This is a genomic window from Vibrio sp. Vb0304 (assembly GCF_033338995.1).
In the GTDB taxonomy this organism is placed as follows: Bacteria; Pseudomonadota; Gammaproteobacteria; order Enterobacterales; family Vibrionaceae; genus Vibrio; species Vibrio alginolyticus.
This window is the reverse complement of record NZ_JAWOTT010000017.1, coordinates 29,926-85,392: the sequence shown is the minus strand read 5'-3', so window position 1 is coordinate 85,392 and position 55,467 is coordinate 29,926. Positions and strand designations below refer to the sequence as shown.

Below are 55,467 nucleotides of genomic sequence, written 5' to 3'. Positions count from 1 at the left end.
GAGCAAGTAGATATCTGTGACCGAGCTGAACTAGATCGCGTGTTTTCAGAGCATCAACCCGATATGGTTATGCATTTAGCGGCTGAGTCTCATGTCGATCGCTCTATTGATGGTCCTGCTGCTTTTATTGAGACCAACGTGATGGGCACTTACCATCTGCTCGAAGCGGCCCGTCAATATTGGTCGGGCTTAGATGAAGCGCGCCAATCGGCATTCCGTTTTCATCATATTTCTACGGATGAAGTGTATGGCGATCTAGAGGGAACGGATGATTTGTTCACCGAAACCACCTCATACGCGCCGAGCAGCCCATATTCTGCATCTAAAGCTTCGAGCGATCACCTAGTTCGCGCTTGGCAGCGTACTTATGGTTTACCGACACTTGTCACCAATTGCTCCAACAACTATGGCCCGTACCACTTCCCAGAGAAGTTGATCCCTCTGATGATTTTAAATGCCCTCGATGGCAAGCCGTTGCCTGTGTACGGTGATGGTATGCAAATCCGAGATTGGCTGTTTGTGGAAGACCATGCCCGCGCGCTTTACAAAGTAGTCAACGAAGGTGAAGTCGGTGAAACCTACAACATCGGTGGCCATAACGAAAAAGCAAACATCGAAGTAGTGAAAACCATTTGTGCTTTGCTTGAAGAGCTGCGACCAGACAAGCCGGCAGGTGTTGAGTCTTATGAATCTTTGATCACTTATGTCAAAGATCGCCCCGGTCATGATGTGCGCTACGCAATTGATGCGACCAAGATTGCTCAAGAGCTTAACTGGACGCCGGAAGAAACCTTTGAAAGCGGCATTCGTAAAACCGTGGAATGGTACCTAAACAACCCGCAATGGTGGCAACGCGTGCTTGATGGTTCATACAGTTTAGAGCGATTAGGAGCGGGCGAATAATGAAAGGCATTATTTTAGCAGGTGGCTCGGGCACTCGCCTTTACCCTATTACACGCGGTGTCTCTAAGCAGTTACTGCCGGTTTATGACAAACCAATGATTTACTACCCGTTGTCAGTACTGATGCTTGCGGGCATTCGTGAAATCTTGATCATCACCACGCCAGAAGACCAGGAAGGATTTCAGCGCCTATTGGGTGATGGCTCAGAGTTTGGCATTGAGTTGCAATACGCGATTCAACCAAGTCCAGACGGCTTAGCTCAAGCCTTCATCATTGGTGAAGAATTCATTGGCGATGACTCAGTATGTTTGGTGCTGGGTGACAACATCTTTTATGGGCAAGGGTTCACTCCGAAGTTGCAGCAAGCCGCTGCTTTAACGGAAGGTGCGACGGTCTTTGGCTATAAAGTGAAAGATCCTGAGCGCTTTGGTGTGGTGGAATTTGATGAAGAGATGCGAGCGCTATCGATTGAAGAGAAGCCATTCAAGCCAAAATCCAATTACGCCGTGACCGGACTGTATTTCTACGATAACCGCGTTGTGGACATTGCCAAAACTATTCAACCGTCCCATCGTGGCGAGCTAGAAATTACGAGTATTAACCAAGCTTACTTAGAGCAAGGGAAGTTGACGGTTGACGTGCTAGGGCGTGGCTTTGCGTGGTTAGACACGGGAACACATGGCAGCTTGCTTGAAGCTGCTCACTTTGTCGAAACGATCGAGAAACGCCAAGGTTACAAAGTGGCTTGCTTAGAAGAGATTGCGTATCGCCGAGGCTGGTTAACGCGAGAGCACATTCAAGCTGCAGGAAAAGCCTTATCTAAAAACGATTATGGCCGCTATCTTCTAGAGTTATTGGAAGAATAAATGTCGAATATACCGCTAATATCTTTTCAGAAAATGGGTGATGAGCGAGGCTCATTAATCTCGTTAGAGCAACACAAAAACATTCCGTTTGATATCAAACGTATTTACTACATCTTTGATACACAAAGCGGTTTAGCGAGGGGCTTTCATGCACACTACGACTTAGAGCAAGTCGCTATCTGCATGAAAGGTAGCGTGACTTTCGTCATTGATGATGGTACCACGAAAGAGACAGTGACGCTTTCCTCTCCCGATGTAGGACTGCATATCAAAGGCTTAAAATGGCGTGAGATGCACGACTTTTCTGAAGATTGTGTACTGATGGTCGTAGCCAGTGAGTTATACGATGAAGCCGACTATATCCGTGACTATGACACATTTCTTAAAGAGGTAGCCCATGCGAATTCATGCACTCAGTGATGTTGCTTCATCGGCGATTGGCGAGGGGACATCTATTTGGCAATTTGCCGTGGTCCTTGCTGGGGCTAAAATTGGTCGTGACTGTAATATCTGTGCGCATACCTTCATCGAGAATGATGTGGTCCTAGGAGATAGAGTCACCGTAAAGTGTGGCGTTTACCTCTGGGATGGCATTGAAATTGAAGATGATGTGTTCATTGGTCCAGCAGCGGCTTTCACGAACGACAAGTTCCCACGTTCAAAAGTATGGCCAGAGGCATTTCCAAAAACAAAAATCCTGTCAGGCGCCTCCATTGGCGCCAATGCCACAATTTTGCCCGGCATAACCATCGGAAAAAATGCGATGGTTGGTGCAGGCAGTGTGGTCACCCGTTCAGTGCCAGACTATGCGGTTGTGGTTGGAAGCCCAGCCAAGATAGTACGTTATGTAGAGAAAAATAATGGTTAATTTTTTAGAGCTAAAGCGCTTAAATTCCGAGTACGAAGACGAATTGAAACAAGCCTGTGCACGCGTGATTGAATCTGGCTGGTATATTCTTGGCAAGGAAACTGAAAAGTTTGAACAAGCATTTGCTGACTACTGTGGTGTTAAACACTGTATAGGCGTTGCGAACGGTCTAGATGCTTTAACACTGACGTTAAAGGCTTGGCGAGAGCTAGGAAAAATCAACAAAGGTGATGAAGTTATCGTACCGGGTAATACCTATATCGCATCGGTATTGGCGGTCACCGAAGCGGACTTGGTACCGGTGTTTGTGGAGCCGGATGAGCAGACTCACAATATCAGTCCTGAAGCGATTGAAGCGGCGATTACAGAAAAGACTAAAGTGATTTTGCCGGTGCATTTGTATGGTCAGTTAGCCGATATGCCAGCGATTATGGCGTTGGCGACAAAACACAATCTTCTCGTGCTGGAAGACAGCGCTCAGTCTCATGGTGCGACACTTGCTGGTAAGAAATCTGGCGCATGGGGGGATGCCTCAGGTTTTAGCTTCTATCCGGGTAAAAACCTAGGTGCGTTAGGTGATGGTGGTGCTATTACGACCAGCGATGATGAGCTGGCAGAAACTTTGCGTGCCCTTCGTAACTACGGCTCTCATGTTAAATACCAGAATCTTTATCAAGGATTGAACAGTCGTTTGGATGAAATTCAGTCGGCGATGTTGTCAGTGAAACTGAACTACCTTCCAGCGCAGACGAAAGCGCGTCAGGAGTTGGCGGAATTTTACTTACGCGAAATCAACAACCCGAATATTATCTTACCGGAAGTAGCTGAGCCTGAGGCACATGTATGGCATTTGTTTGTGGTGCGAACTTCACACCGAGATGCATTGGTTAAGCATTTATCAGAGCATGGTATTCAGACACAAGTACATTACCCGATAGCGCCGCATAAACAGCAGGCTTATAAAGAGTTCAGTCATCTGTCATTGCCGCTGACGGAGCAGTTGCAAAATGAAGTGCTGTCATTGCCGATGTCGCCCTACTTGAGTGAAGACGAGAGTCAAAAAGTAGTCGATGCAATCAACTCTTTTAAGGTTGAGCAATGACACAAGAGCATGTGCAAGTATTAGAAGATGTGGTTTATGTCTTCTTTTGCTACAAACAATCAAGTTATCTCGATAAAACGCTTCCGGCGGCATTACATCAAACAGCATGGCCGAGCCAGCTGTTAGTATTGGACGATTGCTCTCCAGATGATAGCCATGAAAAGATTCTATCGCTTTTAGAGTTTGCGCCTAAAGGATTAAATATTGAATATCGCCACAATACGCAAAATGTTGGTTTAGTTAGCCAAATCAACTCCTTGCGGGGGCAATACCAAAATAAGCTTATTATTGTACAAGCTGGCGATGATATAGCGATGCCGAACCGAGTTGAGGAAACTTATGAAGCCTGGTTGAAAAATGGTAAACCAAGCTTAATTATTGGTAGTTACGACAAAATTTCCGAGCAAGGCGATATCATTGAGCCATTTGAATCGATCAAGCAGAATAAAAAGCCTTATACACTCGAAAATATTATTAATAGAAAATGTGCAGTAGATGGCTGTTGCGCCGCTTTTACGTCTGATGTACTGAACGAGTTTGCTCCTTACAACAAAGATATCATCAATGAAGATCGCATCAATGTCCTTCGAGCCTTTTTGTTAAATGGTATTCATCATGAAAACAAAAAATGGATCCAATATCGATTAGGTGGCATATCAACGTTCGCAAAAGAAACACGTGAAGAAAGGTATAACAACACAGTAATTAATGCTCAGCGTGAACTGCAAGATCTTAAAATGAACTTGCGAGATGCAGAGAGTAAAAACGCCACTAAAGTTGCGAGTGCGATTAAAAAGCGTATGTGTACCGCTGAGTTTATGGCATCTATCCCCTCAAGTAAGTTAGCATTTTATAGTTATGTATTACGTTATTTTTTTAATAGTGGTGATTTTGAAAATGCCTTAAAAGTAATAAGAAGGCTGAAATGATTTAGATAGCTAGAGAATCTTTATAAAATATAGGGCTAACATGGTAGCCCTATATTGGTTAGCTATTTTTTAACTCTTCTTTTAAGTGATTCATTATACGCATTGTTGGCGTTAATTCTCTAAAGTGTATTGCTAATTCATTATCAAAGAATGTTCGATCTACTGGTGCTTTGTGATGGATTAAATCTATAAGAAAGTTCTCAATGTCCGAATAAGATTTTCCTTTAGTGCAACTATCGTATGCTTTATTACCAAATGGATTTTGGTAATTTCGTATATCATCACTTAATGCTAGATACATTACAGGTTTGTTTAAATACAAATATTCCGCAAGAAAGGAGCCACTATCATGAATCATAGCATCTGAAGTTTTAAATAGATCATAGTAATCTCCTTCTTCTAGTTGACTAAAGCTAGATTGCTCCCAAAACCTATAATATGTGTCCGTTTTTTCTTTTCCCCAATCTTTGTGTTTGTATAGCTTTTCTTTTAGCATCGGATGAGGTTTAAATGCCCACTGAATGTTTTTTTTGTACTTTTCTGAAAGTGATTGTATTTGTTGAGAAAAGCTTAAGAAGGTGCTGTAAGGAAGCTCTGGTGTGTCTATTGTATGATGAGGAGCAAAAATAACTCGTAGCTTATTAGAGTCCTGTTTCTTCCATGGTGAATTCGCAACAAGCTCATTATTGATTAGTGGCTCTGTTGCAGGATAGCCGGTCACTAAGATGTTTCTACCTTTTAAGTCGGAATTTTTTTTAAAAATATCCACCTCATCAAAATGTGGGGCGAATATTTTCCACATCATATTATGAAATTGTTGGTTATATTGTTCTTTATAATTGTTGTATTTTGATATTTGATGAGAATATGGGATATAAATAGATAAATACTTACTATAAGCTTTAGAGTAATAATCTTTCTTTGTTATTTTATGTGGGTTTGTGAAAAAAATGATATCAATGTCAAGAGTGTCAATGTCAATCCACGTAGATTTATTTTTATTATAAGAGCTGACAGTTGGGTAGCCTTTATTTTGGAAGAAATTAACATTTTTTTGTACATCTTGTATACAAGATACATCATCCTTTCCTGTGTAAGGACAGACAAAAATAAAGGGTTCGAAAAAGTCATCTTCCATCATTGCTCTGAAGACTGCGTCACATTTCCATACACTATGATGAAGAACAAAGAAGGCTACTCTTATTTTATTTTTCTTTTTTAGTTTTTTTAAACGTCGCTCATCGGCGAGTATGTTTAGTTGATACTTTACAGTTTGTCTCAATGTCTTGATCGACTTCTTTAATGGCATGGCCATAAACCTTTTACATACGACTTCAGTTTTGACTCCCCTATAACCAAACATTGTTCTAGTGTAAACTGCTAGGTTGATTATTGGGCTTAAACTAAGATGACAGCTCTTAGGCGATATGATGACATCTTGGTACAGTCAAAGCTACCTCAATTTGAAGTAAGGCAGAGTATGTGCGGTATTTTTATTTCTAATGATCCACGAGTGATCCAAGAGCACAGCAAAATCATTGAAGAATGCTTGCGATTTAGAGGGCCAGATTGTTCTTCTGGGTTAGTCGAGCATGGAGGGTGGAAAGCCTATCACTCTCGGCTTTCTATTATCGAACTAGGTTCGGGTAGTAATCAACCTGTTATTGATGCTCGAGGAGGTATACTAGTATTTAATGGCGAGATCCTTAACTACAAGGAGCTCGGTCAAAAGTACTTTGAAAAAGAGTACACGAGCGATACTACACTCTTAAGCGACCTTATTATCTCTGGGCATCTTATTGAGAACGAGTTGGACGGATTTTTCGCATTCGTTTACGTAAGTGCAGACGGAAAGCTGCAGCATGCGTGTCGGGATAAGTTTGGTGTTAAGCCTCTATTTTATCATCAATCTCCACACGGTATTTCATTTTCTTCTGAGCCTAATGTATTGAAGGCACTTTTTGACTTACCTGTGAACCCTCTAGCTATTGAAGAGTATCATGCAGCTCGTGCGCCCATTTTTAGTGGCTCATATTTCAAAGAAGTATCAACTGTTGAACCTGGTTCATGCTTTGTCAATGGGTGCTATTTTGAAAGCTTAAACTTCTTTCAACAATATGAAGATGTATCGCAAGAGCAATTAGAAAAAGCAGTTAGAGATGGCATCAATAGTCGATTAGTTTCAGATGCTAAGGTTGGCCTTCTAATGAGTAGAGGCATTGACAGTAATTTGATTCATCAACTAACTGATATTGAGAAACTATACACTATTGGTTTTAAAGGTGATGATGATATCACTTTTCTTCAAGAGCAAAATATTCCTAACCTAACCGTTCATGAATGTGGAGCAAATGAGTACAAACGCTGTTTTGACGAGTTAATTGCTCTAAGAGGTGAACCAATGTCTGTGCCTAATGAGGTTCTTCTGTATCGTATCTCCCAAATTGCTGCTCAGGATGGAGTTAAGGTGCTTCTTTCGGGCGAAGGTGCGGATGAATTCTTTGGTGGGTATGACCGTATATTTAATTGGGCTGCGGAATGTGAGAGTTTTTCACTCGATACATTTTTAGAGTTTTACTGCTATAAGGTCCCAAGACAAGACACTACGACTTATCGAGAGTTCTCTGAATTATTTGCCAGATTGGAGCATTTAACTCCTTTTGAAAAAGTACGATACTTTTTTATTAAGTATCATATGCCAGTTTTGTTTAGGCGGTTAGACTTTGCTTTAATGGCTGCTGGAATTGAAGGGCGAGATCCTATTGCCAATTATCATGTATTCGAAGCCGCAATCAAATTCAGTGCTGGTAGACTAATGAATGGTTCACTAGGGAAGCTACCTCTACGTGAGTTAATTGCTCCACTTAAAGGAAAAAGCTTTGCGTATGAGAGAAAAGTTGGCTTTCCTGTTGATCTTACAAAGGTTTTTGACAACCCGAACTTATTATCTTCTTATGAATTGTGGTTTGAAGAAAATTTAAAGGTATTGATGAAATGATTATCGGTTATACAAGTGGCGTATATGATCTATTTCATGTTGGCCACGTGAATTTATTACGTAACGCAAAAGCCATGTGCGACAAGTTAGTGGTAGGAGTTACGATTGATGAGTTGGTCGCATATAAAGGTAAGCAACCAGTAATACCATACCATGAGCGGATAGAGGTTGTACGTTCTTGCAAGTATGTTGATGTAGCTATACCTCAAAAAGATATGGATAAAGCCTCTGCAGCGAGAAAGAATCATGCGAGTTATCTATTCGTAGGAGATGATTGGTATGAAACTTCTAAATGGCAGGAACACGAGAAAGATTTAGCTGCTGTAGGTTGTAAGGTTATTTATTTCCCTTACACTGAAGGAACCTCTAGCACCCTAATCAATGAGACCCTAACTTCGCTTCGTAGTGAACGAAAGTAGTAGTTATTTCTAATTTTTAAAAGCCAAAAATTCAATTTTGGCTTTTAAAGTTCGGATTCATAGTTTATCGGTAGTTCTTTTTAAAGCACCTTGGTTTCGTTTTGCATAGTGACAGGCCTTTATCTCATAGAGTTCACTTAAGGATGGTTGTGAAAGAAGGGATGTTAGATGCTTAGCCAAGTCGGTTGTATCACTGGCTAGTAATATCCCATCTATATCCAATAAGTCAGATACAATCTCCTTAAAGTTGAAATAGCTAGGGCCAGTGATTATGACTTTTTCTAACATGGCAGGCTCTAGCACATTGTGCCCACCAACCTTATCTCCAATTAGGCTTCCACCCATAAAGCAGATGTCCGCTGCGCCCATCAACGTTAGCATCTCACCCATTGTATCGCCGAGATATATTTGAGTATTCGTCTCTACTGCATGCGTTGAAGTACGACGCACAGTTTTAAATCCTTGCTGTTGGCAAAGCGTGAATACATCATCAAATCGTTCTGGATGGCGAGGAACCAAAACGAGTAAAGCATTTGGAAGAGATTTTAAAACTTGTCTATGTGCATCTAATACCTGTTCGTCCTCGCCTTTGTGGGTGCTAGCTGCTATCCAAATCGGACGATCGTTTCCAAGTTGGGCTCGAAGCTGCTGTCCTTGCTGTTTCACTTGCTCTGATATTTGAATATCGAACTTAATCGAGCCAGTAACGGATAGTTTCTTTTTCTCAACGCCTAAGCGTTCGAAGCGCTCTGCATCTGAATCCGTTTGGCAGAGTACTTGAGTTAGGCATGGATGAAGCTGGTTAAAAAGCCGCTGTATTTTGGCGTAGTTCTGACACGATTTTTCAGATAGGCGCGCATTCACGACAGTTATAGGGATACCCGCTTTGTGAACATTGTGAAGCGTGTTTGGCCACAGCTCAGTCTCAATGATCAACATCTGTTTTGGCTGCACTGCTTTAAGAAAACCTTTGATAGCGAACCCAAAGTCAATTGGCATATAGCGGTGTTCAATTAAATTACCCAACTTAGCAATCTGTTCAGCTCCCGTACTTGTTGTTGTTGTAACTAGAATAGATTGTTCGGGGTTTTGTTCCTTAAGGGCTTTGATTAAAGGTGTTGCTGCTATGCTTTCACCAACAGATACGGCATGTATCCAAATAGGTTTGTCGTTGCTTTTTAACTTGGGGGTTATGCCAAAGTGCTCTTTCCAGCGAGAGCCGAACTTAGGCTTATTTGGTTTGCTCTTGTACAAACCAAATAAAAGCAGCGGTGACGCTAGGGCGAGTAGTAAGGTATAAATAATGCGAACTAACATGAGCTTATCGTAATGGCGTCAAGTTTTTGGATACTATCTAGCACTTGCTTAGGCGAAAGTTCTGTCAAGCACTTAAGGTGTTTGTACTGACATTCACGCTGGAAACAAGGGCGACAATCAATATCGGTATGAACAATCTCCACTTTTTCTGCGAGTGGGGGGGTGTACTTCGGTGAAGTTGAGCCATACACTGCAACAACATTACAACCAACCGCAGCTGCCACATGCATTAAGCCTGAGTCATTCGCGACAACAGTCTTACATGCAGCAAGTAGGTCGACCGCTTCAATTAAGCTGGTTTGGCCTGCCAGAACATGAATGTGCTCATGGAATTGCGTCGGAACAAGTGCGCGAATATTGTTACAAGTCTCTAAGTCTTTTTGAGAACCAAACAACCAGATTTGATGTCCAGAACGAGCCATTTGCGTCGCAACTTCAGCGTAGTGTGTTTCGGGCCATTTTTTGGCAGGACCAAACTCTGCTCCTGGGCACAGTCCGATAATTGGTTGGTCTTGGGCTAAGTTGAACTTTTTGATCGTGGCTTGTTGCTCTGCCGCGTTGATTGCAAGGCGAGGGCGAGGTAAGGTTTCAAGCCCGCCAAGAGAGTTAGAGTCCACCATTTCTGCTTTTGGATAAGCTAACGCTACATAGCGCTCTACCATGTACTGAAAAGACTTCATGTTAGGGCGTAAATCATTCAATAAACCATAGCGCATTTCTCCTTTCCAGCCAGTACGAAGAGGAATGTTGGCAAACCATGGGATCAGTGCCGATTTCGCTGATTTAGGCAAGATATAGGCGTGGTCATATTGCTTTTCACGTAATGATTTGCCAATTTCCCTGCGGCCTAATAAGTTAAACTCACCATGACCGATAGGCATTTCAATCGCTTGATGGATTTCTGGCATACGCTCAAGAATCGGTTTACACCATCCTGGAGCGATAACGTCAATTTGGCTATCTGGATGGCGTTGCTTTAATACGATATATAACGATTGCGACATTACCATATCGCCGACCCATGCAGGGCCAATGACTAAAATCTTCATGCTTTGTTTTTCCAGTATAGGAATTTCAAAATTGACTCATAAGTTCTAAAAAGTTCAGCGTATATTTTATTCGCAAGAGTCATTTTGGATTTATCTTTTCTTTTACCACCAATCGTCGAAGCAATCTCTGCTCTAGTAAAGAGATCTGGAGACACGCTGTAGACTTGAACACCATGTCTCCATGGTTTTTCCATGTAGTCATCGACTGGTTCAATAAACTCTTGAGCATGCATAACAAACTTTGAGGCTGCTTTAGGTGTGACGATATAAGCGGTGGTACCACAAGTGCCTGCTGAGTATCCCCCTAGCATATGATTATCATCAATAGGTACGATTGGGGTGAATACACGCTTCTGAGTAGCAGACAACTTGATGTAGTCATAATTAGAAGTCAATGGAAGGGTATGTTCGAGTACTTGCTTCAGCCCTTCGACGGGGTCGACGTTGTCTTCTAAGATGACGATCGGTTCATCAAGCTCAACACAGCGAACCCACAACTCGTAATGGCTTGCAAAACAGGCGACTTCACTGGTTTTTAATTGATACCCTTTGCGGCGTAGAGTAATGGTAGGACGACTTTTTTCTGAATGAAGAAAACGGTCAACAGAGCCATCTATTGCATCAAAAAATTCAAACGTAATGCCTTGTTGTTTTAACTTTTCTTCAATACGTTCTCGGCGATCTAGCGATCGAGCCAAGCTTACGACAAATACTTTCACTGCACTTTCCAGTCGCTGTTATATCTTGGTTTAAACAAATTGTAATAGTTATTGCCGTCTTCTTGAGAGTGCAGCAACTGTAGTACCCACATATATTGTTCGGGTTTATCACCGACAAAATATTCAATGGCTTCATTACAGGTACGAGCGTCTTGCTCTTCGCCTTTATCCAGCTCAAACGCTGGTAAAATCTCAATATCAAACGTACCATCTTCAGTGTTCATCGACGCAAATAGAGGTAGTACTTTTGAGCGTGATAGTTTCGCAATTTTGCCTAAACCAGGTAGCGTTGCTTTACGTGTTGCAAAAAAATCCACAAACACACTATGCTCTGGGCCGTGATCTTGATCGGGTAGGTAATACCCTACATAGCCATCTCGAACTGATTTCAAAAACGGCTTAACACCACCAGAGCGTTCATAAACACGACCACCGTATTGGACTCTTTGCTTGTGCATTAGCCAGTCAGCAACATCATTCTTTTGTTTCTTCGCCATTGCAGAAACTGGCATTCCCATTGACGCGAGCAAGATAGCAGGCACATCAATTGCCCAAGAGTGGGGAACCATTAAAATCACATTTTCGTTGTTATCAATGTGCTGTCGTAAAATGTCTAGGCCGCGAGTTTGGCAACGGTTCTGAAGCCATTTTGGTGAGCGTAAACTTAGTAACCCGAAGCGAAAAAAGAACATGGCTGCTGTGTAGAGTGTTTTTTCTATCAAAGCTTCACGTTCTTGGAACGACTTTTCCGGAAAACACAGCTCAAAGTTAACCCTCGCTCGGTGAGCTGGCCCCTTGTGGGATTTCGACAGTTTTTTGGCTATGGTTTTCGCCAACCACTTTTGTAAACCCAGTGGCATTAATGATAAAGGTAAAAATAAGATAACACCTAACCACGTGCCCCAGTACTTAGACGACAGAAAGTGGCGCTTAAACTCAGGGTTATATGCTTTAGGGTCGAAGTCATCACGTTTTATGGTCATGGCGTGTCTAGTTACCTATTCGTGTACGGGCGAAGTGGTTTAAATGAGAAAAAAGATAGTTAGGAATGATACAGGCTATTGCATTTGAGTAAAGGTGGCAGGTTATGGTTCTACCACCTTGTGGTGCTTAACTGTTTTGGATAGTCAAGTATTCGGCAACGCCTTCTGCAACTGTCTTGAATTCAACATCACAGCCTGCGGTGCGCAGTTTGGTCAGATCCGCTTGTGTGAACTCTTGGTAAGCGCCTTTTAGGTGCTCAGGGAATGGGATGGTTTCAATTTGGCCTTTGCCATGATGCTTGATAACTGCTTTTGCTACCTCTTCAAAAGATTCAGCACGGCCAGTACCACAGTTAAAAATGCCTGATACGCCGTTTTCTAAGAACCACAGGTTTACTTTACAGACATCACCAACGTAAACGAAGTCGCGTTTGAATGATTCGCTGCCCGCGAACAATTTAGGATTTTCACCTGCGTTAAGTTGGTTGTTTAGGTGGAACGCAACTGATGCCATGCTACCTTTGTGGTCTTCACGTGGGCCATATACGTTGAAGTAGCGGAAGCCGGTGATTTGAGAAAGGGTCTCACCATGTTCTTCAGCGTCTTGCCATAGGCGACGAACGTAGTTATCAAACTGCTGTTTCGAGTAACCGTATACATTCAGTGCGCCTTCGTATTCGCGTTCTTCAACGAAAGTATCTGTATCGCCGTAAGTGGCTGCTGAAGAAGCGTATAGGAATGGAATCTCGCGATCTAAACAGTAATGAAGCAGCTCTTTAGAGTACTCGTAGTTGTTTAGCATCATGTACTTACCATCCCACTCAGTCGTTGCAGAGCAAGCACCTTCGTGGAAAATTGCCTCAATCGGACCAAAATCATCGCCCGCCATAATTTGGGTCAGAAAGTCGTCACGATCCATGTAATCTGTGATGTCCAGATCAACTAAGTTCTTAAATTTTTTTCCATTTTTTAGGTTGTCGACAACCAAGATATCGTTAATACCAGCTTCGTTTAGTGCTTTAACAATGTTGCTGCCGATCATGCCAGCGCCACCAGTTACGATGATCATAGAACTTCCACCATAGATTAAAATTTTCTCTGGAATTCTAGCAAGAAACGAAAAGTAGCGCTATTGGAAGCAGGAAGATAGGTTTTAGTCTTCTATGACTAAGTATCTAGATATGAAAAAGGGAGCCGCAGCTCCCTTGATTACTTTATTATTCCACATCCGAACGGTTAGGTCTTTGGTACCAAGGATTTCGTTCGTCGGTTAACTCAATTAAGCTGTATTTGCGGCCGAGCTTCTGCCCTCCGTCACGAGTAAGAGGCTGCCAACTAAAGTTCGCACGATTGTTACTTGGCTTAACGGTCATGATGTCAAACGGAATCGACAAGTAGAAACCTTTGGTAAAGCTACCTTCACCAAATTCATCCGCAGACAAGTCTGTAAATGACGCAAAGGCACCAGCAATTACGCCACTCTTGAACTGCTTAGAAACATTGATTTGTGTACCAACATCACCAGCCAGGAACTGACCAACATCGACTTGGATCATCAAATCTTGTAGGAAATCCCATTGAGGGTAGTAGTACCCAGATACAAAACCAGTGAAGCCTTTATCAATAACTTGGAACGGACGTCCATATTCTGGCACGTTTTGCCATTTCTCATCGTAAACACCGAAGTAACTTTGTGGATCACGTTGAGAAATTACGTTGACGTCAGCGCCAATCGCCCAGTTAGCTCCTTGTGGACGGTAAAGAAACTCAGTACCGACTCCAGCAAACATGCTCTCCAGATAGCCCGCGTAGAATTGCTGATCCATGGTATTGGAATACTCTTGGAACCAAGTCAATTGTAGGTTTGACATGGTTATAGCATGTTCATTTTGGTAAGCGCGGAACATGGTGCGAACACGAGGAACGGTAGTGCCATCAGGTGGAGTGACATAGATAAACTTATCGTAGTTGTTATACCAATCCCAGTATAACGAACCGCCAATTTCAAGGTTGTCCGTTAGCCAGTATGAGGCATTACCGCTTAGCCCTACACTAAAGAGATAGAAATCTTCAGCGTTTCCGAGAGTTTGAACAAGCTTAGGTGCAAAGCCCCAATCAAAACGTTTAAAACCATCATAGACAGATTCTCCACTTGGCTTATTGCTAGCTTTTGCGGTTGCATCTTCTATTTTGGGGTTGATGTAATTAACTTGGGCAAAGTCGCGATATTTCTCCTTGGAAATAATCGTTTGTTCGCCGACTAAGCCTCGGCTGCGTTCATTGATCGCATAGGTATCAATATCGTCAGGCATTTCATTGTGAAGTACAGCCGCCGCTTTTTCGTGTGCCTCTGTACGGTCACGATATTTCTTCTGCTCACCAACGACAGTTACTGTATTGTTATCAACATAAACACGCGTGTTTCGATAACCAGCAATTTTGTCTAAATCTTCTGTTACACGTGCCCAATCAACATCAGACAGTTCTTTGGGTTGGTTATCTTCCACTTCCGGGGTTGGTGTGTCTCGCCAGAATGATGGCATGTCATTGAAATTAGTGTTTAGCGTTAAGCCTGCTACTAAAGTATCGCCGCGTTCATAACTTAAACGAAAATCGGCCATGCCTAGACGGTAGAGGACACCAAAGTTCCATGGTGTGTGGGGCTTCATATCAACATCTGCGCCCACAACTGCATAGTCTGTAGAGTAGTCATTGCTGTCGTACTCAACTTTAAATCGTAAAGGAGCGTGCAACGTCTGGAACTCTATACCACCAAATAAAGCCGCAGGCCCTTTGAAAGCTCTGTCAAAATTAGTTGTTCCTCCAGAATCAAGAAACTCTTCAGAACGTTCACAGAATTTGTCTGATGCTTTGCAAAATGGATTGGTTATATTGTCTCTGGTTCCCAAGTAGCCCCAGCCCATACCAAGAGTAAAATCGAATGTTCCAAAATGAGGAGCTGAGTATCGTTTGGTCGCGGCAATATATTCTGCATCAAATAAGCCAGTACCAGCAAAGTCTCGTACCCCTAGGGCGATTTCTGGTATGTATTCAGATTCTTCCCATAATCTAAATTTAAAATCTATCCCCTTGTCTGTGTACTCATTGTCTACATCAGGAAGTGATGTTGAGTATGGCAAGTCTTGAACTCGAGTATATCGAATAGTTGTCTCTAGCCAAGGCAGTACCTGCAAGGTGACGTTGTAAAAAAGGTACTCATCACTACCTGTTACAGAAAAGTTAAATTCCCCTTCAGGAGCCATACGTCCGGTTGGCATCTGCATTAAACCAACACCACCAAAATCAGATTGAGAAGGCTGTAACGAGGGAGCCTCAAAGGGTATATCTTGAGCCCAAACCAATGCAGGACCCATTAAAGAAAGGGTTAAGCTTTTTCTAATTGGCATCATTGTGGTCTCTTTGTGGAGTTTGGTATCAATTGAGTGAGTAGGCGGACAATATCTTGGTCCATTTCGGAGTATTCAAGATCACCAAACGGAATATATACCAATGTCAGAGGTGGTAAGTAATATTGTGTCGTTAACCAAGCTCCGTGATGCGGCTTAACTACGTGACCATCTGGGTAGATCAACACTGGCGGTGTTGATAATGCACCAATGTTATTTTTCAAATTCTCTATTTGTCTTTGCAAAGGGATGCCTGCTTGCGCCTTAACGGAATACACGCTACTTAGGTTTCCTAAGTAATACACTTTTTCTTCGCGTAGAGGGCTAGCGAGCAGGTAATCGCCGCGCAACAGTGGGTTGTCGAATTTATCTAGTCGAATTTTATCAACATCGATCGCAGACAGTAAACGCGGTGCAAAGCTTTGCTGCTGAATGAACTTGTAGAATGGATGTGCGACCAAATTGTGTTGAATCATTTGATTGAGCACCGAGTTCTTTAAAGCGGTAGAGGTTTTCTCGGCGCGTTCCGATTTATCAAACAAAGTGGTACCAAGAGAGTATTGCAGAGAGACGCTTTGCTCCCTAGCAAGTGCTAACACACTTTCTAAACGAGCCGGCCCTTGAAATTGTAGCCGTTTGCCTGCTTCTAGCAATTCAACATTTAATGGTTGCATAGCAGAGGTTTCTGTTTGAGCGAAGCTAGGCATGCTCAAAAGCGACATGACCAAACCGAATAATGTGAGTAGTTGCTTGCTCATGATTTGCTATATCCCTTCAAAATGGTTAACTCAACCGGAATCATATTTGGCCCTAGGTGTTGTAAGGTTTTAACGACCTGACCCTGTTCATTGACCCAATAGTAGTTTTCGACCGATTGAGAAAGACTGCTAAACTCAACAACTTCTTTATATACGTTGGTCATAGTGCTAGAAATAGGTGTTGTTAACGTTTCTTGGCCTGAGTAAGAACGCGTTATATTTGCAGGAAAGCCATAACGGTATTGTGTTGCCCAATCGTATGAAAGTGTGTAGTTGACAGAGGTTGAGTCTAAAGAAAAATCTGGAACGTCACCGTAAACACCTGCTAAGTCCCCACTCTGTAGACCAATCGTTTTGACGATATGCCCATTCTCTGTAACGATCATAGCTTTATCTGCGCTTACCCATTTCAGTTGTTTTTTGCCGCTGAGTTGGTTTTGTTCCGCAAAAGCTAAAACAACAAACACCTGTTTTTGATTTCCAAGTTTCAAATAGGCACTGGCATATGGAATAGCATTGATTTCTTCTGGTGTCATCTCGACATCAATGTAGTTACCGTAGGCTTCTTGGACGGTTGCTGAAACATCATTGAATTTCTGTGTGCAGCCAAAGAGTACAAGGAGTAGTGGAAGAATGAGGAGTTGGCGTATCCATTTAGGTATTCGGAAGATATTCATTATTCCCTCTTACAAATAAAATCGCCCTGAGTCATTCAGGGCGATTAGCTTCTGTTCTACAAAACGAAATTAGTTCGAAGTAGAAGTAGAAGTAGATGTTGAAGTAGATGTTGAGTCGCTATCTGACGCTGCAACTGCTACTACAGTTACTGCTGCTGCTGCGCCTACACCTACAGCTGTAGTGCCAGTTGCTGACGCAGAAGCTGTGCCTGTTGAGCCTGCTTCTTCTGCTGCAAATGCAGTTGTTGCGCTTAGAGCCATAAGAATAGCTAGAGCTGTATTCTTCATTATTAATCCTTGTGTATCCGGTATAAAAACATCGATGTTTGGTAGCATAAAAATGCTCCAAATTATATTCTAGATAAAAAAGCCTTAGCATGTAAATAGTTTCTTATTTTGCCATGGCTTTCGATCTCATTTCTAACACCAGCGTGACATTGCGCGGTTATCTTGCTCCCTTGCTTGCTGATAAACTATCAAGAGTGCATAATTTGTCGGCCTATTTCCTCCAGAACTAGAGGTTTGGAGGAAATAGGTCGTTTTTACTTACACCATATAGAAAGCGATACAGTGGCTTACGCTCAACGCCTCAGGGCGGTAGCGTGCCAACTCTTCAGTATTTAATGGCCTGCATAGCACGCTTAACTTTGCTTTGGCAGCCCATATTATTACCAGTACTAGGGACTTTTACGTGATAAGAAAGCAGCATTGTTTGGGAATACTTGGTGCACTGGGCTTGAGCCTGAGTTCTTTTTCAGCGTCAGCCGATTTTTATGCTGGTGCGTTAGTGAGCTACTCAAATGCAGAATTGAAAAGCTCGTCTTCTGAGTCCGTAAAAGAGGGGAATCCTTTCCTTCTTAGTGCGCAAGCAGGGTACTTCTTTAATGACTACATTGGTCTCGAAGGACGTTATGGGACATCAGTTCAACGTGACAGTGGTCTTGCCGTTGATAGCGCTTTGAGCGGCTTTGTTAAGTTGAATATGCCGGTTTCAGAGCGAGTTGCACTTTATGGTTTAGCTGGGTATTCAAGCGTTCAGCTTGATCTACAAAATGTAGGTTCTCACAAAGAACAAGGATTTAGTTTTGGGTTAGGTATGCACTACGCTTTAAATAACCAAAGCGCGGTGATATTTGAGTTCGTTGATAACGTCTCTGAAGACCAAGTTCGCCTTAACTCGATTACATTGGGTTTTCAGCACCGTTTCTAATTTAAATACCTAGAGCTCAAACTTGGGGCTAGGGTCTTTTATTCAATTATTATAGTGACATACCATGTTTAAAGGATATTTCTCTATTGCCGCTTTTATATTGGCAAGTACGTTTGCGTCTTATTCAATGGCACAAACACCCACTCCAGAACAAATGAAAATGTTTCAAAACCTACCCGCCGACCAACAAAAGGCCTTGGCGAGTAAGTATGGTTTCTCCATTCCTTCTAGTTCATCTTCAAACAAGTCTCCCTACGAAAATCCGCAAGTAATCCAACCTAGAACTGAAGCTAGTAGCGCTGTATCTTCCAATATCGAAGAACAATGGCTCAAAAAAGGTGAGCAGGGAGAGCTTAAACGCTTTGGTTTAGATCTTTTTGCTGGTTCTCCAAGCACCTTTGCTCCGATCAGTGATGTTCCTGTGCCAGCAAATTACACCGTGGGTGCAGGTGATGAAATCATTGTGCAGTTGTTTGGTAAGGAGAATGAAACGCATCGTTTACGCGTAAATCGTGCGGGCACAATCAACTTCCCCTCACTTGGGCCGGTAAATGTTGCTGGCATGCACTTTTCTGATGTTCGTGACTCTCTGACGCAACGTGTAAAAGAGCAAATGATTGGTGTGCGCAGTGATATCTCATTGGGTGAATTACGCACCATGCAAGTGTTTGTAATGGGGGATGCATATAAGCCTGGTGCCTACACGGTTAGCGCATTAACGACAATTTCACAAGCTATTTATTACAGCGGCGGTTTTGGTGAAAGTGGGGCGCTGAGAGATATCCAGCTAAAGCGTGATGGTAAAATCATTCGTAAGTTGGATATGTATGACCTTTTACTAAAAGGTGATGCAAGTAATGATGTGCGCTTGCTACCGGATGATGTTGTTTTAATTGGTTCTGTTAACGATACAGTGTCTATAGAAGGTGAAATCAACCGCCCTGCAATTTATGAAGTCAAGCAAGGTGAAACATACCAGCAACTTATTCAGATGGCTGGTGGTTTTACTGCGAATGCCCATGTCGAGCAATTGGAGATAAAACGCTACGCTTCACATGGCGCTCGTGAGGCTCTGACGCTTGATTTCAATAAAACGCAAGATCGACAGAGTAAAGTTAAAAATGGCGATGCCATCAAGATCTTGAAAAAAAGCGAAGAGCTTACTCGTTACGTACAGATAGAGGGAGATGTTCGTCATCCTAGCTATGTGGAATGGCGCAATGGTCTTCGTGTTGCTGATCTTTTCAAATCTGTTGACTCAGCTTTTAATTCTACAGCTGATGTTAACTATGCGGTTGTGGTTAGAGAGATTAATCCGCAACGTGATATTGAAGTGTTCCAACTAAGCTTAGCCAACGCAATTCTATCACCAGGTAGCCAAGACAACCTCCAGTTACAATCACGAGATCGTATATTGGTTTTCAACCGCTTTAATAACGAAGACTTGGATACATTGGCAACACAAGAGGCTGTTTCAAAAGCAAAAACATTGGAGCAAGCGCAAGAGCAAGCTGAGCTGGAACAACAGAAAGAGCAAGAAGTGATGAGCTCTTCTGTTGCCGTTTCGCATTCAGCAAACGGTACGCTGAACAACCCGAGCACCACAGAGCAGGCGAAACCAGCTAAAATCATTTTCCGTGGTAAAGAGATTACAGAGGAAGACTTTGAAAAGCTGAAGCAAAATACTCGTCGCACTTTACTTGCCCCTGTCTTGTTACAACTTCAGCAACAGTCTCGTTTGGGACTAGCCCCTCAAATTGCTGAAGTCTTTGGTGAAGTCAAGCACCCAGGGCGTTATCCGATTACTCCAAGAATGACGGTATCAACGCTTATTGAAGCAGCTGGTGGTTTGACTTACAACGCATTTACAATTAATGCAGAACTAGCACGAACTGCGATTAATAGTGCGGATGAACGTGCTTATATTGATGTTGAACGTATTGATCTGCGTAAAGCAATTCAAGGCAGTGCTTCGGACGATGCAGTTATCGTGGGGCGAGATCGTTTGAACATCTTAGAAAAGCCAAATGTGAAGCTACAAAGCACAGTCACTTTACAGGGTGAAGTTCGTTTCCCAGGAACCTATACCGTGCGTCAAGGTGAAACCTTAAGTGAGTTATTGGACCGAGCAGGTGGTCTCACAGAGTTTGCTCATCCTCAAGGAGCAATATTTACGCGTGAAGCATTGCGTTTACAAGAGCAGAAGCTTTTAAACCAATATGCAGCAGATATGCGTAAAGAAACAGCGAAGAAGACGTTCCGAGCCGATAGTAATATGGGCTCTGTAATTTCAGACCCAGAAAAAACACTAGCATTTGTTGAGGAAGCAAGTCGCAGCAAAGCACTTGGCCGTATGGTGGTACAGTTAAATCGCATCTTAAAGGGTGAGCGTTCAGCAGATTTTATGCTAGAAGATGGAGACTTCCTTTTTGTCCCAACCTTCCGCAATACTGTATCGATTATGGGTGAAGTTCAGGTTCCAATTACCTACTTGTTAGACAACAAACTTGATGTTGATGATTACTTGAACAAAGCGGGTGGAGCTAAGAAACAAGCGGACGAAGACCGTATTTTTGTAGTGCGTGCGGATGGTTCTGTTTACAAGCCTTCATCAGGTTATTGGTTCGGAAACAATAAAGAAGGGTTAAAAGCAGGCGATACTATTGTAGTACCAATTGATACCGACTACCGTGATGCATTAAGCACATGGACTGCAGCAACGCAGATCCTTTACCAAACAGGTGTTGCTATCAACGCACTGAAGTAATGACTTAAGCCACTCAACAAGAGAAAGGGGGAGAAATCCCCCTTTAATATTAATGGAAAAGAATCAACTTGAACTAGATATTGGTGAGCTAATACGCTTACTTTGGCAACAGAAAATAATGATCGTTGCTATCACATTTATATTTGCGGTTGCGTCAGTGCTTTTTGCTATTTCAAAGCCAAATCTCTACAAATCTGAAGCTGTACTTTTTCCGGTAACAGACAATACGCCTAGCTCAACCGTGGGGCAATTGGGTGGTTTAGCTGCGTTAGCGGGGTTTGGTAGCCAAGACAGTTCCAAACAAGCTATTGCTTTAGAGTCCCTACGCTCAAGAGTATTCTTAGGAGCATTCATTGAACGTAGAGATATTTTGATCCCATTAATGGCAATCGAGCATTGGGATGCAGCTACTGGAAAAGTATATATTGACCCGGAGATCTATGACGAAAGTACAAGCACTTGGACAAGAGTTGTTAGTGACGGAAAAACACCAAAGCCAACCATTTTAGAGGCCACGAAAGTTCTTAATGAGTTACTCGTTATCGATTCAAATAAAACGAGTGGTTCAACTATTGTTTCTTTGACGAACCAATCGCCAGTTTTAGCAAAACAATGGCTTGATTGGCTGATCTCAGACCTGAACGAATGGATGAAGAACAAGGACATCAACCAAGCTAAGAATAATATTCAATACTTAGAGAAGCAGCTGAATCTTACAAACCTCTCTGAAATGCAGAATGTTTTTTATCAATTAATTGAAGAGCAAACTAAGAAATTAATGCTTGCTGAGGCACAAGAGAACTACATCTTCGATATTATCGATCCACCAGTGGTTCCGGAAGAAAAAGATAGCCCAAGTCGAGCTATTATTTGCGTTCTTGGTACGTTAATTGGTGGTATTCTGTCAATTATTATCGCACTAATACGAATTGCAATAACACGTAAGAATGCTTAGCTTAAATTTAGAACCAATGAAACGGCTAGAAGGGCATGTTTATTTATTCACTCTTCTAGCTCCTTTATCTGTAACTAAATGGAATAAAGTTGTACTTGTTGTACTTTTTCTTTCGGCTGCGTTGAGTGTTGGATATTATTTTCTTTTAGCTAGAAAGATTAAATTTGAAAAGTACTCACTGACCACATGTGGCCTTTTCTTAGCAGTGTTTTTAGTCTCGCTGTTTAGTATAGTGTTCAATCGAGATTACTTAGTCACTGAATATCTTAGAACTGTAATAATAGGGCGACTTTTCACCTTCACTGCTTTAGTGCTTAACTTACTTGTTATTCTCATGTGGTTACCAAGTGCGAATGAAAAATCAGTAAAGAAATTACTGTATTATGGCCTATTCACTACATTCACTTTTGTAATCTTAGGGTATTGGCAGCTTATAAGTAAGCAACTTGGAATTCCATTTTTCATTGATACACGAGATTGGATGCATGGTGTACCAGCAGCTTTGCGTTCTGTTTTCCCTTCTAGAATAACCTCTATTGCAGAAGAGCCAAACTTTCTATCCCCTATTTTAATGGAGTGTTTAATTCTTATTGCTCTATTAATTAGAAGCAAGTTCTGGAGTGTAGTTTTGCTAGGAATGACTACTATTATCGTTGTGTTGTCATTCTCCGGTGGGGCATACGTTAACTTCGCATTATTATGTGCATTTGTCTTTTTCTACATATTTTTAAAAACTGCGACAACTGGTAAAACGAGAATAAGTCATTTCGTGATAATGTTAGCAGTTGTATTTTTTATTGGTGTAATTGTCTACTTTGGCGCTCTCTTTCTTGAGTTTATTTACTATAAATTGCAGCATGAAGCTAGTGGTGGTTCTTCACGAAGCCAATTTATGATTTCATTTTCGAACCTAATCGCAGAGTCAAGTATAACACAATTAATTTTTGGCCACGGGTTAGGGACAATGTCAGTCCTAGACAGTTTTGGTATGCGTAGTGAAGACTACCTATTCAGAATAACAAATAACTATGTTTTAGATATGTTTTGGGAAGGTGGAGCGATCGGTGTTTTTTTGATTTTTTCGTTTTTTACTGCATTAATTCTACCTGGCATAAAGCATGGATTTTTATCTCGATATTACTTTTTAGGGGCACTGATGGGGTTTCAAATACTTGTAACATCAAGTTATCGTTCTGAATATTTGAGTACCCATTTTACCTGGGCAGTATTAATTACATTATGTATTTATAAGTTGGCAGAGTTTAAGCGAAATGTTATCGATTGATGTGCTGATTAGCACGCTCAATAATGGTATAGAGCAAATTTACGATAATGAACTTCCCATAGTTGAAGGGGTTCAATATATCATTATTCATCAGACTTCTGTAGCTTATGAGCTTTCCAGTAAGATTCATAAGTTGCTCGAAAATAGGAGTGATATCAAATATCATCATATAGATACACTCGGCTTATCTAATAGCCGTAATGCTGCATTAGCAAGAGCGTCATCTGATTTGGTTGTATTTTGTGATGATGATGTTTACTTTTTAACTGACGCGTTCGATAAAATCAGAAGTGTCTTTGATATAGATGAAGAGATCGATATTGCAACTTTCAAAGTAGTTACTCCGGAAGGCGAACCCTTTAAAAACTATCAGTCAAAAGCATTTACCCATACATCAAAAACCTTGTTTAGAGTCTCCTCCATAGAGGTTGTTGCTAAAAGAGAGAGTTTACAGAAGGCTCGTTTATCGTTTGATACAAACTTTGGTTTAGGTAGTGGCTTACCTGCGTCAGAAGAGAATATTTTTCTTCTCGATTGTTTTAAAAGTAAACTAAATATCAAATACTTTCCTGAGTTTATAAATTGTCACCCTAGTGAAAGTACTGGTAAAAATTGGTCAAATAAAGCAATGCGATCAAGTAAGTTACCTTTTATGTATCGTTGTTTTGGTTGTCCGTCTTATCTTATATTCATTCTGTTTGCTATTAAAAAATACCCAGAATATCGGAAGGATATTGGTTTTTTTAAAATGATATCAGAGAATATTAAGAGCTTGAAAAAATATATTGAAGTTAGGTGAACGTCTCTAAATGAAGAAAGTTAGCGTTTATATTATTACTCAAAATCGAGCAGAGTTAGCAAAAAGAGCAATCCTCTCGGTGTTTGAGCAAACATATAAAAACATTGAAGTGATTGTCGTTGACGATGCATCAAAAGATACAACATCAGAGATGATTGCTGAATTGCAAGAAAGATATCCAATTACTTATTTTAAAAATAGTGAAGTAAAAGGTGCTTGTTTCTCCAGAAATGTAGCGATCAATAATGCAAGTGGTGAATTCATCACAGGTATGGATGATGATGATTATTTTACTCCAGAGCGTATTGCAACACTCGTAGAATATTATAATGATGATTATGCTTTTGTTTGTGCAAATATATTGGAAGTAACGAAAGAAGCGAAGACTAAGCGTAGTTTTGGTTTTGTGGAAGGAGAGTTTACTTTAAAAGAACTTTTGCATCATAACTTAGTCGGCAATCAAATTCTGACAGAAACGGAGAAGTTGAGAAGTATTGGTGGCTTTGATGAGTCTTTCCCTGCATTTCAAGATTACGATACTTGGGTTCGTTTAGTGGCGAAGTTCGGAAAAGCTCTAAAAATTTCTGATGCAAATTACTGTTTAGAGACTGATCATGGAGGAGAGCGGATTTCCTCGTCGAATACACGAAAACATCAAGGTTTTTTACTCTTTGTGGAAAAACACAGAGACAAAATGTCAAAAAATCACCTTAAATCGATGAATATTTTAGAGTTTAAAGTGCAAGGGAAACCGCTGTCATTCATTAATATGTTGAAAAATATCAACTGTGGGAACTATCGCTCGGCATTATCTTTATTTAAGAAAAGTTTTAACGGCGTTTGATTAATTCATTCGCCAAAGTTGTTTAACTCATAACACTCATTGAACCAGAAAGTTTATTGAGGGGTCTGTGAAGTTATAGCGCTCTCTAGGTATAAAAATGAGTTCAACAAAAAAAGCACTAAAAAACACAGCTTGGTTATTTAGTGAGAAAATTATTACACTGGCAATAACTTTTCTCATTAACATTTTTCTGGCGAGATACTTGGCGCCGGAACAATTTGGACAATACAACTTCATTGTTTCTTTCTTAGCTTTATTAGCGCCTTTTACATCGTTAGGGCTAAATGCATTAGTAACACGAGAGATTGTCAATGGACGCAGTCAATATGAAGTTCTATCTTCCTCTTTTTTACTCCGTGTTATCGGAGGAATTGCTGGAGCGATATTAGCAATTGTAGCTGTATTAATTTGGCAGAGCTCAATTGAACTTGTGGATCCGAAATGGTTGATTGTTGCAGCAATTGTCAATATATCCTCAGCATTTTATGTCATCGAGTTCTACTTTCAAGCTGAAGTTGCATCTAAGTATTTGGTTTTGGTTCGAGTTACAACACTGGCGATATCAAGCATTGCAAAGCTAGTCTGTATTTATATTAAAGCCGATTTAAGCTTCTTCATCTGGGTGTTTTTTGCAGAACTTGCTGTTCGAGGTGTGCTTTATGCGTCAAGTTATCTCTATTACAATAAACGTTTCGCTGAAGCTATCAAAGTCGAGCATGTTTCTTGGGATAAGCCCTATGCGCTTTCGTTGTTAAAACAGTCTAAATGGCTTGTCTTATCTGGGTTTATGTCAGTTGTTTATCTAAAAATAGATCAGCTCATGATTGGTCAAATGGTCGGAGCAACCGAGCTAGGTATCTATTCTGTGGCCGCAAGACTGTCTGAAGTATGGTATTTCTTCCCACTTGCATTAACCACATCGTTCTTCCCTCGACTTTTGAAAGCACGTAACGACCAAGTTAAGTATAACCTTCAACTTGAACAATTATGTGGGATATTACTTTGGATGGCGGTAGTAATTGCGATTGCCGTCTCTTTATTAGGAACGTGGCTTGTCCCTCTTGCTTTCGGGGAGCCTTATGCTCCAGCTACTCCAATACTTACTATTCATATCTGGGCTGGTTGCTTCATATTTATGCGAGCCCTACTTAGTAAGTGGTTGATAGCAGAGGGGCTTTTAAAGTTCTCTCTCTTTACCCACGGTATCGCGGCCATCATCAATGTGGTGCTCAATTACGTTATGATCCCCAAGTTTGGCGGAGAAGGAGCAGCAATTTCCACACTGATTTCATATGCGAGCGCAAGCTATTTCGTTCTTTGGTTCCATCCCAAGACTCAAATTATGGCAGTAATTATGACCAAATCGATATTTATGCCGATAACATATTGTATTAGGAGTTTTAAATGAAAAGCCTGTTACTAAAGCTTTTGAACAAGAATACAAAAACTCGAATTAAAGCGTTAATTGAAAACACTAAAGCAGGGTTGATGCGAGTAATGTCCAAAACTCGTTTTACGTCTTCTCTTTACTACACGTTTTTTAGCACGGAGTTTTATCGTGAACACCAATCGGTTCTCAAAGGAAGTCTGCGGTATCACGATAATAATACCAAGGCAAAAGACAACCGAGTTCTGTTGAGACGAAATGTACACCGTCTTGAAAAGGGCTTGATTATGCGCCCAAGAAGAGATGTATTTGCTACTCGATACATTCAAGAAACCGTTGATGCTTTCGTTGTCACTTGCAACAACCAACAACTTAAAAAGGAAGAGTTGGATTGGTGTGTGAGCGTGCTTAGCTATTTCTTTGAAATTGCGGGTAAAGATAGTGATATTGATAAAGCAAAAGCTGATTACTTTGCGTGCTTAGAGAAACTTCAATCTCTAGATGAGCTAACGATGTGTTCAGTTCCCTATGCGAAAAACACAAGTGAAGTTTCAGAAATTACGACTGAGCAGCTAGAAAAATTGTTTAAACAACGCCGCTCGACTCGCTGGTACCTTGATCAGTCAGTTGAAATGGAAAAGATCGAGCGAGCAATGACAATTGCAAAGCAAGCGCCTTCTGCCTGTAACCGCCAACCATTTAAGTTTCATGTTGTAACCGACAAAGATATGGTGAATAAAGTTGCTGATACCGCAATGGGTACAGTTGGCTTTGGGCATAATTTTCCAATGATTATTGCGATTGTTGGAGACCTTTCAGCATATCCAGCAGAGCGAGATCGCCACGTTATCTATATTGATGGCTCATTGGTAGCAATGCAGTTCGCTTTGGCATTGGAAACAATGGAACTAAGCTCTTGTATGATCAACTGGCCGGATGTAGAAGACCGTGAAAAGAGACTTGAAAAATTGCTGGATTTGGATCCTCACGAACGTACAGTCATGTTAATGTCAGTAGGTTATGCAGACCCTGAAGGTTTTATCCCATTCTCTCACAAAAAAGACAACTCAGATTTGATAAAGGTAGTTAAGTAATGATCGTTGAAATTAAAGGTGTTCAATTTGTTAATAAAGGTGCAGAACTCATGTTGCACGCTGTTATTCAAAAATTGAATGAGTTTGATCCTAGTGCAGAGATTGTGTTGGCACCTAATGGCAATTCGCCATATAAAGCGCGTGCCGAGGTTAATGCTTATCAGAAGCTGTCTTTGAAAAAGCGCTTTTTGGACCTAAATGAGCTGTCATACTACCTACCGTCTAAAGTTAGAAAGTGGCTAAAAACTAATTGGGGTATTGTTACGGAAGCAGACGTTGACGTAGTGTTGGATGCATCTGGTTTTGCTTATGGCGATCAATGGCCCACCAAACACCTTGAAGCGGTAGCTAAAGAGGTTAAAAGACTGGTTAAGCATGATAAAAAGTTCATTTTTATGCCGCAAGCTTTAGGTCCATTCACTGATGCAGATAAACAAACAGCAGTGAAGGAGGGTTTTAGTGAGGCCACACTTATTTTCGCTCGAGAGCAAAGCAGTTTTGATGGTATTCGACCTCACCTTGAAGATACATCCAAGTTAAAAATTGCGCCTGACTTTACGAACCTTGTGAAAGGTGAGCTTGAAGAAGATTACGCGAAATACAACAACACTGTGTTTATCATCCCTAACTACAATATGGTAAACGAGCGCAACACCAATACTACCTGGAAATCACGCTACCTAGATTTCTTAGTAGAATCTGTTGATAACATTGTTGATCTAGGCTTTACGCCAGTACTGCTGAACCATGAAGGCAAGCACGATGGTGAGCTGTGTGAAAAAGTGCAAGCAACAACATCTCATCCGATTGAAATTATTCAAGAGACCAACCCTTTAAAAGTAAAAGGTTTGATTGGCTCAAGCCGAGGCATTATTTGTTCTCGCTTCCATGGTTGTGTAAGTGCATTAACTCAAGGTATTCCTTGTGTAGGTACGAGCTGGAGCCATAAATACGAGAATCTTTTTGCTGAATACAATCGTGCTCAATTCTTAGCAACACCAGAGTGGTCCAAAGAAGAACTTAAAGTAGCATTGTCAGACTCCATCAGCACAATAGAAGAAACGATATATACTGAGAAAATTTCAGAGTACAAAGCTCAAACAGAAGCAATGTGGGCTGAAATCTTTAAGAAAATTAAATGATAGCAATTATCCTCAGAAGTGTTCTGGGGATAACCTCTAGTTTAATTAACTTGTATAAGTATGGATGATTAAAAAGTCAGTATAATGCAAAAGAGCCAATCCCTTGTTTCTATAATCATGCCTTCATATAACTCTGATGGCACCATTTTAGAAAGTATTCAAAGTGTACTATCCCAAACTTATAAAAACTGGGAGCTTATAATAGTAGATGACAGATCTACCGATAATACTTGGCAAGTCATTCAAACATATGCTGATAAATACGATAACATTCGTGTATATCAGAACAAAGAAAACCTAGGTGCAGGAGCGAGCCGGAATTTTGCTATAAAAAAAGCAAAAGGCCGCTTTATTGCTTTTTTGGATTCTGACGACCTTTGGACAGAAGACAAACTAGCAGAGCAAATTCCATTCATGCTGGAGAATAACTACCCACTCACATACACTCACTACAGCCGTTTTACTAGTGAAGAAGAGCTGAGTGTTGTAACTGCTCCCGAATATACAACGTATAAAAAACTTATGTACAGTAATGTTATCGGGTGCCTGACCGCCGTTTATGATACACAGGCACTCGGTAAGCGCTATATGCCTCTTATTCGTAAACGTCAGGATATGGGATTGTGGTTAGATATACTGAAAGATACTCCTAAAGCGTACTGTCTACCTAAGCCATTAGCAAAGTATCGGATGGATAGTGGTATGACAGCTAACAAATTTAGCGTTTTGTCATATCAATGGAAGTTTTACAGAGACGTGGTAGGCTTGAGCTTGCCAAGAAGCCTATTTACATTTTCTGTCTACGCCGTTAAAGGTACGATGAAACACCGAACTAAGCGCAAATCTTAGTTTCCTTAATCCTCGATAGAGCTTACAGAATATACACACAAAAAGAGCAGCGACCGTAAGGCGCTGCTCTTTTTTATACCTGTGATCCGTTCGATTAACTTCGCCGTGTTTTAGCGACCCATCCCAAATAACACCGTTTTGACTGTAAGGAAAAGAATCTTCACTTCCATCATCCAGTTTTGGTGTTTGATGTAGTAGACATCGTATTTATGCTTCCAAATAGCGTCTTCTACCGATGCGCCGTAAGGATATTTTACTTGAGCTAGGCCAGTGACCCCAGGTTTAACGGCGTGACGAAAGCGATAGTAAGGAATGGCTTTTTCCAACTCAGAGATGAACACTTCACGTTCTGGGCGAGGGCCAACCATCGACATCTCTCCCTTTAGTACGTTGATTAACTGAGGGAGCTCATCAATGCGAGTTTTACGAATAAAACAGCCGACTTTCGTTACGCGCGCGTCATTTTTTGTTGCCCATTGGGCTCCGTTCTTTTCTGCATCGTTCCGCATCGAGCGAAACTTAATCACTTCAAACTCTTCATTATACTGGCCGGTACGACGCTGTTTAAAGAATACCGGACCTGGCGATTCAAGCTTAATGAGTAGTGCCGTAATAAGCCCTACTGGAATAGCAACCCATGACAGCATGAAAACAAACAACAGATCGATGAAGCGTTTTTGCCAGCTGTTCTTACGATTAGAAAGGATAGAAAAAGCTTTTTGGTGTAAGAAGTAGCCGCTGTGCAAAAGCTCAGTTTCAGTATATCCGAGTGAACGGTCAAAATAGCTCACTAATGGCTCAACCCAAGCACCTAGCTCTGTCGCCGCGACAAGAAACGCTTGCTGTTCAGGATCTAGATGCGAGCTTTTGAAGTGGCAAAGCGTTTTGCTCTTGAAGTCTCTAAGAGAATAGTTATTAACCTGAGCGTTAATCTCAGGATGCCTCTTAAGTACTTGAGCAATTTTTGCTTCGTCTTCTTTTGGACAGTAGATATAAAGGCAAGCATTTGATTCACTTGCGGATAACTCGTCCAATGCTGATGTTATGCTGATAGAATTATGCTTAGTTAATTCAGAAGCTTCTCGTTCTTGAAGCGTGTCGCTCATACTGTCTGTCATAGGAATGGAATAAGTTGTTATCGACTAGCCAATTGCTTACAAGTCGGCGATTATAATTTATTTCGTATAGAAATTATATCCCTGAATCCAGAACATGCTCATAACTTTGTTAATTTTCTTGAACCTGAGTCCTTGTTCATGACTTGTTTTTGAATCTTAACGTAATTATATCAATGAACTCGAAAAACTATGTTTGCGATATATTATATTGCCTCGAAATTAAATGATTGTTCATTTCACTATATAACGCAGTTATATCCGAGGGTTATCAGTTGTTGATAAAGCGATCTTTTCGACGCTTGTTCACCATGAATAAGGTGAACTTCTTTCGGAGGAGTAGGAATACCAGAAACAAACTGTATTAAATCTTCCCTATCCGCATGTGCAGAGTAACCTGACATGGTATGTACTTGAGCCTCCACTCTAACGCGCCTTCCTTCAATCAATATGTTCTCTTCTCCATCCTGAATTCGCCGACCTAGCGTCCCTTCTGCTTGATAGCCTGCAAATAACACATCATTTCTTTTATCTGGCAGCAATGCTTCTAAATAATTGACGACACGTCCACCTTCACACATACCAGAGGCCGCAACTACGATAGCAGCTTCTGCCGTGCTCGCGAGTCGATTGACGAGCTTTAAATGGTCAGTGTGGCTTTCGACGGTAATACATTGATCAAACGCAAGAGGGTGTCGGTGATGCTCGAGCCGCTCTTTCGCTTCAGCTCCCCAAAGCTTTTTAAATTGCCTATAGGTAGTAGTTACCTTTTTAGCCAAAGGAGAATCGAGAATAATAGGCAGAGAATCTTGCAAGGCGTGCTCATGAATAAGCTTTTCTATATCAAACAGTAACTCTTGAGTTCTCCCGACGCTAAAAGCAGGTATAACAATTACGCCACCATCCTGAAGTGCGTGCTCAATAATAGAAAGCAATCGCCTACTGCGAGACTCAACATCTTCGTGAACTTTATTGCCGTATGTTGACTCGATAAACAAATAGTCAGCTTTTTCAGGCGATACCGGGTCAGGTAGGAGAGGCGTGTTGCGAGGTCCCAAATCCCCTGAGAACACAACAACTTCATTGTTTGATAAATGAAACTCAACATATGCAGACCCTAAAATGTGTCCTGCTGGTTGAAAGCGAAGATAGGTATGTTCTTCTATCTCTATCCATTGGGAGTAAGAGCAAGGGCGAATAAGCGTTCGAATAAAATCGAGCAAGCTTTCCCTTTGATGGCGCCTCATGCCTAACTGGAGCTTTAATCCATCTTCTAACATAAGCGGTACGAGCTCAGCGGTGGCTTCCGTACAGTAGATAGGTCCCTTATAACCTGCAGCCAATAGCCAAGGTAGCCGACCAACATGATCGATATGAGAATGGGTTAGAGCAACCGCTTTGAGATCAGAGATAGAAAAGTCGATATTCAAACTCTCCTGCTGAGCATTATCTTGACCTTGTAGCAAACCACAGTCGATCAGCACACTTCCATTTTGTAATACGAGCTCGTGACAAGAGCCTGTAACCGTATTTTTCCCACCGTGGTGCAGTACTTTCATAACGAAACGACGCCTTTTCCTTTGTTAACCCACGCTTACGAGTATTTGCTTTTATATAGCGACACCTCGCGACGTAAAGACGGCTCAGTCAATCGCGCAATGAACAAGGTAAGCAGAAAGTGGTGAATAAGTGAGCGCATTGTAGGCAAGGATAATGAGAGTAAGAAAACAGCAAAACCGAAAGTTTAGAGAGACTTAGATATTCGTCATAAATTTGACTGTGTAGTATTGCAACCTGTTGTGATGCAATTCATATTATTGCAACTATTTTCACTTAGGCTTCTGAGATTAACGCGTTAGCTATACAAACATCAGCTATGCCGGAAGGAGTTTAATAATTAGTAAGTCAACAAAAAAGCGTCACGTTTATGGCGAGTTAAGTGTCAGAAAAAAGACATTTTTTTGCAAGCTTTTTGCACGTTCTACTTTTAGTTGCAACGTGTTTACTATACAATTCGTCTCCTGTTTGGAAACGCAACCATTAAACACTACGTATAAAACTTGCTTCTAGGAGCCAGACCTAGGGGCGGTAGCGTGCCTAAATCATCTGTTAGTCTCTTTCCTAACAGAAGAGAGACCAAGCAAGATAATTTTTAATAATAATAAGCACCTAAGTGCATTTCTGGCAAGATTGATTTATAAAAAACGAGAACTATTACAAATTTATGTAATTCCCTTTTGTCAGAGGGACGCTCAAAGCTAACAAAGTGGCGAGCAAATGTTGGTTAGGCATAGGTTACAATTTAAATCTCCATTTCTCATACCTATCAAAACCCAATACTAGGTTTATAGAAGTACATAACTACCGGCCCAAACCGTTAGTTAGTGTATTCAGCTTTGTATTTGGCCTGCCTATAAAGGCTGAGAACCGATGACCGTCACGAGCTAGTGTCGGTGGAACTCAGTTACTTACATATTCAATATTAGAAATTAGCGTTTGCAATGCGTTACAACCCACGTTGGCTAATGTGGTTTTGTCACGCCAAAAAATCACCTGCTCATTCTTAGAGTTCGGCGTGTCTAGATACGAGCGAAGCAAGAATCAGCAGTATCGGACCTGTGATGCAATGGAATCCGTAAAGGGAATCAGTCGGATGCGTTATAGATTTACCTCAAACTTATTTAATAACACAGTTGGCTACCATGAATAATGCATATTTATTTGTATTTATTTTGTCGTTCGTTCTACTTTTTGTTATGCGCAAAGTTGCTAAGCGCGTAGGTCTAGTAGATAAACCCAATGCAAGAAAGCTCCACCAAGGAGTAGTACCCCTTGTAGGAGGCATCTCCATTTTCTCTACTATACTGGTCGGGTTCCTTCTGTTCCTACCAATGAATGACAACCTATCACTCTACTTATCTTGTTCGGCTGTGCTTATAGTGCTCGGCGCATTAGATGACTACTACGATGTAAGTTTCAAAATTCGTCTTATTATCCAAGCAGGAATATCCCTTGCGATGATTTACATCGGAGGCCACAGCTTACACGATTTAGGCTACTTAATGGGGAGCGAAACCATTGCCCTTAATGAAGTCGCTGGCGCAGTGATCACCGTTATTGCGGTAATAGGCGCAATTAACGCATTCAATATGGTTGATGGTATAGACGGCTTGCTGGGCGGGTTAGCCTCGGTCACCTTTACAGCATTAGGTATTGTGTTTGCCTACAACGGAAACGAATACTTAGCCACGATCTGTTTAATGATAGTGACTGCGATGCTCCCTTATATCTTCCTGAACTTAGGTTTCCCACTAGGTCGTCGCTTTAAGATCTTCATGGGCGATGCAGGCAGTATGTTTATCGGCTTTACCGTGGTCTGGATGCTGATTCGCGGCACACAAGAGCCAGGAGCTGTAGCTTTCAAGCCAGTTACAGCGCTGTGGTTAATTGCCTTACCGTTGATGGACATGGCAACCATTATGATTCGTCGCGTTCGTAAAGGTCAGTCACCATTCCAACCAGACAGAGAACATCTACACCATATTTGCCAACGTATTGGGCTTTCACCAGGTGCAACGTTAATTTTCATCTGTTCTATGGCATCCATTTGTGCTGCGGTAGGCTTATGGGCTGATTTTACTAATGTAAGTGAATCAATAATGTTTATTACTTTTTTGGTTCTATTTGGCTGCTATTTCTTTTTAATCTCCCATATTTGGAAGTTCTTAACATATTTTAATAAAGTGTTTAATAAAAACCTCCATATAAGAACGGAACTAAAGTAACGGTTTGATTTTAGGCTAGCGTTATTATTATTTTATAATTTAATTTTTTGGAAAATTGAGATGACTTTATATAAAGATATACTTGAAGTTGAGGGTGGACAGGTACCTAAAGGTATTGTGACTGTATCTGGAGCTAAAAATTCTGCTACACGTCTTTTGGCTGCGGCCACTATTTGTGACGAGCCTGTAACTTTAACCGGTTATCCAACAAGCCTAGTTGACTCAAAGCATAAAGAAAGATTCCTCAATAATAATGGTGTAAAAACTGAAATTGATGGTGACTCAATCTATATCGACTCTCAAGATTATGAACCACATGAATTGGATGATTACTTCTATCCGATTAGAACAACCTATCTGTTAGTTGCAGGACAACTTAAGCGCTCTAGAATAGCTTACATACCGTATCCTGGAGGATGTAATATAGGTGCGAGAAAATATGATGTACATATATCTATTTGGGAAGAGTTTGGTTGTAATGTCGAGGAAAGGGAAAATTGTATAGTTATAACTGCACCTGAAACGATAGAGTGTTGTCAATTCGAATTTCCGATTTCAACAGTTGGAGGTACAGAAAATGCTCTCTTAATGGCCTCTATAGCTAAGGGCACCTCTGTACTATCTAATGCTTATATAACACCAGAAATAGAAGATTTAATTGAGTTTCTAAAAAGAAGTGGTGTGGAGATAAATGTAATTGGACAAAGTTATATTAAAGTCACAGGTAGTAATTTATTAAAAGGACATACTTATCATGTATTACCTGATAGGATCGAAGCACTGACATGGTTAGTATATGGTGCAATATCTGGAGGGGAAATTTTGATAAAAAATATTCCTTTTTCCTCTATGGAAATTCCATTAATGTACCTTAAGAATGCTGGGGTCGATTTTTTTCAAAATAGCGATAGTATTTATATTGGTCCTTCTTGCATGGTGGATGGGCATGCACATTCATTCGAAGTCGCATGTGGCACCCACCCTGGAATTATTTCTGATATGCAGCCCTTTTACGTGATGTTAGGGTTAATGTCCGTAGGGAAATCTAGAATTCATGACTATAGATATCCAGAAAGAATTAGCTATCTATCTGAATTGCAGAAATTTATAAATTTAGATTTAGAAGCATCTGTTGGACAGATAACGACTAATGGTCCTGTGATATTCAATGCATCTGATGCTTCAGCAACTGATTTGCGCGGTACTATGGCTGCGGTTTTAGCTGCATTATGTGCTCCTTCTGGAGTCTCCAGAATTACAGGTGTTTCAATGGCACTACGTGGATATAATGATCTCATAATTAAACTAGATGGTCTGGGTGTAAAAGTTAAATATTCACAGTAAATTTTGTAGAGACTATTTAAAGTTGACTTTATATGACAAGTTTATCAGAAAAATCTTATTGGAAAATAGGCGGTAATTGTAATAATTTTAATGAAGTAAATGATCATAATGAACTTTATGACGTTGTCATTAAAAATGAAAAAATAATTACCATCGGAAATGGAACAAATATTCTTTTTGATTCTAATGGATATGATGGATGTATTGTAAAGCTAGGAAGTGGCTTTAGATATATTAATTTAATAAATGATGATGAAATTGAAGTCGGGGCTTCTTATCCCATTCCTCATTTAGTACGTTTTTTATCAAAAAATGGATTGGGTGGTATAGATCATTGTATTGGTATACCTGCAACTTTGGGCGGGCTAGTTACAATGAATGGTGGAAGTCAAAGAAGATCTATATCTGAGAATATAATTAGTGTTAATACAATAGATCATAAAGGTAAAATTAAAATTTTTTCTTGTGATGACTGCAAGTTTGGATATAGAGATTCAATATTTAAAAATAATGAATTAATAATTACAAGTGTTCGGCTTAAATTGGATAAAATAAACCCAAATTCAAACAGAACTAATTTGTTAAATATTCTATCCGAAAGAAGGAATAAATTCCCTAGAAAAATTCCTAACTGTGGTTCTGTATTTAAAAGCTCACCTGAACTTTTTGAAAAGCTTGGACCACCTGGAGCTATTATTGAAAGTCTCGGTTTGAAGGGGCTGAGAGTTGGTGGTGCAGAAATATCAAAATTACATGCGAACTTTATTCTAAATACCGATAGCGCTACATCAGATGACATTATAAGTATTGTTTCAAAAATAAACAAAGCTTGCTATGAAAAGTTTGCTATTGAATTGAAATCAGAAGCTATTTTTTATGATAAGGGTGGAGAAGTTTATCAATTAGAAGAAATTGCAAGAATAAAAGATAAAAACCAACGACTCTTGTGAAGAGTTAATATTTAGTTTTCAATGCTGGCTAAAATGAATAAGAACAAATTATTAAGAAAAATTATAGATATATTTTTAAAAAAAATAGTAGTACTAATTATAGGTTTTAGTATTGTAATTATTCAAGCCAAAGCTTTGGGAGCTGAAACAAGAGGAGTATTAGCATCTATGTTAATACTCCCTCAACTGATGATTTCCATTGCTGAAGGAGGAATGCGTCAGGCATCAGTATACTTCTTAGGAAAAAAAAATTATGACATAGGAAAAATAGTAGGAACAGTTAGATTCTTCTTTTTTTTATCGGCTCTGATTTTTTCTATAATAACATTTTACTTCCAATATCAATATTTTTATAACGATCAAAGCTTCCATCTTATTTTAATATCAACTTTTTGTTTCCCATTTTTAATGATGTCTAGCTTCTTTAGGGGAGTTCTACTTGGATTCGAAAAAACAAGAGAGTTTGGAAATAATTTATTATATCCCAAAATAATACAGATTTTAATTATATTGTTTTTGTATTACTTTGATATGCTTGATTTACAATCTTCCATTATCTTATTTACATTTGTCGCCGTTATAAATGCATTTCAAGGATTTATTGCGTATAAAAAAGTAATAGATAGAAAGATAGTTTTTAAACTTGATTTTTCTATTCTAAGGGATATGTTTAAAATTGGTCTAATATATGCGTTATCTTTCTTTTTTATAGATCTTAACTATAAAATTGGAATATTTATAGCTAGAGAGCACTTGGAGTTAAAAGAGGTTGGTAACTATGTGCTTAGTACACAATTAGCTGAGTTTGTGTGGCAAATTCCTGCTGCTATATCTATAGTTTTCTTTTCAAAAAGCTCAAATATAACAAAGCATGACCAATCTTGGAGTGAAACTGTTACTAAGACTTGTAGAATACAAGTTTTTATATCTTTAATTATATGTTTAATTATTGGCTATTCAGCATCATATTTTCTTCCCCATGCCATCGGCAATGACTATATCCTTGTAGGTGATATATTTATGTTCTTAATTCCTGGTATTGTGTTTATATCAATATTTAAGGTGGTTAACGTTGATCTAGCAGGAAGAGGGATGCCTGCTGTATCATTGTTTTTTATGCCGGCAATAGTATTGACTAACTATTTCTTATCCATAGAGTTAATAGGTTTTTTTGGGGTATTGGGCTTGTCCTTATCTGTATCGATATCATATATATTGGCTTCTATAATTATAGTTGCTATTTATTGCTATAAATTCGATACAAATTTCTTTGATTTTATACTAATAAAGTTTAATGATTTAAGAGTTAAAAAATAATGAAAGAATTGACAATTGTTACTGTGTTTTATAACCGCAAAGATATGGTGCACACATCAGTTTCAAGTATACTTGAGCAGTTAGATGATAGTATGGAATTATTATTAATTGACGATGGTTCTACTGATGGGACTACAGAAATTATTCAGGAATATAATAACGTAAAAAATATTAGAGTAATAATTCAGGAGAACAAAGGGTTTGTAAATACTATGATTTGGGCGATACAAAATTCTAGTTCACAATTTATCGCTGTTCATGGCTCTGGAGACTTGTCGATAAATAATAGATTCAAAAAGCAAGTCTCTTATCTGAAAGATCATCCTGATATAGGGGTCGTAGGCTGTCACTCTATTGTTGTTGATAAAAATAATGAGAAAATCAACAAAATATTCAAAAGCAAAATTAATGATTTGACTTATAAAAAAGACCTACTTTTATATAACCCTTTTATTCATGGAGAAGTAATGTTCCGTAGAGATATTTATGATGCTTCTGGCGGTTATAGGCCTGTATTTAAATACTCTCAAGATTTAGATCTATGGTGCAGAATGAGCCATCATACTAAGTTTTATATTATGGAGGATGTGTTATACAAAAGATATTTTGCAGTTAAAGGGAGTGTAAGTGGAGTACCAAGAAAATCTATAGAACAGCAACTATTAGCCGAATTCTCTAGGTATTGTCATTTAAATAGAATTAATAAAAATATTGACCCTTATGAAGTAGACCCGAACTTTGCATTATTGTCTTTTGAAAGAAATGATAAAATAAACTATGAGTTTTTCAGATTTGCAATTCTTTCACTATGTCGAAGTGATATGGTTGCTTTTGATGAATATAAAGAAGCATTGTCATCATCTTTGAAGGGAATATATTATAGATTCGTTCTTTCCATAGCGTCTTTATTCCCTGGTAAGTTAATAAACTACTTTATAAAAAAAGTTAAAAATGCTTAATAGTTTAATTTCTCTATTGTATTCAATATCGATATTCATAACATTAAATCCTTTTTTTACTTGGAGCAATAGTTGGGTTAAAGTAATAATATATCTTATCCCTGTCATTTTTAGTTTTGTGTTTAAAAAAATAAAAAGTCATCAAGATAAAGATATATTATATTATTTCTTAATTTGCTCTTCCTTTTCAATATATATATATTTGCCAATAAGAGAGTTGGATGATATCAATTTGGGTTTTTTTGGTATGATTCTTCCTTTATTTGTGTTGTTTTGTTCGAGAGATATTCAATCAAAAACTCTCAATCACCTCGCAAATATATTTGTTCTTATATCAGTAATATCATTATTTTCTCTTATAACACATTCGCTTAATGTTAATTTGTGGTCTTTTAATGTTTCTCAAGACTTTAGAAGAGCAAGTTCAAATTTAGAGCAATATGTGTTTTTTAATGGTTCTTTGTACCTAAATACATTGCAATATAAAATAATGAATTTAGAGTTATATAGGATGATAGGTTGGTTTAAGGAGCCTTCTCATTATGCTATAGCACTGTCATTTATTATTTCGTTCTATGACTTCAAGAAAAAATGGATGTTATGGGTTTTGGTGTTTAACTTGTTTTTAACATTCTCATTGTCTGGATATATTATGATGATAATGTTTTATATAATTAAACATTTAGATTTAAAAGGTGTGTTAAAAATAGTCTTCCTCGTAATTCTTAGTGTGATTTTATTATCGCTTCCAGCTCTAGAACCTGTAATGAATACGTACGTTTGGGCAAAGGTGGAAGGTAAGGACCTCTTGGAAATATTATTCTCTAGAGCTGAATCCACATATACTATTCCAGAAATAAGTTTATATGAATTTATGTTTGGCTTCGGTAGATACTTTACCCAGGAGTTTGAAATAATAATTTCTGATTTTAGAGCTGCATTTTTCAGATATGGATTACTTTATTTTTTGTTTATATTTTTACATTTTATACAAGTTAGATTCCTTTGTTTTAAAAACTATAACAAATACTATAAGGTATATATATTATTAATGATAGCGATTATTTCTCATAGAGTTTGGATTATTGAATCTATATTCTATATGGCTCTATTTATATTATGCTATATAACATATGGAAAGGAAGTAAATGAAAGAAAAAGCATTGGTTTTTGAGCCTTATACTGGATTTATCGCAGGAGCTCAAAAAGTTACTCATAATGTAATTGATATTTTAAAAACCAAATATGATGTTACTTTAATTTTAAGAAACAGTAAGTCCCCTAACGTCGATGAATTAAAGTTAAAGTCAAAATATAAGCACATACCTTTTGAGTTTTTTTTAAGTAAAGTTTTTGGAAGAGGGAGTTCTGATTCTAGAAGTAATGGTTTAGCAATCAAGGTTGGTATGCTTTTTTTAATGGCTGTATTAAATGTTTATGTTTTCATCAATGTTCTTATATATAGGCCATCTTTAGTTTATACCTATGATCCGAGAGGCCTAATACTTTCTGGTTTATTATTGAAATTACTAAATACAAAGCTTGTCTGGCATCTTCATGGCCCAATAAATTTCGGTAAAACCATGAATAAAATACTTTTAAGCTCTCCGGATATCATCTTGGTTCCATCGAACTATATAAAGGAATCTATAAATAGCGGCTCTTATGATAGTAAGATAAAGGTAATATATAATGGATTTAAAATTGATTTAGTCGACAAAGATAAATCTACAGAATTTTTTGAGATGCTATATGTTGGAACAATTGTTCCTCATAAAGGCTTACATAATATTTTAATCGCCTTGAAGGGGTTTAAAAATTCAGCCATTACACTGAACATTTTAGGCGAGTATCATGGTGAATACAAAATTGAGTATAAAATTTATATTGAATCACTGTTGGCTGAACTACCAAAAAATATAAAAGTTAATTTTTTGGGATGGGTGTCTGAACCTAATAAATATTATGCTAAATCCTCCCTTTTATTGTTCTCATCAGTAATCGATGGCGTCATAAATTTTAATGATTTCGATTTGCCAATAAGATCTAGTGAAGCATTGCCCACAGTGTTAATCGAGGCTCTAGCTCAAGGGACTCCAGTTGTTGCAACTAATACTCCAGGTGTGTCAGAAATAGTTACTAGTAAAAGATATGGTGTCGTTATTGATGAGTCTGAACCAGACTTGCTTTATGAAGCCATAAATAAAGTAATGAACAATTATAATCAATATAATTTCAGCGGTGAGGATATAGCCAAAAAGTTTTCTCTACCACTAATGACTTTTAGATTAAAAAGTATTCTATAAATTGTGTATTAATTTATGAAAATTAAAAAGAAATTTAAGTATTTAGTTCGAGACTCTATGAGAGCTATGTTAGGTCGTGAAAGTTATATTTGGCTTAGATTCTTAGTTACTCATAAGTATTTCCCTGATTTTAATAATCCTAGAACTTTCTCTGAAAAGATAATATACAGAAAGTTGCATGATGACCCTAATATTTACTCTAAATTAGTAGATAAGTACAAAGTTAGAGAATATGTGGATAAAGTTATTGGGAAAGAACATTTAATACCACTAATCAAGGTGTGTGATAATATTTCACCAAAAGACTTTGAAGATATCCCAGAGTCCTTTGTTATAAAAACAAGTAATGGGGGAGGAGGAGAACACGTACTTATTGTTGAGGATAAATCCAAGTTACAACTCCTAGATGTTTGTAATAAATTTAACTCCTATATTCAACAAGATATTGGTTCTAAAATAGATGAATACTTTTATGACATTGAAAAACCTGTAATTATTTTTGAGGAGTTGATAAAGCACAATAATGGTTCTTATCCTTCGGATTACAAGATTCATATTTTTGGAAGTGAGAAGGTTATAATCCAAGTGGATACCAATCGATTTGAAGACCATTGTCGTTCACTATTCGATGAAAACTTAAAACGCTTAGAATTTTCTATTCAACCTAAGTATAAACCAGTTGATAGTGCATATGAGTTTCCTAGTAATATAGTAGATCTGATATCTAAAGCAAAATCTTTATCTAAAGGTTTTAAATATGTTCGAGTTGATATGTATAGCGTAGAATCAAAAATTTACTTTGGAGAGTTGACCTTTTGTCATGGTAGTGGGTGGGAGCCTATTAAACCTAAAGAAAAGGATTTTTCTTTAGGTAACTTATGGGATGAGTATAAATGAAATATTTAGTAACTGGCGCAGCGGGGTTTATTGGCGCTAAAACCATTGAAGTGCTTTTGAGTAAAGGTGCGAGTGTTGTTGGTGTAGATAATATTAATGACTACTATGATGTTAATCTTAAAGAAGCTCGACTACTGACGATCAACAATAGTGAGCGATTCGAATTTGTAAAGATGGATCTCTCGGATAGACAAGCTGTAGCTGATTTCTTCGCTAACAACCAGTTTGATTGTGTTATCCACTTAGCAGCTCAAGCTGGTGTGAGATACTCTATAGAAAACCCGATGGCCTATGCGGATTCTAACTTAGTTGGTCACCTAAACATCCTAGAGGGTTGCCGACATTCAAAAGTTAAGCATCTAGTTTACGCATCGTCATCTTCTGTTTATGGCTTGAATCAAAAAACACCTTTTGAAACAAGTGATACGGTTGATCATCCAGTTTCTTTGTATGCGGCGACGAAGAAATCAAATGAGTTAATGGCACACTCATATTCTCACTTGTATGACTTACCGACCACTGGATTGCGGTTCTTCACCGTTTACGGTCCATGGGGTCGTCCTGACATGGCACCTTTTATTTTCACTAAGAAGATATTAGAGGGCGATACAATTGATATAAACAATAATGGCGATATGTGGCGAGACTTCACTTACATTGACGACATTGTTGAAGGTATTGTACGTATTTCAGAGGTTATCCCTCAAAGAAATGACGACTGGACCGTTGAATCCGGTACGCCTGCTTCTAGTTCTGCTCCATATTCTGTTTACAATATCGGTCACGGTAGTCCAGTTAACCTTATGGACTTCATCACGGAAATCGAATCTGCGCTTGGTATTGAAGCGAAAAAGAACTTCCGCGAGATGCAGCCTGGTGATGTGTATAAGACTTATGCTGATACCTCTGATTTATTCGAAGCGACTGGCTATAAACCTCAAGTTGGTCTTAAACAAGGCGTTCAAGCCTTAGTTGATTGGTATTGCGAGTTTTATAAGGTTTAGGTAGTTAGATGAAAACGGTTGCGATTTCAGCAAATACAAGTTGGTATTTATATAATTTCAGAAGAAACACCATTACGGCGTTGTTGGACGCTGGTTATCAGGTTGTAGCTATAGCCCCTAAAGATGATTATTCACCGAAGCTTGAATCACTTGGAGCAAGCTTTTGTCATATCAACATTGACCAAGGGGGTACAAATCCTGTTAAAGATATTGGTACGTTTTTCTCATTTATCAAAATCTTTAAGAGCGTCAAACCCGATGTGGTACTGAACTTTACTCCAAAGAATAATATCTACGGTACGTTAGCTGGGCATTTTGTTGGCTCTAAGTCGGTCAATAATATTGCCGGCTTAGGTATGGTCTTTATTAATGAAGGCCTTACGTCTAAGATTGCCAGATTGCTGTATAAAATGAGCCAATCTAAAGCAAGTAAGATCTTTTTTCAAAATGAAGACGATAAAACGTTGTTTTTGGAGAACCGGTTAGCGCCATCGTATCTTGTTGATCGTTTACCTGGTTCGGGAGCTGATCTCAACCGTTTTCAAGTTAGCCCTGCAAATGATGACGGTGTAATTCGCTTTTTATTGATTGCCAGAATGTTGTACGACAAAGGCATTGGTCACTACGTTGAAGCGGCTCGCGCATTGAAGTCTAAACATGGTGATAAGGTTGAATTTCGATTACTAGGTTTTCTTGATGTTAATAACCCTTCAGCTGTCTCTAGTAGTGATATGCAAAAGTGGGTTGATGAAGGCATTGTAAGTTATCTTGGCACTTCTGATTGTGTAGAAGAGGAGATTGCGAAGGTAGATTGCATGGTGCTTCCTTCATTCTATCGAGAGGGAGTACCTAAATCGTTACTTGAAGCGGCGGCAATGGGGAAACCCATAGTAACAACTGACAATGTTGGTTGTCGTGAAACGGTTGACGATGGAGTCAATGGTTATTTATGTACTCCTCGTTCGACAGAGAGTTTAATTGAAAAACTGGATTTGGTGATCAACCTCACTCATCAAGAAAGGTTAACAATGGGACAATTCAGTCGTCAAAAAGTTGAACGAGAGTTTGATGAGCAGTTAGTCATACAAAAATACTTGGACGCAGTGGAAGATTGCTTTCAAAAAGAAAAAACTCAAGCAGAAGGCCTCAGTGCCAGCTAGCAAAACTAAATAAAATAAAGAGTTATGATCAATAAGATTTCAGTGGATGAAGTAACGATAATTACCCTATCGTTGGCTTGTAGTTGTGGCGTCGCGGCAAACGAATTGCAGACGCTAAATTCTAACCAAAGCTTTAGTGGACTGGTTTTTAACCCTAATGCTCAAGTTAAAGAGTATGGCGACTTTGGTGTATCTTTTGCCCAAGGGCGCCCTTGGCTTGACGAGGTGCAAGGTTTAGATTCTATAAAAGTATCTTTCGGCCTCATTGAAGGGTTAGAGGCTCATGGTAGTATCGTTACTTATGATTATAACTCGAACTGTTTTAAAACAGGCTGTGGCGGTATTCGAGATTTATCATTATCACTGAAGTATCAGGTTCCCAATTTTTGGGGGAATGAGAACTTAGATTTTGCTTTGGGTATGCAAGATGTCGGTGGGGCTGCAAATAAGCTCATGACTAATTTTGCCGTCGCTGATTATACGTTTAATGCACTTCCCTTAAGGGTTTCTGCTGGTTTCGGTCAGTCAGAAGAGCGTTTGATGGGTGTTCTAGATGGCCCTTTTGGTGGCTTTGAATACCAACCTTTTGACTTTGTTCAACTAGTAGGAGAGTACGATTCAGTAGAATTCAACTCTTCTATAAAAGTGTTCACTCCCGATGATTTACTGCCTAATGATATAACCGCCTCATTAAGCTACCAGATTTATTCTGGTCATGAATCGGATGGTTCAAGCGTTTGGAGTGCTGCACTCTCGATGCCATTGATAACGGAATACTCTCGCTCTCGCGACTACGCGAAGAATAATATGACGTTAATGGATCGTTTAGTCGTTGAGCAAAACAAAGCGCAACAAGCGTCAATTTCCTCTTTGGTTAGTGCGTTAAAAAATGAAGGCTTCGTTAATGTTCAAGTGGGCGTATCAAATGGCAAAGTTGTAGTGGCTGTAGAAAACCGCCGCTACAACCATAACCAAGTTGACGGACTAGGTGTCGCTCTGGGTATTGTGTCGAGTCATTTAGGTCAAAATGCGGCGCAAGATATAGGCGCTGCATCGGATCAATTTGAACTTGTGATGCTTGCCAACCAAAAACCAGTGGTCAGCGTTTTGTCTGACGCTAACTGTTACCAAAGTTTTGTCAATGGTAGCGCAGCTTGTGATGACATTCAGTTTATCACGCGCGATTTACCGGAAAGATTAGACATGGTTGATTGGAAAACGGAGCGAGTTAATTCAGGCACTTTAGATTCGCAGATCGTGCTTTCTCCTATGGTAAGGCATGGTTTTGCAACCGAGTACGGTGTATATGATTACTCTTTTGCTATGTCTAGCAACTTATACACCTACCTATGGTCTGGCGCGGCAATTGATGTTCGTCATATTTTACCTTTAGCAGAAAGTGACGATTTTGAAGAAGGTGGGTATTTCGAAGACAGCGCGTACGAGAACGAGATTGATCGTGCAATGGTGCATCAGTTCTTCCGTTTACCATATGTCGATATTGCTAATCAGGTCTCTCTAGGCTTGGTTAAGTCGGATTATATCGGTGCGCGCAGCGAATCAGCTTGGTTCTCTCAATCGGGCAACCATGAGTTGGGACTAGAGATGAGCTACTTCCAACATCAAGACGAAAAAGACAAAAATGGTTATGCGAATCCAGACCGACAAACCTTTTTAACTCGTTATACATTCTCTATGCCAGAGTGGGATTGGCAGTTTAACGCAACTGCCGGAGAGTTTTGGAAGGGGGATGTCGGCGCAAAATTCACGACCTCACATTGGTTTGAAGACATAGAAGTATCAGCAAGTTATCAGGTGACAAAGTTTAATGATACAGACGAAGAGCAGTTTGTCACTGTGTCAGTAAAACTGCCATTAACGCCATGGCGCGATATGTCGCCGGGAGTGATACAAGTTCGTGGTAACGAGGCTTATGATTTCAACGTTACGACACGAGTTGGCAACGATACAAACTATTTGGCAGCAGGCCAGGGTGATGAACTCGTGATGGATAATAGTATGCTTCGCCGCTACTTTAACCGAGGCCGTTATGGTCAAGAGTACTTTGAGCAGAACAAGCTTCGCATTCGCAATGCTTATTTGCGTTACTTGGGTACTCAATTGAATTAAGTTGTGTTGCTAGTTAGGCTTTTAGTTAATCGCCGCACTCTACCGAGAGTGTCGGTGTTTTGATATGCTAGCGTCAGTTAAATAATAGGAAATAAAAATGAAAATTGCTGTAGCAGGCACGGGCTACGTCGGTTTGTCCAATGCCATGTTATTGTCACAAAACCATGAGGTTGTGGCGGTTGATATTATCCAAGAAAAAGTGGACTTGTTGAATGGCAAGAAATCTCCAATTGTTGATGCGGAAATCGAACATTTCCTTGCAAACAAAGAACTCAACTTTATCGCGACGCTAGATAAAGAGCTGGCTTACAAAGACGCGGAGTTTGTTGTTATTGCTACGCCAACGGATTATGACCCTCAAACGAACTACTTTAATACTTCTTCAGTTGAAGCAGTGATTAAAGATGTGATGGCAATTAATCCAGATGCAGTTATGGTGATTAAGTCGACTGTACCTGTGGGTTATACTGCGCGCATTAAAGAGGAGTTCGGTTGTCAGAATGTTATGTTCTCTCCAGAGTTTCTTCGTGAAGGTAAAGCTCTTTACGATAACCTACACCCGTCTCGCATTATCGTTGGTGAGCGTAGCGAACGTGCAGAGAAGTTCGCTAATCTTTTAGTTGAAGGTGCGGTAAAAGAAGACATCTCGGTTTTGTTTACTGACTCTACAGAAGCCGAAGCGGTTAAGTTGTTCTCAAACACATACCTAGCGATGCGCGTAGCTTATTTCAATGAGTTAGATTCGTATGCTGAAGCACACAACCTTGATGCTCGCCAAATTATAGAAGGTGTTGGCTTAGACCCTCGTATTGGCAATCACTACAACAATCCGTCATTCGGTTATGGTGGTTACTGCTTACCAAAAGATACAAAGCAATTGTTAGCAAACTACCAAGAAGTTCCTAATAACATCATTGGTGCAATTGTTGATGCAAACCGCACTCGTAAAGATTTTATTGCAGACTCCATTATCAAACGTCAGCCAAAAGTAGTGGGCATTTACCGCTTAATTATGAAAGCTGGTTCAGATAACTTCCGCGCTTCGTCTATTCAAGGCATTATGAAGCGTATTAAAGCGAAAGGTATTGAAGTAGTGGTTTACGAGCCGGTACTGCAGGAAGATGAGTTCTTCCATTCTGCCGTTATCCGCGATATTGAAGAGTTCAAACAAATGTCTGATGTTATTGTTTCTAACCGCATGGTTGAGGAACTAGCTGATGTGGCTGATAAAGTTTACACCCGTGACCTGTTTGGTAGCGATTAATTAGTCTTTATATTCAAAATAATATAACAGGCTCCCTCAGAGGAGCCTTTTTTTAGTTGGTAATGGTTATGATTAAAAAATGTTTATTCCCTGCAGCGGGCTACGGCACACGTTTCCTTCCTGCAACTAAGTCGATGCCGAAAGAAATGATGCCAGTGGTGAACAAGCCATTGATTGAATACGGTGTTGAAGAAGCGATTGAAGCCGGTATGGACGGTATGTGCATCGTCACCGGTCGTGGTAAGCACTCGTTAATGGATCACTTTGATAAAAACTATGAGTTAGAGCATCAAATTAGCGGTACAAGTAAAGAAGCGCTGCTTGATGATATTCGTTCTTTGATTGATTCTGCGAGTTACACTTACATTCGTCAGCGTGAAATGAAAGGCTTAGGTCACGCTATTCTTACGGGACGTGAACTGGTCGGTGATGAACCGTTTGCTGTTGTGCTCGCGGATGACCTATGTGTGAATGAGGACCAAGGCGTTCTAGCGCAAATGGTTGAGCTGTACAAACAGTTCCGCTGTTCAATCGTTGCGGTACAAGAAGTGCCGGAATCAGAAACGCATAAATACGGTGTGATTGCTGGCGAGATGATCAAAGATGATATCTTCCGCATTGATAACATGGTTGAAAAGCCAGAGCCAGGTACTGCACCTAGCAATCTAGCGATTATTGGTCGCTACATTCTGACACCTGATATCTTTGAACTGATTGAAAATACAGAGCCGGGTAAAGGTGGTGAGATTCAAATCACCGATGCGTTGATGCAACAAGCTCAATCTGGTTGTGTTTTGGCATACAAATTTAAAGGTCAACGCTTTGATTGCGGTAGTGTAGAAGGCTACATTGAAGCTACAAATTACTGCTACGAGAACCTTTATAAGAAAGATTCCAGTGCGGAGCTCGCGAAAAAGCCAACCGTGAAAATTGCTGAGCCAGCGTAAATCGGAACTTCCTATTAGGTACTCCGACGGTACAACACAAACAAAAAGGGATGCATGATGCATCCCTTTGTTATTTTTACTCTCAGTAAAAACGAGATTAAGCTTTTGCTTTTGCCGCTGCTTTAGCGATTGCCGCGAAGCTTTTCGCGTCTAGAGAAGCGCCGCCAACTAGAGCACCGTCGATGTCTGGTTGTGAGAAGTAAGCTTCAGCGTTTTCTGGCTTAACAGAGCCGCCGTATTGGATGATTACTTGTGCTGCAACTGCTTCGTCTTTCGCAGCGATAAGTGCGCGGATAGAAGCGTGGATGCGTTGTGCATCTTCAGCGGTTGCTGCTTTACCAGTACCGATAGCCCAGATTGGTTCGTAAGCGATGATTGCGCCGTTTAGAGCTTCAACACCGTAAGTGTCGATAACTGCGTTGATTTGACGTGCACATACAGCTTCAGTTTCGCCAGCTTCGTTTTGCGCTTCAGATTCACCGATACAGAAAACAGGTGTTAGGCCGTTTTCTTTTAGGAAGTTGAATTTCTTAGCGATAAACTCGTCAGATTCGTTGTGGTATTCACGACGCTCTGAGTGACCGATGATGATGTGAGTAGCACCGAAATCTTTCAGCATTTCTGGAGACATATCGCCAGTGAACGCACCGCTGTTGTTTAGGTCAGTGTTTTGAGCACCTAGGATGATCTTGTTACCGCCTTCAGCGATTACGCGCTCTGCTAGGTCGATGTAAAGTGCTGGTGGAGCGACTGCTACGTCAACACCTTCAACGCCTTCAAGCTCAGCGTTAAGACCAGTTAGCAGCTCAGTTACCATTGCTTTGCTGCCGTTTAGTTTCCAGTTACCCATCACTACAGGACGACGCATAGGAATATCTCCCTTATCTTTAATGTAAATAGTCAATTAATGTAAAAAATCTACGTAGGAATATAACAGAATAATGTGAACAGATCATGATTGGCGTCATGTCTTGTCCGGCTTTCTTTACTGATTCGACCAAGCAGCGATCCTGTTATTTTTGTCAAAAGCAATCGATTGGTGATCACGTAGACAGAATGATAGTTCATTCCTCGGAAATTGCTGCTGAGATTGGTATTACTACGCGCTGGAATTAATAGTTGTAGAAAGGAATCAAAATGCCAAATCTCGTTTTAGAGTATTCAAACTCGGTTGAAGAACGTGTCAATGTTCAGGGGTTGCTGGAGGATTTACATAAAACGGCGTTAGAGAGTGGTCTTTTTGAGCTCGCGTCAGTGAAATCTAGAACGCTCCGGTGCCACAATTGGTTAATTGGAGGAGAGGGCGATAGCCTCGACTTTATCCATATCAACTTTGATTTGCTATCTGGCCGTTCCCAAGAGCAGAAGCGAGAACTGTCACGAGCCTTGATGGCGACACTTCAAGAGCAAGCTAGTCACGTGCACAGTTTAACGGTCAATATCCGAGACATGGATATAGATAGCTTCCAAAAGGTAGTGAACTAGGTGGTGCTGGATTGCCCGAGAATAGCGAGGGGTTATTGTTACGAATTCTCAGCCTGGCTCTGCTTGTTATATGGGCGTTGTGGGCACCCAAGCTTTCGGTGTCCTTTCCAAACTATATCGACTCGGCTAATCTATAACCTTTCTACTTTGGGGTAAAATTTGATGTCGACTAAAGAATTACTGTTTTCTTTTCAAGGACGTATAGACCGTAAAACCTACTGGATTTGGAACGTCATTTACTATGTGTCCATTCTAGGCTTTGGTGCCGGTATCAGCCAACTGCTTCCTACTCTCTCCTATGTGCTTCTTCCTATTTTCTTGGTGATTCTGTTGATCCCTGATTTGGCGATCACCACCAAGCGTTGGCACGACCGCAACAAATCGATCTATTGGCTAGCACTGAATATTCCGTTGATTATCGGACGAATTGCCACGCCAATGACCAGCCCTGCCGCGCAAGAGCCGTCGACCCCACAGATGTTCGTTGCTTCCATTTCTCTGATTTGTGGTTTATGGATTCTAATTGAATGTGGTTTCTTAAAGGGAACATCAGGACCAAATCAATATGGCCCTGAGCCGGAGTAATTGCTTCAAGTATCGTGCGTGCTGAAAGTAGATTCTTAGTCTCGCTAAGGCTCGCTAGAATGACGCTCCTTTTTGGTTTGAAGGCTGTTAAAGTCATCATCATTCTGAACAGCGAGGAACGAGGTGATTCAGAATCTATCGTCCGGTTGAGCCGTGGTTAAGCTGAGCGGGAAAGAATAGGAGCTTGCTGTTACTAGATTCTTAGTCTCGCTAAGGCTCGCTAGAATGACGGACTCTTTTGATTTAGAGGCTGTTAAAGCCACTGTCATTCTGAACAGCGAGGAATGAGCGTGATTCAGAATCTATCGTCCGCTTGAGCCCTGGTTAAGCTGTGTGTGAAAGAGTAGGAGTTTGCTGTTACCAGATCCTTAGTCTCGCTAAGGCTCGCTAGAATGACGAACTCTTTTGATTTAGAGGCTGTTAAAGCCACCATCATTCTGAACAACGAGGCACGAGTGTGATTCAGAATCTACGCACAGAGTGCTCCGAGTTTGAAATAAACTGACTGAGCTCGCGAATTACAATGGAAAAGTAACAGCGAATAATGAAGGAGAATGAATCATCGATAAGACATCTTGCGTTTATATCCTAACGTCAAATAACAACGCCGTTCTCTACATAGGTGTTACCAGTCAGCTGCCCCAAAGAATATGGCAACATAAAAATGGAGTAGTGGAAGGATTTACTAAGAAATACAACGTTCATAAGCTCGTTTACTTTGAGTTATTCGACAATATGGCTAATGCTATAAACCGAGAAAAGCAGCTCAAGCAGTGGAAGCGTGAGTGGAAGTTAGCCTTGGTAAGAGAAACGAACCCTAACTTTCTCGATCTATCTACTGAGTATCAGTAAAAATCATCCCTATCTTTAAACGCATTTAAGCTAACCACATCCGCTTTTTGTGTCGGTGCCGCTTCCCCTTCTAGCGCTGCTTTGAACTTTACGACCTGTTTTTGCAACTCGTTCATCAATACCACATTGGTGTGATGAGGGTTTTTACACGTGCTGATGACTCTATCAATGTGGCTTTGTTGAGCCCACAATCTTTCTTTCATATCTTCTGATGCGCTCTCGATCATCTCTTTCGCCATCTCATGACGAAATTGCTCAAAAGCTTCTGGGTCTCGCTCTGCCATTCGAACCATTTCATCGAATGGAGGAAGCGTTTGGGATGGGATATGACGTAGATTAGACATCGATGCTCTCCAAATCCTTATGGAAATTGCCTTTAGTTACTAAAAGCCTATACCACTAGAAAGAGGAGAGAGGATGAATTCTTCAGCCGTCTCACTTATAAGAGAAGCTTTCAAGCTTGAGATTGAATAAGTGCGGCATGTCGATGTTTGGTTGTGGTGGTTACTGCAGTTGTTGGATGCGGTAAACGCAGCGTCTTTGGCCACTAATGATGTGTTCGGTACGCTCTACTTTGGTGTCACGTCCAAGTAAAGACTGAAAGACACTTAATTCTGATTGGCACAAGCTTGGGCAGCGAGTTGCGGCTTTACAAATCGGACAGTGATTTTCGATCAAGATGAATCCGTTCTCATCTTTCTCGAGCTCGGCCATATAGCCTTCTTGCTCTCTTAATGTGACAAGTGTTTCTAGTTTGCTTTGCAGAGAGTCGCATTGCTCAAGATGCTGACGATAACTTTGTAACGTGAGTTTTTCCCTTTCTGATGTGACTTTTTCCAGTCCATCTTTGCCAAAGATATGTTCGACAGCTTCTATAAACTGAATGGTCAACTCACCGTGACGGTCAGCAAATTGCTCATGACCTTTTTGGGTGAGAGACCAATGACGAGCAGGGCGACCAACTTTTACTTTTACGTCATGGATAGAAAGAATGCCATCATCTTCTAAACTTTGCAGGTGCTGACGCGCCCCCATGGTTGTCATACCTAGCTCAGAAGAGAGTTGTTTTGCAGTGACGGAGCCATCACGCTTAACGATTTGCAATATCCTATCTACGGTCTTCATATACCCACCATTTATACGTCAGTACATATTATGCGCGATAGGGTTAGTAAAGAAAAGTGTTGACTTAATTTGAGTGTGGATTTGTAGGGGCTATGTTCATATGAGCCAATATATGTCGTCATTCTGAACAACGAGGAACGAGGTGATTCAGAATCTATCTTTTGGTTGAGTAGTGGTTAAGGTGACCAGGCAAGAATAGGAGCTAGTTACTACTAGATTCTTAGTCTCGCTGGGGCTCGCTAGAATGACGAATTTTTTTGATTTAGGGCTAATTAAAGTCTCCGTCATTCTGAACAACGAGGAACGAGGTGATTCAGAATCTATCTTTTGGTTGAGCAGCGGTTAAGGCGAGCAGGACAGAATAGGAGTTTGTTGTTACCAGATTCTTAGTCTCGCTGGAGCTCGCTAGAATGACGAGTTCTTTTGATTTAGAGCTTATTAAAGTCACCTTCATTCTGAACAACGAGGAACGAGTGTGATTCAGAATCTATTGCCCGTTGTGCGGAAAGAAAGGCTCAAACTCAGATTGAGCTAGAGCCTCGAGAAATGCTTAAAGAATAATATCGCGTACTTCTGGATCTTTACGATCTAGGTAGTGAGTCGACTTAATGCGACGAATAGTACGGCATCGACCGCGCACGAGCAGCGTTTCTGTGGTTGCGATATTGCCTTGGCGAGAGATGCCTTCTAGCAAGTCACCTTTAGTAATGCCTGTTGCTGAAAATACCACATTGTCGCTACGAGCCATGTCTTCCATTTTGAGGACAACATTCGCTTTTACGCCCATTTCATCGCAGCGTTTTAGTTCATCTGCACCGTAAATGCGGTTTTCTTCAGTATCGCCTTTTACCTCATGACGAGGAAGCAGGCGACCGTGCATGTCACCGTCTAGCGCTCGAATTACCGCTGCTGATACAACCCCTTCTGGCGCACCGCCAATACAGTACATCATGTCCACTTCACTGTCTGGCATACAAGTTAGAATAGAGGCAGCGACGTCACCATCAGGCACCGCAAAAACACGTACGCCCATTGTTTGCATTTCTGCAATAACGTCATCGTGGCGAGGTTTTGCAAGGGTAATAACGACTAGGGTATCAAGTGGCTTGTTCAGGGCTTTTGCTACGTTCTCTAGGTTTTCTTTTAACGGCTTTTCTAAGTCAATTACGCCTTTTGCACCAGGGCCAACAACTAGTTTTTCCATGTACATATCTGGCGCTTTAAGAAAGCTGCCTTTCTCACCTGCGGCAAGTACGGCTAGTGCGTTCGATTGTCCCATTGCCGTCATACGCGTTCCTTCAATCGGGTCGACAGCGATATCCACTTCATCACCACCAATACCCACTTGCTCACCAATGTACAGCATTGGCGCATCATCGATTTCACCTTCACCAATGACAATTTCACCACTGATATCTGTTTTGTTCAGTAGCGTGCGCATAACTTCAACAGCTGCGCCATCGGCTGCGTTTTTATCGCCACGGCCAAGCCATTTGTAACCAGCCAGAGCTGCACCTTCAGTCACACGGGAAAATGCCATTGCTAAATCGCGTTTCATGATGTCTCCAAGTAAGCAAGAGGGAAGAAGAATTTGCGCGGCGATTCTATCACAAGGTCGAGTAAACGTTTGCCTTTTTGCGAGGCTTTTACTTTATCTAACTTGAATTTGATCAATACTTAGGGCGATTTTCAGCGTAGCGGGACGCAAAATCCTTGCTCAAAAATGCTTCGGCGACAAGAAAAGTCAGCGTTTAGTGAGATTGCGCTGATTTTTTGACCGAATGATGCAAAATATCGAATATAGTGAGTGTTTCTCATCGCGACGCTGAGTAGAATGAACCTTATATAGGTTAGGTGTGCATCAATCTCGCACATCGTCCCAACGGAATAACATAGGTAGGCCAAGATGTCTTTTGAAGTACTAGAACAACTAGAATCTAAAATTCAAACTGCAGTTGACACAATCACTCTTCTTCAGATGGAAGTCGAAGAGCTGAAAGAAGATAAAGCTAAACTTGCGGAAGAAGCGAACGAGCTTCGCTCTCAACGTGAAGAGCTAGAGCAAAAAGCACAACAAGCACAGCAAGAGCACGCACAATGGCAAGAGCGCATTCGTGCACTACTTGGCAAAATGGACGAAGTGGAATAATTCGGCTTCTTCATTCCAAATTAAAAACACCCGCGTTAAGCGGGTGTTTGTGTTTTAGGGAAGTAGAAAATGTTAAGACAAGGCTAGGCGCTGATAGCTAAGAGAAGACCCTATAACTTAGACACCTAAGACTCGCTATGCTTCTTCATCCAACTCTAAATCAATATTCAATGGTTCAGGCGACAGGATAATTCCGGTGCTATCGGCATAAATATAATCTTCAGGTAAGAAGCTGACGCCGCCAAAGTTGACTGGTACATCCAATTCGCCAATACCCTGGCTGGTCGCTCCAACAGGAATAGAGGCGAGGGCTTGAATGCCTAAGTTCATATCTTCAAGTTCATCTACTTCACGAACACAGCCGTAAACGACAATGCCTTCCCACTCGTTTTCTTCCGCAATGGTTGCGATTTCTGCATCGATAAGGGCTTTACGTAGGGAACCGCCACCGTCAATTAACAAAACGCGACCAAGTCCATCTTGCTCTAATGTCTCGCGGATCAACGAATTATCTTCAAAACACTTGATGGTGGTGATTTGCCCGGCAAATGAAGCGCGACCGCCAAAGTTACTGAACATTGGTTCAACCACATCTACCTGGTCGAGGTAGATATCACAGAGTGCTGAGGTATTGTATTCCATAGCGTACCTTTCTAAACAGAAATTGGTTGTCTTTGAGTATATCTAGGCATTAAGTCAATGCAATGACAATCCTTTTTTAACTTACTAGAGTTTGAGCTACCACAATTGTTGCAAACAAAACGTT

The 55,467-nt window shown here is 40.3% G+C and carries 52 protein-coding genes; 35 read left to right on the top strand and 17 right to left on the bottom strand.

The genetic code is table 11. The annotated features are described in order from the left end of the window. The 6 genes from rfbB to R7P35_RS18040 form a co-directional block, all read left to right on the top strand. The coding region (gene rfbB, locus R7P35_RS18065; protein ID WP_318092441.1) for a dTDP-glucose 4,6-dehydratase at positions 1 to 903 on the top strand (903 nt) is incomplete at its 5' end. Next, a complete protein-coding gene (gene rfbA, locus R7P35_RS18060) occupies positions 903 to 1,769 on the top strand; it encodes a glucose-1-phosphate thymidylyltransferase RfbA (protein WP_005379428.1) in 867 nt (288 codons plus the stop codon). The genes rfbB and rfbA, both read left to right, overlap by 1 nt. Further along, a complete protein-coding gene (locus tag R7P35_RS18055; RefSeq protein ID WP_053306496.1) occupies positions 1,770 to 2,189 on the top strand; it encodes a sugar 3,4-ketoisomerase in 420 nt (139 codons plus the stop codon). Then, entirely contained in the window at positions 2,167 to 2,637 is a 471-nt protein-coding gene (locus R7P35_RS18050) for an acyltransferase (protein ID WP_047009430.1), read from the top strand. The genes R7P35_RS18055 and R7P35_RS18050 overlap by 23 nt, the downstream gene beginning before the upstream one ends. After that, a complete protein-coding gene (locus tag R7P35_RS18045; RefSeq protein ID WP_213904777.1) occupies positions 2,630 to 3,739 on the top strand; it encodes a DegT/DnrJ/EryC1/StrS family aminotransferase in 1,110 nt (369 codons plus the stop codon). Before R7P35_RS18050 ends, R7P35_RS18045 begins: the two co-directional genes overlap by 8 nt. Further along, positions 3,736 to 4,668, top strand: coding sequence for a glycosyltransferase family 2 protein (locus R7P35_RS18040; protein ID WP_213904778.1), 933 nt, complete (start codon positions 3,736 to 3,738; stop codon positions 4,666 to 4,668). The genes R7P35_RS18045 and R7P35_RS18040 overlap by 4 nt, the downstream gene beginning before the upstream one ends. Positions 4,669 to 4,726: 58 nt before the next feature. Here the strand turns inward: R7P35_RS18040 and R7P35_RS18035 are convergent, their stop codons facing one another. Further along, complete coding sequence (locus tag R7P35_RS18035; protein ID WP_005379433.1) at positions 4,727 to 5,977, bottom strand: CDP-glycerol glycerophosphotransferase family protein; 1,251 nt, start codon at positions 5,975 to 5,977, stop codon at positions 4,727 to 4,729. 171 nt (positions 5,978 to 6,148) lie between these two features. Between R7P35_RS18035 and R7P35_RS18030 the strand changes: the two genes are divergently transcribed. Both R7P35_RS18030 and R7P35_RS18025 read left to right on the top strand, forming a co-directional pair. Then, positions 6,149 to 7,666 (top strand): asparagine synthetase B family protein, encoded by a 1,518-nt coding sequence (locus R7P35_RS18030; protein ID WP_164666588.1) that lies wholly within the window; start codon positions 6,149 to 6,151, stop codon positions 7,664 to 7,666. Beyond that, on the top strand, positions 7,663 to 8,085 hold the full coding sequence (locus R7P35_RS18025) for an adenylyltransferase/cytidyltransferase family protein (protein ID WP_005379435.1): 423 nt from the start codon (positions 7,663 to 7,665) through the stop codon (positions 8,083 to 8,085). Before R7P35_RS18030 ends, R7P35_RS18025 begins: the two co-directional genes overlap by 4 nt. A gap of 57 nt (positions 8,086 to 8,142) precedes the next feature. Here R7P35_RS18025 and waaA read toward each other — a convergent pair whose 3' ends face one another. From waaA to R7P35_RS17980, 9 genes are all read right to left on the bottom strand, one after another. After that, complete coding sequence (gene waaA / locus R7P35_RS18020; RefSeq protein ID WP_213904779.1) at positions 8,143 to 9,402, bottom strand: lipid IV(A) 3-deoxy-D-manno-octulosonic acid transferase; 1,260 nt, start codon at positions 9,400 to 9,402, stop codon at positions 8,143 to 8,145. Beyond that, the gene (gene waaF, locus R7P35_RS18015; protein WP_025768326.1) at positions 9,396 to 10,451 is read right to left on the bottom strand and encodes a lipopolysaccharide heptosyltransferase II; all 1,056 of its coding nucleotides are present in this window, start codon (positions 10,449 to 10,451) and stop codon (positions 9,396 to 9,398) included. The genes waaA and waaF overlap by 7 nt, the downstream gene beginning before the upstream one ends. Continuing rightward, positions 10,448 to 11,170: a glycosyltransferase family 25 protein gene (locus R7P35_RS18010; protein WP_053307407.1), complete on the bottom strand. Its 723-nt coding sequence runs from the start codon at positions 11,168 to 11,170 to the stop codon at positions 10,448 to 10,450. Before R7P35_RS18010 ends, waaF begins: the two co-directional genes overlap by 4 nt. Further along, positions 11,167 to 12,153, bottom strand: a complete 987-nt coding sequence (gene lpxM, locus R7P35_RS18005; protein WP_054579402.1) for a lauroyl-Kdo(2)-lipid IV(A) myristoyltransferase — start codon at positions 12,151 to 12,153, stop codon at positions 11,167 to 11,169. Before lpxM ends, R7P35_RS18010 begins: the two co-directional genes overlap by 4 nt. Before the next feature lie 127 nt (positions 12,154 to 12,280). Next, on the bottom strand, positions 12,281 to 13,222 hold the full coding sequence (gene rfaD, locus R7P35_RS18000) for an ADP-glyceromanno-heptose 6-epimerase (RefSeq protein WP_017634969.1): 942 nt from the start codon (positions 13,220 to 13,222) through the stop codon (positions 12,281 to 12,283). A gap of 148 nt (positions 13,223 to 13,370) precedes the next feature. Further along, the gene (locus tag R7P35_RS17995) at positions 13,371 to 15,563 is read right to left on the bottom strand and encodes a YjbH domain-containing protein (RefSeq protein WP_042522611.1); all 2,193 of its coding nucleotides are present in this window, start codon (positions 15,561 to 15,563) and stop codon (positions 13,371 to 13,373) included. Then, the gene (locus R7P35_RS17990; protein ID WP_054579401.1) at positions 15,560 to 16,318 is read right to left on the bottom strand and encodes a capsule biosynthesis GfcC family protein; all 759 of its coding nucleotides are present in this window, start codon (positions 16,316 to 16,318) and stop codon (positions 15,560 to 15,562) included. Before R7P35_RS17990 ends, R7P35_RS17995 begins: the two co-directional genes overlap by 4 nt. Next, on the bottom strand, positions 16,315 to 16,995 hold the full coding sequence (locus R7P35_RS17985; protein ID WP_042522614.1) for a YjbF family lipoprotein: 681 nt from the start codon (positions 16,993 to 16,995) through the stop codon (positions 16,315 to 16,317). Before R7P35_RS17985 ends, R7P35_RS17990 begins: the two co-directional genes overlap by 4 nt. Before the next feature lie 69 nt (positions 16,996 to 17,064). Then, positions 17,065 to 17,283, bottom strand: coding sequence for a hypothetical protein (locus R7P35_RS17980; RefSeq protein ID WP_031780921.1), 219 nt, complete (start codon positions 17,281 to 17,283; stop codon positions 17,065 to 17,067). Positions 17,284 to 17,686: 403 nt separating this feature from the next. Here R7P35_RS17980 and R7P35_RS17975 point away from each other — a divergent pair, with 403 nt between their 5' ends. The 10 genes from R7P35_RS17975 (at position 17,687) to R7P35_RS17930 (ending at position 29,327) form a co-directional block, all read left to right on the top strand. Then, a complete protein-coding gene (locus R7P35_RS17975) occupies positions 17,687 to 18,205 on the top strand; it encodes a porin family protein (RefSeq protein ID WP_054579400.1) in 519 nt (172 codons plus the stop codon). Between the two features lie 64 nt (positions 18,206 to 18,269). Further along, entirely contained in the window at positions 18,270 to 20,972 is a 2,703-nt protein-coding gene (locus tag R7P35_RS17970) for an SLBB domain-containing protein (RefSeq protein WP_054579399.1), read from the top strand. Between the two features lie 52 nt (positions 20,973 to 21,024). Beyond that, on the top strand, positions 21,025 to 21,927 hold the full coding sequence (locus tag R7P35_RS17965; RefSeq protein ID WP_042522616.1) for a Wzz/FepE/Etk N-terminal domain-containing protein: 903 nt from the start codon (positions 21,025 to 21,027) through the stop codon (positions 21,925 to 21,927). A 16-nt stretch (positions 21,928 to 21,943) separates the two neighbouring features. Next, the gene (locus R7P35_RS17960; RefSeq protein WP_225466402.1) at positions 21,944 to 23,212 is read left to right on the top strand and encodes a hypothetical protein; all 1,269 of its coding nucleotides are present in this window, start codon (positions 21,944 to 21,946) and stop codon (positions 23,210 to 23,212) included. After that, complete coding sequence (locus tag R7P35_RS17955) at positions 23,199 to 24,011, top strand: glycosyltransferase family 2 protein (RefSeq protein ID WP_054579398.1); 813 nt, start codon at positions 23,199 to 23,201, stop codon at positions 24,009 to 24,011. Before R7P35_RS17960 ends, R7P35_RS17955 begins: the two co-directional genes overlap by 14 nt. 10 nt (positions 24,012 to 24,021) lie before the next feature. Next, positions 24,022 to 24,855 (top strand): glycosyltransferase, encoded by an 834-nt coding sequence (locus R7P35_RS17950; protein ID WP_042522619.1) that lies wholly within the window; start codon positions 24,022 to 24,024, stop codon positions 24,853 to 24,855. A 97-nt stretch (positions 24,856 to 24,952) separates the two neighbouring features. Next, positions 24,953 to 26,263: a flippase gene (locus tag R7P35_RS17945; RefSeq protein WP_042522620.1), complete on the top strand. Its 1,311-nt coding sequence runs from the start codon at positions 24,953 to 24,955 to the stop codon at positions 26,261 to 26,263. Further along, positions 26,260 to 27,336, top strand: a complete 1,077-nt coding sequence (locus R7P35_RS17940) for a nitroreductase family protein (protein WP_042522621.1) — start codon at positions 26,260 to 26,262, stop codon at positions 27,334 to 27,336. Before R7P35_RS17945 ends, R7P35_RS17940 begins: the two co-directional genes overlap by 4 nt. Then, positions 27,336 to 28,478 (top strand): polysaccharide pyruvyl transferase family protein, encoded by a 1,143-nt coding sequence (locus tag R7P35_RS17935; RefSeq protein WP_054579397.1) that lies wholly within the window; start codon positions 27,336 to 27,338, stop codon positions 28,476 to 28,478. The genes R7P35_RS17940 and R7P35_RS17935 overlap by 1 nt, the downstream gene beginning before the upstream one ends. Before the next feature lie 84 nt (positions 28,479 to 28,562). Beyond that, complete coding sequence (locus tag R7P35_RS17930; RefSeq protein ID WP_054579396.1) at positions 28,563 to 29,327, top strand: glycosyltransferase family 2 protein; 765 nt, start codon at positions 28,563 to 28,565, stop codon at positions 29,325 to 29,327. Between the two features lie 110 nt (positions 29,328 to 29,437). Here the strand turns inward: R7P35_RS17930 and R7P35_RS17925 are convergent, their stop codons facing one another. Next, positions 29,438 to 30,445 carry a sugar transferase gene (locus tag R7P35_RS17925; protein ID WP_017820724.1) on the bottom strand — a complete coding sequence of 336 codons (1,008 nt, stop codon included), beginning with the start codon at positions 30,443 to 30,445 and terminating at the stop codon, positions 29,438 to 29,440. A 239-nt stretch (positions 30,446 to 30,684) separates the two neighbouring features. Beyond that, on the bottom strand, positions 30,685 to 32,001 hold the full coding sequence (locus R7P35_RS17920) for an MBL fold metallo-hydrolase (protein WP_258458319.1): 1,317 nt from the start codon (positions 31,999 to 32,001) through the stop codon (positions 30,685 to 30,687). A gap of 1,143 nt (positions 32,002 to 33,144) precedes the next feature. Between R7P35_RS17920 and wecA the strand changes: the two genes are divergently transcribed. The 13 genes from wecA to galU all read left to right on the top strand — a co-directional run bounded on the left by wecA (position 33,145) and on the right by galU (position 48,505). Beyond that, the gene (wecA, locus tag R7P35_RS17915) at positions 33,145 to 34,227 is read left to right on the top strand and encodes a UDP-N-acetylglucosamine--undecaprenyl-phosphate N-acetylglucosaminephosphotransferase (protein WP_318092424.1); all 1,083 of its coding nucleotides are present in this window, start codon (positions 33,145 to 33,147) and stop codon (positions 34,225 to 34,227) included. Between the two features lie 60 nt (positions 34,228 to 34,287). Then, on the top strand, positions 34,288 to 35,571 hold the full coding sequence (locus R7P35_RS17910; protein WP_064368937.1) for a UDP-N-acetylglucosamine 1-carboxyvinyltransferase: 1,284 nt from the start codon (positions 34,288 to 34,290) through the stop codon (positions 35,569 to 35,571). 32 nt (positions 35,572 to 35,603) lie between these two features. Continuing rightward, positions 35,604 to 36,521: a UDP-N-acetylmuramate dehydrogenase gene (gene murB, locus R7P35_RS17905; protein WP_064368938.1), complete on the top strand. Its 918-nt coding sequence runs from the start codon at positions 35,604 to 35,606 to the stop codon at positions 36,519 to 36,521. 33 nt (positions 36,522 to 36,554) lie between these two features. Further along, the gene (locus tag R7P35_RS17900) at positions 36,555 to 37,838 is read left to right on the top strand and encodes an oligosaccharide flippase family protein (RefSeq protein WP_172797317.1); all 1,284 of its coding nucleotides are present in this window, start codon (positions 36,555 to 36,557) and stop codon (positions 37,836 to 37,838) included. Next, complete coding sequence (locus R7P35_RS17895) at positions 37,838 to 38,797, top strand: glycosyltransferase (RefSeq protein ID WP_206949316.1); 960 nt, start codon at positions 37,838 to 37,840, stop codon at positions 38,795 to 38,797. Before R7P35_RS17900 ends, R7P35_RS17895 begins: the two co-directional genes overlap by 1 nt. Then, positions 38,790 to 39,971 (top strand): hypothetical protein, encoded by a 1,182-nt coding sequence (locus tag R7P35_RS17890; RefSeq protein ID WP_318092422.1) that lies wholly within the window; start codon positions 38,790 to 38,792, stop codon positions 39,969 to 39,971. The genes R7P35_RS17895 and R7P35_RS17890 overlap by 8 nt, the downstream gene beginning before the upstream one ends. After that, positions 39,946 to 41,103 (top strand): glycosyltransferase family 4 protein, encoded by a 1,158-nt coding sequence (locus R7P35_RS17885; RefSeq protein WP_206949314.1) that lies wholly within the window; start codon positions 39,946 to 39,948, stop codon positions 41,101 to 41,103. The genes R7P35_RS17890 and R7P35_RS17885 overlap by 26 nt, the downstream gene beginning before the upstream one ends. Before the next feature lie 15 nt (positions 41,104 to 41,118). After that, on the top strand, positions 41,119 to 42,000 hold the full coding sequence (locus tag R7P35_RS17880; protein ID WP_318092420.1) for an ATP-grasp fold amidoligase family protein: 882 nt from the start codon (positions 41,119 to 41,121) through the stop codon (positions 41,998 to 42,000). Further along, entirely contained in the window at positions 41,997 to 43,004 is a 1,008-nt protein-coding gene (locus tag R7P35_RS17875; protein ID WP_206949312.1) for an NAD-dependent epimerase, read from the top strand. The genes R7P35_RS17880 and R7P35_RS17875 overlap by 4 nt, the downstream gene beginning before the upstream one ends. Positions 43,005 to 43,012: 8 nt before the next feature. Next, a complete protein-coding gene (locus R7P35_RS17870; protein WP_161440728.1) occupies positions 43,013 to 44,164 on the top strand; it encodes a glycosyltransferase family 4 protein in 1,152 nt (383 codons plus the stop codon). Between the two features lie 24 nt (positions 44,165 to 44,188). Next, entirely contained in the window at positions 44,189 to 46,294 is a 2,106-nt protein-coding gene (locus R7P35_RS17865; RefSeq protein ID WP_167415645.1) for a YjbH domain-containing protein, read from the top strand. Between the two features lie 97 nt (positions 46,295 to 46,391). Further along, a complete protein-coding gene (locus tag R7P35_RS17860) occupies positions 46,392 to 47,558 on the top strand; it encodes a nucleotide sugar dehydrogenase (protein WP_318092417.1) in 1,167 nt (388 codons plus the stop codon). A 68-nt stretch (positions 47,559 to 47,626) separates the two neighbouring features. Then, positions 47,627 to 48,505, top strand: coding sequence for a UTP--glucose-1-phosphate uridylyltransferase GalU (gene galU, locus R7P35_RS17855; RefSeq protein ID WP_021487153.1), 879 nt, complete (start codon positions 47,627 to 47,629; stop codon positions 48,503 to 48,505). Positions 48,506 to 48,602: 97 nt separating this feature from the next. Here galU and tpiA read toward each other — a convergent pair whose 3' ends face one another. Further along, positions 48,603 to 49,373 (bottom strand): triose-phosphate isomerase, encoded by a 771-nt coding sequence (gene tpiA / locus R7P35_RS17850; protein WP_005384863.1) that lies wholly within the window; start codon positions 49,371 to 49,373, stop codon positions 48,603 to 48,605. A gap of 269 nt (positions 49,374 to 49,642) precedes the next feature. Here tpiA and R7P35_RS17845 point away from each other — a divergent pair, with 269 nt between their 5' ends. The 3 genes from R7P35_RS17845 to R7P35_RS17835 all read left to right on the top strand — a co-directional run bounded on the left by R7P35_RS17845 (position 49,643) and on the right by R7P35_RS17835 (position 51,427). After that, complete coding sequence (locus tag R7P35_RS17845) at positions 49,643 to 49,990, top strand: 5-carboxymethyl-2-hydroxymuconate Delta-isomerase (protein ID WP_167415646.1); 348 nt, start codon at positions 49,643 to 49,645, stop codon at positions 49,988 to 49,990. Positions 49,991 to 50,152: 162 nt separating this feature from the next. After that, the gene (locus R7P35_RS17840) at positions 50,153 to 50,575 is read left to right on the top strand and encodes a DUF805 domain-containing protein (protein ID WP_054574235.1); all 423 of its coding nucleotides are present in this window, start codon (positions 50,153 to 50,155) and stop codon (positions 50,573 to 50,575) included. Positions 50,576 to 51,133: 558 nt separating this feature from the next. Beyond that, positions 51,134 to 51,427 (top strand): GIY-YIG nuclease family protein, encoded by a 294-nt coding sequence (locus tag R7P35_RS17835; protein ID WP_411978884.1) that lies wholly within the window; start codon positions 51,134 to 51,136, stop codon positions 51,425 to 51,427. Here the strand turns inward: R7P35_RS17835 and R7P35_RS17830 are convergent. The 3 genes from R7P35_RS17830 to glpX form a co-directional block, all read right to left on the bottom strand. Next, positions 51,421 to 51,771, bottom strand: a complete 351-nt coding sequence (locus tag R7P35_RS17830; protein WP_053303351.1) for a DUF3135 domain-containing protein — start codon at positions 51,769 to 51,771, stop codon at positions 51,421 to 51,423. The genes R7P35_RS17835 and R7P35_RS17830 overlap by 7 nt on opposite strands. Before the next feature lie 160 nt (positions 51,772 to 51,931). Further along, positions 51,932 to 52,552: a helix-turn-helix transcriptional regulator gene (locus R7P35_RS17825; RefSeq protein WP_005379532.1), complete on the bottom strand. Its 621-nt coding sequence runs from the start codon at positions 52,550 to 52,552 to the stop codon at positions 51,932 to 51,934. Positions 52,553 to 53,102: 550 nt separating this feature from the next. Next, entirely contained in the window at positions 53,103 to 54,110 is a 1,008-nt protein-coding gene (gene glpX / locus R7P35_RS17820; RefSeq protein ID WP_213964178.1) for a class II fructose-bisphosphatase, read from the bottom strand. A 348-nt stretch (positions 54,111 to 54,458) separates the two neighbouring features. Here glpX and zapB point away from each other — a divergent pair, with 348 nt between their 5' ends. After that, entirely contained in the window at positions 54,459 to 54,701 is a 243-nt protein-coding gene (gene zapB / locus R7P35_RS17815) for a cell division protein ZapB (protein WP_005379536.1), read from the top strand. Between the two features lie 135 nt (positions 54,702 to 54,836). Here zapB and rraA read toward each other — a convergent pair whose 3' ends face one another. Further along, positions 54,837 to 55,343: a ribonuclease E activity regulator RraA gene (rraA, locus tag R7P35_RS17810; RefSeq protein ID WP_005379537.1), complete on the bottom strand. Its 507-nt coding sequence runs from the start codon at positions 55,341 to 55,343 to the stop codon at positions 54,837 to 54,839. Positions 55,344 to 55,467: the final 124 nt, after the last annotated feature.

Bases quoted from the DNA above. Each gene is read 5' to 3' on its own strand.
- rfbA (WP_005379428.1), top strand. From the start codon at position 903: ATGAAAGGCATTATTTTAGCAGGTGGCTCGGGCACTCGCCTTTACCCT.
- R7P35_RS18055 (WP_053306496.1), top strand. From the start codon at position 1,770: ATGTCGAATATACCGCTAATATCTTTTCAGAAAATGGGTGATGAGCGA.
- R7P35_RS18050 (WP_047009430.1), top strand. From the start codon at position 2,167: ATGCGAATTCATGCACTCAGTGATGTTGCTTCATCGGCGATTGGCGAG.
- R7P35_RS18045 (WP_213904777.1), top strand. From the start codon at position 2,630: ATGGTTAATTTTTTAGAGCTAAAGCGCTTAAATTCCGAGTACGAAGAC.
- R7P35_RS18040 (WP_213904778.1), top strand. From the start codon at position 3,736: ATGACACAAGAGCATGTGCAAGTATTAGAAGATGTGGTTTATGTCTTC.
- R7P35_RS18035 (WP_005379433.1), bottom strand. From the start codon at position 5,977: ATGCCATTAAAGAAGTCGATCAAGACATTGAGACAAACTGTAAAGTAT.
- R7P35_RS18030 (WP_164666588.1), top strand. From the start codon at position 6,149: ATGTGCGGTATTTTTATTTCTAATGATCCACGAGTGATCCAAGAGCAC.
- R7P35_RS18025 (WP_005379435.1), top strand. From the start codon at position 7,663: ATGATTATCGGTTATACAAGTGGCGTATATGATCTATTTCATGTTGGC.
- waaA (WP_213904779.1), bottom strand. From the start codon at position 9,402: ATGTTAGTTCGCATTATTTATACCTTACTACTCGCCCTAGCGTCACCG.
- waaF (WP_025768326.1), bottom strand. From the start codon at position 10,451: ATGAAGATTTTAGTCATTGGCCCTGCATGGGTCGGCGATATGGTAATG.
- lpxM (WP_054579402.1), bottom strand. From the start codon at position 12,153: ATGACCATAAAACGTGATGACTTCGACCCTAAAGCATATAACCCTGAG.
- rfaD (WP_017634969.1), bottom strand. From the start codon at position 13,222: ATGATCATCGTAACTGGTGGCGCTGGCATGATCGGCAGCAACATTGTT.
- R7P35_RS17995 (WP_042522611.1), bottom strand. From the start codon at position 15,563: ATGATGCCAATTAGAAAAAGCTTAACCCTTTCTTTAATGGGTCCTGCA.
- R7P35_RS17990 (WP_054579401.1), bottom strand. From the start codon at position 16,318: ATGAGCAAGCAACTACTCACATTATTCGGTTTGGTCATGTCGCTTTTG.
- R7P35_RS17985 (WP_042522614.1), bottom strand. From the start codon at position 16,995: ATGAATATCTTCCGAATACCTAAATGGATACGCCAACTCCTCATTCTT.
- R7P35_RS17980 (WP_031780921.1), bottom strand. From the start codon at position 17,283: ATGAAGAATACAGCTCTAGCTATTCTTATGGCTCTAAGCGCAACAACT.
- R7P35_RS17970 (WP_054579399.1), top strand. From the start codon at position 18,270: ATGTTTAAAGGATATTTCTCTATTGCCGCTTTTATATTGGCAAGTACG.
- R7P35_RS17965 (WP_042522616.1), top strand. From the start codon at position 21,025: ATGGAAAAGAATCAACTTGAACTAGATATTGGTGAGCTAATACGCTTA.
- R7P35_RS17960 (WP_225466402.1), top strand. From the start codon at position 21,944: ATGAAACGGCTAGAAGGGCATGTTTATTTATTCACTCTTCTAGCTCCT.
- R7P35_RS17955 (WP_054579398.1), top strand. From the start codon at position 23,199: ATGTTATCGATTGATGTGCTGATTAGCACGCTCAATAATGGTATAGAG.
- R7P35_RS17950 (WP_042522619.1), top strand. From the start codon at position 24,022: ATGAAGAAAGTTAGCGTTTATATTATTACTCAAAATCGAGCAGAGTTA.
- R7P35_RS17945 (WP_042522620.1), top strand. From the start codon at position 24,953: ATGAGTTCAACAAAAAAAGCACTAAAAAACACAGCTTGGTTATTTAGT.
- R7P35_RS17940 (WP_042522621.1), top strand. From the start codon at position 26,260: ATGAAAAGCCTGTTACTAAAGCTTTTGAACAAGAATACAAAAACTCGA.
- R7P35_RS17935 (WP_054579397.1), top strand. From the start codon at position 27,336: ATGATCGTTGAAATTAAAGGTGTTCAATTTGTTAATAAAGGTGCAGAA.
- R7P35_RS17930 (WP_054579396.1), top strand. From the start codon at position 28,563: ATGCAAAAGAGCCAATCCCTTGTTTCTATAATCATGCCTTCATATAAC.
- R7P35_RS17925 (WP_017820724.1), bottom strand. From the start codon at position 30,445: ATGACAGACAGTATGAGCGACACGCTTCAAGAACGAGAAGCTTCTGAA.
- R7P35_RS17920 (WP_258458319.1), bottom strand. From the start codon at position 32,001: ATGAAAGTACTGCACCACGGTGGGAAAAATACGGTTACAGGCTCTTGT.
- wecA (WP_318092424.1), top strand. From the start codon at position 33,145: ATGAATAATGCATATTTATTTGTATTTATTTTGTCGTTCGTTCTACTT.
- R7P35_RS17910 (WP_064368937.1), top strand. From the start codon at position 34,288: ATGACTTTATATAAAGATATACTTGAAGTTGAGGGTGGACAGGTACCT.
- murB (WP_064368938.1), top strand. From the start codon at position 35,604: ATGACAAGTTTATCAGAAAAATCTTATTGGAAAATAGGCGGTAATTGT.
- R7P35_RS17900 (WP_172797317.1), top strand. From the start codon at position 36,555: ATGAATAAGAACAAATTATTAAGAAAAATTATAGATATATTTTTAAAA.
- R7P35_RS17895 (WP_206949316.1), top strand. From the start codon at position 37,838: ATGAAAGAATTGACAATTGTTACTGTGTTTTATAACCGCAAAGATATG.
- R7P35_RS17890 (WP_318092422.1), top strand. From the start codon at position 38,790: ATGCTTAATAGTTTAATTTCTCTATTGTATTCAATATCGATATTCATA.
- R7P35_RS17885 (WP_206949314.1), top strand. From the start codon at position 39,946: ATGAAAGAAAAAGCATTGGTTTTTGAGCCTTATACTGGATTTATCGCA.
- R7P35_RS17880 (WP_318092420.1), top strand. From the start codon at position 41,119: ATGAAAATTAAAAAGAAATTTAAGTATTTAGTTCGAGACTCTATGAGA.
- R7P35_RS17875 (WP_206949312.1), top strand. From the start codon at position 41,997: ATGAAATATTTAGTAACTGGCGCAGCGGGGTTTATTGGCGCTAAAACC.
- R7P35_RS17870 (WP_161440728.1), top strand. From the start codon at position 43,013: ATGAAAACGGTTGCGATTTCAGCAAATACAAGTTGGTATTTATATAAT.
- R7P35_RS17865 (WP_167415645.1), top strand. From the start codon at position 44,189: ATGATCAATAAGATTTCAGTGGATGAAGTAACGATAATTACCCTATCG.
- R7P35_RS17860 (WP_318092417.1), top strand. From the start codon at position 46,392: ATGAAAATTGCTGTAGCAGGCACGGGCTACGTCGGTTTGTCCAATGCC.
- galU (WP_021487153.1), top strand. From the start codon at position 47,627: ATGATTAAAAAATGTTTATTCCCTGCAGCGGGCTACGGCACACGTTTC.
- tpiA (WP_005384863.1), bottom strand. From the start codon at position 49,373: ATGCGTCGTCCTGTAGTGATGGGTAACTGGAAACTAAACGGCAGCAAA.
- R7P35_RS17845 (WP_167415646.1), top strand. From the start codon at position 49,643: ATGCCAAATCTCGTTTTAGAGTATTCAAACTCGGTTGAAGAACGTGTC.
- R7P35_RS17840 (WP_054574235.1), top strand. From the start codon at position 50,153: ATGTCGACTAAAGAATTACTGTTTTCTTTTCAAGGACGTATAGACCGT.
- R7P35_RS17830 (WP_053303351.1), bottom strand. From the start codon at position 51,771: ATGTCTAATCTACGTCATATCCCATCCCAAACGCTTCCTCCATTCGAT.
- R7P35_RS17825 (WP_005379532.1), bottom strand. From the start codon at position 52,552: ATGAAGACCGTAGATAGGATATTGCAAATCGTTAAGCGTGATGGCTCC.
- glpX (WP_213964178.1), bottom strand. From the start codon at position 54,110: ATGAAACGCGATTTAGCAATGGCATTTTCCCGTGTGACTGAAGGTGCA.
- zapB (WP_005379536.1), top strand. From the start codon at position 54,459: ATGTCTTTTGAAGTACTAGAACAACTAGAATCTAAAATTCAAACTGCA.
- rraA (WP_005379537.1), bottom strand. From the start codon at position 55,343: ATGGAATACAATACCTCAGCACTCTGTGATATCTACCTCGACCAGGTA.